This window comes from Algoriphagus sp. CAU 1675 (assembly GCF_029222925.1).
Classification (GTDB): Bacteria; Bacteroidota; Bacteroidia; order Cytophagales; family Cyclobacteriaceae; genus Algoriphagus.
Genome location: NZ_JARHUI010000007.1, coordinates 57,672 through 115,342 on the forward strand (window position 1 = coordinate 57,672; position 57,671 = coordinate 115,342).

Annotated in this window: 50 protein-coding genes and 1 other RNA gene (2 of these 51 cut by a window edge); 33 read left to right on the forward strand and 18 right to left on the reverse strand. The window is 42.7% G+C overall.

Going from position 1 to position 57,671, the window contains the following annotated elements; all coding sequences use genetic code 11:
- Together P2G54_RS15730 and P2G54_RS15735 are read right to left on the reverse strand one after the other, a co-directional pair.
- Window positions 1-2,267 carry the 5' portion of a PKD domain-containing protein gene (locus P2G54_RS15730; RefSeq protein ID WP_275872502.1) on the reverse strand. It extends 1,417 nt beyond the left edge of the window, so 2,267 of the gene's 3,684 nt are visible here — the first part of the coding sequence; it begins with the start codon at window positions 2,265-2,267; the stop codon falls past the left edge of the window.
- Window positions 2,268-2,300: 33 nt separating this feature from the next.
- Window positions 2,301-5,453 (reverse strand): PKD domain-containing protein, encoded by a 3,153-nt coding sequence (locus tag P2G54_RS15735; protein ID WP_275872503.1) that lies wholly within the window; start codon window positions 5,451-5,453, stop codon window positions 2,301-2,303.
- A 143-nt stretch (window positions 5,454-5,596) separates the two neighbouring features.
- On the opposite strand from P2G54_RS15735, the gene P2G54_RS15740 reads away from it, so the two are divergent.
- The 4 genes from P2G54_RS15740 (at window position 5,597) to P2G54_RS15755 (ending at window position 10,292) form a co-directional block, all read left to right on the forward strand.
- Window positions 5,597-7,216, forward strand: a complete 1,620-nt coding sequence (locus tag P2G54_RS15740; RefSeq protein WP_275872504.1) for an ATP-binding cassette domain-containing protein — start codon at window positions 5,597-5,599, stop codon at window positions 7,214-7,216.
- 6 nt (window positions 7,217-7,222) lie between these two features.
- Window positions 7,223-8,620, forward strand: a complete 1,398-nt coding sequence (locus tag P2G54_RS15745) for a sodium:solute symporter family protein (protein ID WP_275872505.1) — start codon at window positions 7,223-7,225, stop codon at window positions 8,618-8,620.
- Entirely contained in the window at window positions 8,607-9,788 is a 1,182-nt protein-coding gene (locus P2G54_RS15750; protein ID WP_275872506.1) for a class I SAM-dependent rRNA methyltransferase, read from the forward strand. The genes P2G54_RS15745 and P2G54_RS15750 overlap by 14 nt, the downstream gene beginning before the upstream one ends.
- 69 nt (window positions 9,789-9,857) lie before the next feature.
- Window positions 9,858-10,292, forward strand: coding sequence for a hypothetical protein (locus P2G54_RS15755; protein ID WP_275872507.1), 435 nt, complete (start codon window positions 9,858-9,860; stop codon window positions 10,290-10,292).
- Between the two features lie 63 nt (window positions 10,293-10,355).
- On the opposite strand, the gene P2G54_RS15760 is transcribed toward P2G54_RS15755, so the two are convergent.
- The 5 genes from P2G54_RS15760 to rsmA all read right to left on the reverse strand — a co-directional run bounded on the left by P2G54_RS15760 (window position 10,356) and on the right by rsmA (window position 14,513).
- Entirely contained in the window at window positions 10,356-10,748 is a 393-nt protein-coding gene (locus tag P2G54_RS15760; RefSeq protein WP_275872508.1) for an HIT family protein, read from the reverse strand.
- Between the two features lie 60 nt (window positions 10,749-10,808).
- Window positions 10,809-11,282: a transcription elongation factor GreA gene (gene greA / locus P2G54_RS15765; RefSeq protein ID WP_275872509.1), complete on the reverse strand. Its 474-nt coding sequence runs from the start codon at window positions 11,280-11,282 to the stop codon at window positions 10,809-10,811.
- A gap of 145 nt (window positions 11,283-11,427) precedes the next feature.
- Window positions 11,428-12,369, reverse strand: coding sequence for a 2-hydroxyacid dehydrogenase (locus P2G54_RS15770; protein ID WP_275872510.1), 942 nt, complete (start codon window positions 12,367-12,369; stop codon window positions 11,428-11,430).
- 4 nt (window positions 12,370-12,373) lie between these two features.
- Window positions 12,374-13,741, reverse strand: a complete 1,368-nt coding sequence (mgtE, locus tag P2G54_RS15775) for a magnesium transporter (protein ID WP_275872511.1) — start codon at window positions 13,739-13,741, stop codon at window positions 12,374-12,376.
- Window positions 13,728-14,513, reverse strand: a complete 786-nt coding sequence (rsmA, locus tag P2G54_RS15780) for a 16S rRNA (adenine(1518)-N(6)/adenine(1519)-N(6))-dimethyltransferase RsmA (protein WP_275872512.1) — start codon at window positions 14,511-14,513, stop codon at window positions 13,728-13,730. Before rsmA ends, mgtE begins: the two co-directional genes overlap by 14 nt.
- A gap of 109 nt (window positions 14,514-14,622) precedes the next feature.
- Between rsmA and pdxA the strand changes: the two genes are divergently transcribed.
- The 7 genes from pdxA to accC all read left to right on the forward strand — a co-directional run bounded on the left by pdxA (window position 14,623) and on the right by accC (window position 20,298).
- Window positions 14,623-15,645, forward strand: a complete 1,023-nt coding sequence (gene pdxA / locus P2G54_RS15785) for a 4-hydroxythreonine-4-phosphate dehydrogenase PdxA (RefSeq protein ID WP_275872513.1) — start codon at window positions 14,623-14,625, stop codon at window positions 15,643-15,645.
- Window positions 15,646-15,754: 109 nt separating this feature from the next.
- The gene (locus P2G54_RS15790; RefSeq protein ID WP_275872515.1) at window positions 15,755-16,339 is read left to right on the forward strand and encodes a DUF177 domain-containing protein; all 585 of its coding nucleotides are present in this window, start codon (window positions 15,755-15,757) and stop codon (window positions 16,337-16,339) included.
- A 12-nt stretch (window positions 16,340-16,351) separates the two neighbouring features.
- Window positions 16,352-16,543 carry a 50S ribosomal protein L32 gene (gene rpmF / locus P2G54_RS15795; RefSeq protein WP_275872516.1) on the forward strand — a complete coding sequence of 64 codons (192 nt, stop codon included), beginning with the start codon at window positions 16,352-16,354 and terminating at the stop codon, window positions 16,541-16,543.
- Window positions 16,544-16,764: 221 nt separating this feature from the next.
- On the forward strand, window positions 16,765-17,763 hold the full coding sequence (locus P2G54_RS15800; protein ID WP_275872517.1) for a beta-ketoacyl-ACP synthase III: 999 nt from the start codon (window positions 16,765-16,767) through the stop codon (window positions 17,761-17,763).
- Between the two features lie 26 nt (window positions 17,764-17,789).
- A complete protein-coding gene (gene efp, locus P2G54_RS15805; protein ID WP_275872518.1) occupies window positions 17,790-18,353 on the forward strand; it encodes an elongation factor P in 564 nt (187 codons plus the stop codon).
- A 91-nt stretch (window positions 18,354-18,444) separates the two neighbouring features.
- A complete protein-coding gene (gene accB, locus P2G54_RS15810; protein WP_275872519.1) occupies window positions 18,445-18,924 on the forward strand; it encodes an acetyl-CoA carboxylase biotin carboxyl carrier protein in 480 nt (159 codons plus the stop codon).
- Between the two features lie 24 nt (window positions 18,925-18,948).
- Window positions 18,949-20,298, forward strand: a complete 1,350-nt coding sequence (gene accC / locus P2G54_RS15815) for an acetyl-CoA carboxylase biotin carboxylase subunit (RefSeq protein ID WP_275872520.1) — start codon at window positions 18,949-18,951, stop codon at window positions 20,296-20,298.
- 57 nt (window positions 20,299-20,355) lie between these two features.
- Here the strand turns inward: accC and P2G54_RS15820 are convergent, their stop codons facing one another.
- Entirely contained in the window at window positions 20,356-20,787 is a 432-nt protein-coding gene (locus P2G54_RS15820) for a hypothetical protein (protein WP_275872521.1), read from the reverse strand.
- A gap of 221 nt (window positions 20,788-21,008) precedes the next feature.
- On the opposite strand from P2G54_RS15820, the gene P2G54_RS15825 reads away from it, so the two are divergent.
- From P2G54_RS15825 to P2G54_RS15840, 4 genes are read left to right on the forward strand one after another with little or no spacing between them, the layout of a single operon-like run.
- On the forward strand, window positions 21,009-23,249 hold the full coding sequence (locus P2G54_RS15825) for a PSD1 and planctomycete cytochrome C domain-containing protein (protein WP_275872522.1): 2,241 nt from the start codon (window positions 21,009-21,011) through the stop codon (window positions 23,247-23,249).
- Between the two features lies 1 nt (window position 23,250).
- On the forward strand, window positions 23,251-24,705 hold the full coding sequence (locus tag P2G54_RS15830; RefSeq protein WP_275872523.1) for a DUF1501 domain-containing protein: 1,455 nt from the start codon (window positions 23,251-23,253) through the stop codon (window positions 24,703-24,705).
- A gap of 8 nt (window positions 24,706-24,713) precedes the next feature.
- Window positions 24,714-26,828 carry a c-type cytochrome domain-containing protein gene (locus tag P2G54_RS15835; RefSeq protein WP_275872524.1) on the forward strand — a complete coding sequence of 705 codons (2,115 nt, stop codon included), beginning with the start codon at window positions 24,714-24,716 and terminating at the stop codon, window positions 26,826-26,828.
- A 5-nt stretch (window positions 26,829-26,833) separates the two neighbouring features.
- Entirely contained in the window at window positions 26,834-27,571 is a 738-nt protein-coding gene (locus tag P2G54_RS15840; RefSeq protein ID WP_275872525.1) for an SIS domain-containing protein, read from the forward strand.
- 26 nt (window positions 27,572-27,597) lie between these two features.
- Here P2G54_RS15840 and P2G54_RS15845 read toward each other — a convergent pair whose 3' ends face one another.
- Complete coding sequence (locus P2G54_RS15845; protein WP_275872526.1) at window positions 27,598-28,515, reverse strand: glycoside hydrolase family 20 zincin-like fold domain-containing protein; 918 nt, start codon at window positions 28,513-28,515, stop codon at window positions 27,598-27,600.
- A 48-nt stretch (window positions 28,516-28,563) separates the two neighbouring features.
- Window positions 28,564-29,442, reverse strand: a complete 879-nt coding sequence (locus tag P2G54_RS15850; protein WP_275872527.1) for a PPK2 family polyphosphate kinase — start codon at window positions 29,440-29,442, stop codon at window positions 28,564-28,566.
- A gap of 113 nt (window positions 29,443-29,555) precedes the next feature.
- Here P2G54_RS15850 and P2G54_RS15855 point away from each other — a divergent pair, with 113 nt between their 5' ends.
- Both P2G54_RS15855 and P2G54_RS15860 read left to right on the forward strand, forming a co-directional pair.
- Window positions 29,556-30,701, forward strand: a complete 1,146-nt coding sequence (locus tag P2G54_RS15855) for a heparan-alpha-glucosaminide N-acetyltransferase domain-containing protein (RefSeq protein WP_275872528.1) — start codon at window positions 29,556-29,558, stop codon at window positions 30,699-30,701.
- Window positions 30,702-30,901: 200 nt separating this feature from the next.
- Complete coding sequence (locus P2G54_RS15860) at window positions 30,902-33,184, forward strand: prolyl oligopeptidase family serine peptidase (protein WP_275872529.1); 2,283 nt, start codon at window positions 30,902-30,904, stop codon at window positions 33,182-33,184.
- 2 nt (window positions 33,185-33,186) lie between these two features.
- Here the strand turns inward: P2G54_RS15860 and P2G54_RS15865 are convergent, their stop codons facing one another.
- Complete coding sequence (locus P2G54_RS15865) at window positions 33,187-33,750, reverse strand: DUF3109 family protein (RefSeq protein ID WP_275872530.1); 564 nt, start codon at window positions 33,748-33,750, stop codon at window positions 33,187-33,189.
- 306 nt (window positions 33,751-34,056) lie between these two features.
- Here P2G54_RS15865 and rnpB point away from each other — a divergent pair.
- Window positions 34,057-34,469, forward strand: an RNA gene (rnpB, locus tag P2G54_RS15870) — RNase P RNA component class A.
- A 17-nt stretch (window positions 34,470-34,486) separates the two neighbouring features.
- Window positions 34,487-35,644 carry a sigma-54 dependent transcriptional regulator gene (locus P2G54_RS15875; protein ID WP_275872531.1) on the forward strand — a complete coding sequence of 386 codons (1,158 nt, stop codon included), beginning with the start codon at window positions 34,487-34,489 and terminating at the stop codon, window positions 35,642-35,644.
- Window positions 35,645-35,830: 186 nt separating this feature from the next.
- On the opposite strand, the gene P2G54_RS15880 is transcribed toward P2G54_RS15875, so the two are convergent.
- Window positions 35,831-36,826: an acyl transferase gene (locus tag P2G54_RS15880; RefSeq protein ID WP_275872533.1), complete on the reverse strand. Its 996-nt coding sequence runs from the start codon at window positions 36,824-36,826 to the stop codon at window positions 35,831-35,833.
- Window positions 36,827-36,895: 69 nt separating this feature from the next.
- On the opposite strand from P2G54_RS15880, the gene P2G54_RS15885 reads away from it, so the two are divergent.
- A complete protein-coding gene (locus P2G54_RS15885; protein WP_275872534.1) occupies window positions 36,896-37,573 on the forward strand; it encodes a hypothetical protein in 678 nt (225 codons plus the stop codon).
- 48 nt (window positions 37,574-37,621) lie between these two features.
- Here the strand turns inward: P2G54_RS15885 and P2G54_RS15890 are convergent, their stop codons facing one another.
- Window positions 37,622-40,036 carry an alpha-ketoacid dehydrogenase subunit alpha/beta gene (locus P2G54_RS15890; protein ID WP_275872536.1) on the reverse strand — a complete coding sequence of 805 codons (2,415 nt, stop codon included), beginning with the start codon at window positions 40,034-40,036 and terminating at the stop codon, window positions 37,622-37,624.
- Window positions 40,037-40,468: 432 nt separating this feature from the next.
- On the opposite strand from P2G54_RS15890, the gene ald reads away from it, so the two are divergent.
- Window positions 40,469-41,587 (forward strand): alanine dehydrogenase, encoded by a 1,119-nt coding sequence (gene ald / locus P2G54_RS15895; protein ID WP_275872537.1) that lies wholly within the window; start codon window positions 40,469-40,471, stop codon window positions 41,585-41,587.
- Between the two features lie 111 nt (window positions 41,588-41,698).
- Here ald and P2G54_RS15900 read toward each other — a convergent pair whose 3' ends face one another.
- Together P2G54_RS15900 and P2G54_RS15905 are read right to left on the reverse strand one after the other, a co-directional pair.
- Complete coding sequence (locus P2G54_RS15900; protein ID WP_275872538.1) at window positions 41,699-42,754, reverse strand: NAD(P)-dependent alcohol dehydrogenase; 1,056 nt, start codon at window positions 42,752-42,754, stop codon at window positions 41,699-41,701.
- 301 nt (window positions 42,755-43,055) lie between these two features.
- The gene (locus P2G54_RS15905; RefSeq protein WP_275872539.1) at window positions 43,056-43,688 is read right to left on the reverse strand and encodes a LysE family translocator; all 633 of its coding nucleotides are present in this window, start codon (window positions 43,686-43,688) and stop codon (window positions 43,056-43,058) included.
- A gap of 63 nt (window positions 43,689-43,751) precedes the next feature.
- On the opposite strand from P2G54_RS15905, the gene P2G54_RS15910 reads away from it, so the two are divergent.
- The 12 genes from P2G54_RS15910 to P2G54_RS15965 all read left to right on the forward strand — a co-directional run bounded on the left by P2G54_RS15910 (window position 43,752) and on the right by P2G54_RS15965 (window position 55,325).
- The gene (locus tag P2G54_RS15910) at window positions 43,752-44,420 is read left to right on the forward strand and encodes a YggS family pyridoxal phosphate-dependent enzyme (protein WP_275872540.1); all 669 of its coding nucleotides are present in this window, start codon (window positions 43,752-43,754) and stop codon (window positions 44,418-44,420) included.
- 161 nt (window positions 44,421-44,581) lie between these two features.
- Complete coding sequence (locus tag P2G54_RS15915) at window positions 44,582-44,977, forward strand: DUF423 domain-containing protein (RefSeq protein WP_275872542.1); 396 nt, start codon at window positions 44,582-44,584, stop codon at window positions 44,975-44,977.
- 22 nt (window positions 44,978-44,999) lie between these two features.
- Window positions 45,000-46,304, forward strand: a complete 1,305-nt coding sequence (locus P2G54_RS15920) for a D-alanyl-D-alanine carboxypeptidase (protein WP_275872543.1) — start codon at window positions 45,000-45,002, stop codon at window positions 46,302-46,304.
- Between the two features lie 103 nt (window positions 46,305-46,407).
- Window positions 46,408-47,445: an LD-carboxypeptidase gene (locus P2G54_RS15925; RefSeq protein WP_275872544.1), complete on the forward strand. Its 1,038-nt coding sequence runs from the start codon at window positions 46,408-46,410 to the stop codon at window positions 47,443-47,445.
- Between the two features lie 93 nt (window positions 47,446-47,538).
- Window positions 47,539-48,165, forward strand: a complete 627-nt coding sequence (locus tag P2G54_RS15930) for an SGNH/GDSL hydrolase family protein (protein WP_275872545.1) — start codon at window positions 47,539-47,541, stop codon at window positions 48,163-48,165.
- A 125-nt stretch (window positions 48,166-48,290) separates the two neighbouring features.
- Entirely contained in the window at window positions 48,291-48,902 is a 612-nt protein-coding gene (locus tag P2G54_RS15935) for a fumarylacetoacetate hydrolase family protein (protein ID WP_275872546.1), read from the forward strand.
- The gene (locus P2G54_RS15940) at window positions 48,889-50,769 is read left to right on the forward strand and encodes a M23 family metallopeptidase (protein WP_275872547.1); all 1,881 of its coding nucleotides are present in this window, start codon (window positions 48,889-48,891) and stop codon (window positions 50,767-50,769) included. The genes P2G54_RS15935 and P2G54_RS15940 overlap by 14 nt, the downstream gene beginning before the upstream one ends.
- A gap of 26 nt (window positions 50,770-50,795) precedes the next feature.
- A complete protein-coding gene (gene bcp / locus P2G54_RS15945; RefSeq protein ID WP_275872548.1) occupies window positions 50,796-51,245 on the forward strand; it encodes a thioredoxin-dependent thiol peroxidase in 450 nt (149 codons plus the stop codon).
- A gap of 10 nt (window positions 51,246-51,255) precedes the next feature.
- A complete protein-coding gene (locus P2G54_RS15950) occupies window positions 51,256-52,107 on the forward strand; it encodes a transketolase (protein WP_275872549.1) in 852 nt (283 codons plus the stop codon).
- Between the two features lie 18 nt (window positions 52,108-52,125).
- Complete coding sequence (locus tag P2G54_RS15955; protein ID WP_275872583.1) at window positions 52,126-53,094, forward strand: transketolase C-terminal domain-containing protein; 969 nt, start codon at window positions 52,126-52,128, stop codon at window positions 53,092-53,094.
- Between the two features lie 79 nt (window positions 53,095-53,173).
- Window positions 53,174-53,713, forward strand: coding sequence for a GNAT family N-acetyltransferase (locus P2G54_RS15960; protein ID WP_275872550.1), 540 nt, complete (start codon window positions 53,174-53,176; stop codon window positions 53,711-53,713).
- 52 nt (window positions 53,714-53,765) lie between these two features.
- The gene (locus P2G54_RS15965; RefSeq protein WP_275872551.1) at window positions 53,766-55,325 is read left to right on the forward strand and encodes a glycoside hydrolase family 99-like domain-containing protein; all 1,560 of its coding nucleotides are present in this window, start codon (window positions 53,766-53,768) and stop codon (window positions 55,323-55,325) included.
- A gap of 31 nt (window positions 55,326-55,356) precedes the next feature.
- Here the strand turns inward: P2G54_RS15965 and P2G54_RS15970 are convergent, their stop codons facing one another.
- The 3 genes from P2G54_RS15970 to P2G54_RS15980 all read right to left on the reverse strand — a co-directional run.
- The gene (locus tag P2G54_RS15970; protein WP_275872552.1) at window positions 55,357-56,124 is read right to left on the reverse strand and encodes a TIGR02757 family protein; all 768 of its coding nucleotides are present in this window, start codon (window positions 56,122-56,124) and stop codon (window positions 55,357-55,359) included.
- Window positions 56,124-56,678 carry a hypothetical protein gene (locus P2G54_RS15975; RefSeq protein ID WP_275872553.1) on the reverse strand — a complete coding sequence of 185 codons (555 nt, stop codon included), beginning with the start codon at window positions 56,676-56,678 and terminating at the stop codon, window positions 56,124-56,126. The genes P2G54_RS15970 and P2G54_RS15975 overlap by 1 nt, the downstream gene beginning before the upstream one ends.
- 72 nt (window positions 56,679-56,750) lie before the next feature.
- A protein-coding gene (locus P2G54_RS15980; RefSeq protein WP_275872554.1) for a LysM peptidoglycan-binding domain-containing protein crosses the window boundary here: on the reverse strand, window positions 56,751-57,671 show its 3' portion. Its footprint extends 270 nt past the window's final position; 921 of the gene's 1,191 nt are visible here — the last part of the coding sequence; its start codon lies beyond the right edge, outside the window; the stop codon is at window positions 56,751-56,753.

Below are 57,671 nucleotides of genomic sequence, written 5' to 3' on the forward strand. Positions count from 1 at the left end.
CCAATAACTTCTATCCAGTCAACAAACCCTACCAAATCGGGATTATTCAAAGAATAAGTGATTTCTGCCTGTGGACAAACTGAAGCCGAGCCTGAAATTTCAATTCCAGGAATAACAACCTCGGAAATTTTCTCAATGACAAGTTCCTTTGAAACACCACCACAAGCTCCTGTTCCAGAGTCATTTCTGACATAGTATATACTATTTTCTGGAGCGTCAAAATCCCATAATACCTCAACGGAAACTGTTCCATTTCCACTTTGAATAGTTCCCCCTGTCACAAACCATTCATAAGTACTTTCAGAAGAAGGATTGGGAACTTCATAGGTTTTGCTTTGGGATTGTGGACCACAAATCTGGTTTTCACCGGTTGGTATTTCCAATTCCACAGTACTTCCAATTACCACAGGAATAGCGATAAGTTCGCCCTGACATCCATTGGGAGCATAGGGATATGCTTCCAATGAAGCGTTTGAATTCACATCTCCCCATTCAATCGTAATGGATTGGTCTGTAGAGGAAAGCACAGTCCCTCCAACCACATTACCCCACACGATTTTTTCAAAGTTGGAAGTATCTCCCAGGGTGTAGGTAATTTCAGAAAAAGCACAAACGGCATCAGGGCCAAGTACCTCAGCAACTACTTTTTTGACCTCTACTTCGAATATATACTCTTGTTCAAAAGCGCAAATTCCAGAACCTTTTGAGGCTAGAACAGTGACTGGGAAAATTCCTTCTGTCTGAAAAGTATGAGAAACAATTTGCCCCGGACTAGCGGGGGTTCCATCTCCAAAATCCCAGGTAAAAGTATCAAATAACTTACTCTCAGGCACTATTTCCCAAACTCCCTCCTGCCCAAAACAAGCCACTCTGTCTCCGACAACTTCAAAGGGATAGGTACTATTGGCTTCATAAAGATCATTGGTAAAGGCTGCTCCAACAGAATAACCGTAGGAGTTCCTACTACCCAATCCATAAGCATATGCCAAAAACCCCTCGGGATTGGAAATTGTATTGGTTCCTTTATCAATTTGCAGTTGAACAAAAGAAAACTCTGGATTCCCAGAGACTGGCTTGAATTGACTTCCAATATTATTCCCATTCAGCTCGGTCAAATTAACAGAGGAAGTTGGCACGATAATATTGACGTAGTGGTATAAAAAATCCATAAACCTGTCAGGGAAAATCGTCACTTCCTTCAACAGTTGATCATTGGAATTGTAAGTGATAAGTGTAGGGTCTCCGAAGGTGGTTAGAGAACCTACATCACATGACTGGCTTTTTGAAATTACACTTACAGCAGAAGGTGCCGTAGTTTCAATTGCAACAACCTCATCAGCCCCAAAATCAAAAGTCAGAAATTCACCTGCGTTGATTGTCCCGGAAGCTATACCATTTAAAAAGACCTGTGTTCCGTCCTGAGATGCCAAAACCTTGACCAACTCCCCCGATGCCCTTCCCATAAAAGGCACATGAATGTAAGAATTGCCCCAGAGGTAAGTTGGAAGAGTTTGCTGAAACAAATGATCTGAAGTACTACCACAAGTAGCTCCTTGAGTCATTTTATTTCCTCCGAAAACAGCAATGTACTTACAATCTCCCTCAACCCCATTGGTCACTTTTACACTGGATCCAGTGAGATCCCCCAAAGCTTTAAGCTGATAACTTTGATTGGCATTTAAAGAAATGGTTATAGGTGTATTAGCAGTTACACCACCTACTGTATTAGCTTTCGGGATTATTTCTATTTGGGTATCATCTTCCACTGCTACAATCAACAGGGTACTTTCAAGATTATCACCAACAGAGGGTTCATTATAATGTGAAGTAACCAGATAATCTTTCCCAAGGACTTCTATCGGCAAAACTAGGGTTGCATCAGAACTGGCCCCTCTAAGGTTATATGCATAAACTGCAATATCCCCAGATGCGGAAATCTTCACTCCTTTTTCCTCAACCACTTCTGAATCTCTATGGATCATCCCATTTACAAGATCTGTAGTGGGTATTCTATATAAAAAAGTTTGACCAGCCTGAAGAGAAAAGGAAGCAACAGTTTGATTCATAAATAGAATGGAACCTGAGGAAGCTTCTTGGGCGACTATCACAAATGCAGCCTCATCAACCCTGTTTTCCATGAATTTGTTTTCCATGAAACCAAGGTAAAACTCCCTACCTACTGTGTTGAGCTGCGCAAAACCGGCGTAGCTATTGAAAAATGAAACACACACAAAAAAGATTAGTACCAATCCTTTTAAGTGCTTCATGCTATGCTTTTGTCTTTTTCAATTTGGTTGAATTTATCTAATAAGAACAAATGTCCCCTGTTTGTTTACCACTTTTATCTCTCCATCCAAAGGGAAGGAATACTGCAACCTAAAGGAATAAGTCCCAGGGGTTGATTTACTTCCATAAATCATGCCATCCCAACCAGTATCCCCGAAATAGACCAATTGACCCCATCGATTGTAAATCCACAATTCAAACGATATTTCACAGTTTGAAACTGAAGAAAACAATTCCTGATCGATTTCGGGCTTGAATCCGGTGGGCATCCGGACTTTGGGCGCTTCTTCTATCATCTCTCCTGTACCCATACCGACGCAGCCATTCGCATCTGTCACAGATACAGAATAACTTCCTTTTGAAACACCAAGTAATTGATTGCCAAGGGTTGATTGAGCGTCCCAATAATAAACAAAAGGAGCGACACCACCAGCAGGCACGGCTAATAACTCCCCATTATTTCCTCCGGGGCAAGCTGGCTTTAAAAGCCTTACGTCCACTTCAGTAGCCAAGGGAGAAGTAATCTCGAAGGGAACTTCAATTTCACAGCCATTGGAATCGTAAACAATCCAAGAATACAATCCCTGTGGCATTGCGTCTATGGTTATGCTACTTGAAAACTCATTTACGCCATTGTAATCCAAACTATAAGGAGGTATTCCCCCGGTAATTTCTAGGGTGATTCTTCCATCCGGTTTCCCATAACAGGAAGTTCCTTCGGAATTCAATAAAACAACTTCCAAAGGTTCCGGTTCCACGATCTCGATATTTTCCAATTTTTTTTCACAGCCAATCTGATCGGTTACTTTGACTGAATAGGTTCCAGCTACAAGTCCAGAAATAGATGGGCTATCCAATTTAGAATCATGGGCCCACTCCACTTGATATGGCCCCACACCACCACTGATCTGAATACTAATTTCCCCTAATGCACTTCCAGAACATGAAAGGTTTTTCAAGTCAGAAACAGACAGCAATAATTCATCGGTAACATTAACTTCCAACTTTTCTGAAGTCCCTTCACATAAGGCATCAACTAAACTATAAACCGTATAAGATACTTCACCCTTTATCCCTGCTTGATCCCAAACCACCCCAATCTCACCACTTCCCTCTCCTCCAATTATTTGTCCACCGGAAACAGTCCAATCATAAGCCCTTCCAGCACTGGAATTCGGAGCCGAATAGAAATAAGAAGCTGCTGGATCAAAACATACCTGAACTGCACCTTGAGGCAATTCTGCATCCAACCTTCGATTGATAATTACCGGCCAGACCTCTTCCTCACCGGGACAACCAGCCTCAGTATAGGGAATAGCCAAAAGTTGTGCAGAATCACTGGGGTCCCCCCACTTTACCAATACAGAATCACCATAGTTTTCAATGATCTCCCCTCCTGTAATGGAAAACTCCACGTGAGAAACATCTCCGATTTTATTGACTTTGTATACTATGCCTTCCTCGTTCGGACAAACAGAGGAAAGTCCCAAGATTTCAACTTCTGAAGGGTATACCTCGACGAAAAAGGACACTTCCTCCAATTCATCGCATGAATTGGGGCTTATTGCAGCCGAGACCTTTACCTCATATTCGCCGGGTTCGGAAAAAGTATGCAAAACATCCTTTCCTTCTTTCAAGGGTGACCCATCTCCAAAATCCCAAAGGAAATAGGTGAAATCTGGATTCTCAGAAAGGATACTCCAACCGCCTTCCTGATTCAAACAGGCTGTTTTATCACCGCCAACTTCAAATTCATAAGCTACCGATGTTTCAAAATTCAGGTTTTCCAATGCCGCTCCGGCAGCGTACCCATAGGACTCCAATTCACCAAAACCATAGGCATATGCTGCAAAACCATCAGGATTGGAAAGCCTGTGAACCCCTCGGCTGATATTGACACTTGCAATGGCAAAGCTTGGATCTGATGGAAGCAGTGAGAAACGATTCCCTATCGCCTGCCCATCCAAAATAGTTTGATTTTCAGTACCTGCCTTGACCACTATATTGACATAATGGTTCACAATGGAGGGTAAATCCATAGAGTTGAAGGTAAGTTCTGTTAAAAATTGCTCGCTTGGACTGTAAGTGATCATAAAAGGGTCACCCGTCTGTGATCCTGCTGCGTTTGCAACATTACAAGCCTGACTTTTAGAAAACACCGTCACGGACGCAGGCTTGGACGTTTCAATCTTAGCAGACTGATTAGCGCCAAATTCCAAGGAAAGCCACTTCCCTTGATTGATTACCCCTCTGAGGGCTCCATTGACGCGGACTTCTGTCCCATCCTCGGATGCAAGGACTTTAACCAATTCACCTGAGGTTCTCCCCGTAAGACCCACATGGACAAAAGAAGTCCCCCATGTATTTACAGGGTAAGCCTGTTGAAAAAGATGGTCATTTGCTTCCCCGCAATTCCCTACTGAGGTCCATTTATTTCCTCCAAAGACCGCTATCTTTTTACATTCATCTCCACCATCTCCGACAACACGAACACGGGATCCAGTCAAATCAGCCTTTGCTTTCAATTGAAAACTTTGGCCTCTGTTGAGTTTGATTGTAAAAGGAGAGTTTCCCGGATATTGACTTTGAGTCGTAACGGATGTAGTGATTTCTATTTCTGTATCATTTTCTGTTGCCACTACCAAGAGTGTGCTTTCATCATTGATATTTCCATCGTATTGAACAAAAGCGGTGAGGGTTTCATAATGCGAAGTGATGTAATAATCACGTCCCAAGGTTCCTACAGGAAGCACAACGGTTCCATCTGCACTTCTAACCCGCTCATTGAATGCATGAACTGCTATTTTACCTGAACTTGAGATATATACTCCCTTATTTTCAACCGCCCCGGATGTCCGGTGTAGCAAATCCAGGTCGTCCGATGAAACACGTAGAGTATACTGCTGTCCTGAAGAGAGATTGAAATTGGCAACTCTCCCCAAATATTCTATAGATCCAGAAGTATTCTCCGCCGCAGTAATCACCAACACGGCATAATCCGACGCCCCTATTCCTTGATTGGACGGCGGGATTTTATTGTTTTCCATAAAGCCAACCCAAAACTCTTTTCCAAGGGTTGAAACCTGGGCAAAGGCAACAAAATGTACTGCCAAAAACACCAAAAAAAACAGAAAGTAAACTTTCCTCATTTCTTCTTTTCCAAACATTTAGGCTTCAATATAAGCAACTGCAAAAAATAATCTCGATTAAATGATACAGCCTCAATTTTGCTTATTCAAAAGGCCTTATTTCGGGCAATGGCAAAAATTTAATCCCTATCTTTGCGGCTTCTAAAAAAAGAAAAAAACGAATGATCTCAGTAGATAATCTTTCCCTAAAATTTGGAAAAAGAACCCTTTTCGAAGACGTCAACCTCAAATTCACCCCAGGCAACTGTTATGGTGTGATTGGAGCCAACGGAGCCGGAAAATCTACCTTTTTGAAAATACTATCCGGAGAAATTGATAGCACCTCTGGTGCTATCAACATCACTCCTGGACAAAGAATGGCAGTATTGAAGCAAAATCACTTTGAATTTGATGAAGTGGAAGTACTAAAAACCGTTTTGATGGGACACAAAACACTCTATGCAATCATGGAGGAAAAGGATGCCATCTACCTAAAGCCGGACTTTTCTGAAGAAGATGGAATTCGTGCCTCTGAATTGGAAGCTGAATTTGCCGAAATGGACGGTTGGAATGCTGAATCCGACGCCGCGGCTTTGCTTTCCGGATTGGGCATCTCAGAAGACTTGCATTACCAGCCGATGAAAAACTTGGCAGGAAACCAAAAAGTAAGGGTTTTGCTTGCTCAGGCATTATTTGGAAACCCTGACATCCTAATCCTTGACGAACCTACCAACGACCTGGATGCGGATACCATTGGCTGGTTGGAAGACTTTTTGGTTAATTTCAAAAACCTTGTAATTGTTGTTTCTCACGACCGACATTTCTTGGATTCAGTTTCTACTCATATCGTGGATATTGACTTCGGCAAGATCAAAATCTACTCCGGTAATTATACTTTCTGGTACGAGTCTTCCCAGCTTGCCCTCAAGCAACGCTCTGACCAAAACAAGAAGGCTGAAGAAAAGCGAAAAGAACTTCAGGAATTTATCGCCAGATTCTCTGCCAACGTGGCAAAATCCAAGCAGGCAACTGCCCGTAAGAAAATGCTCGAAAAACTCAATGTGGATGATATTGAGCCTTCTTCCAGAAAATATCCAGGAATCATTTTCAAGCCTGAGCGGGAAGCAGGAGATCAGATTTTCATGACCGAAAACCTCGAGCTAAAAGAGGATGGCACCACTTATTTTACAGATGTCAACCTGATGGTAGACAAGGGTGATAAAATCGCTTTCATCTCCAAAACCAAGCAGGCAGTTAACAAATTCTTCCAAACTATCATGGAAGATCAACCTGCGACTAAGGGAAGCTTCAAATGGGGCGTAACCATCAACAAGGCTTATCTGCCCAACGACAACTCCAAGTATTTCAATTCGGATCTCAACCTGATCGATTGGTTGAGACAATATTCCAGCAATCAGGAAGAAGCCTATGTGAGAACGTTTTTGGGAAGAATGCTTTTCACAGGAGAGGAGACTTTAAAGAAGTGTACAGTCCTTTCCGGAGGAGAAAAAGTTCGTTGTATGATTTCCAAAATGATGCTTCAAAACCCAAACTTGCTGGTCATGGATGAGCCTACCAACCACTTGGATTTGGAGTCCATCACTGCTTTCAACAATGCGGTAATTGAATTCTCCGGGACGGTCTTGATGTCCTCCTATGACCATGCATTTGTGCAGTCCTCTGTCAACCGAATCGTTGAATTCACTCCAAACGGAACAATTGACCGGAGAATGAATTACGATGATTACCTGGAAAGCGAGGAAATCAAGGCACTTAGGGAAAAAATGTACTCTAAAAGTTAAGAGAACTTGCTTCTTACCGCGATCATAGCCTATCTGGCCATCACTGTGGTCATAGGCGCCTGGTCCTCCAGGCTGGTAAAAAGTTCTGATGATTTTGTATTGGCGGGAAGATCGCTCCCGCTATTTCTTTCTGCTTCTGCCCTATTTGCTACCTGGTTTGGATCCGAAACTATCTTTGGCGCTTCCTCAGTTTATCTTGAAGAAGGCCTGATCGGTGTAATCGAGGATCCCTTCGGAGGCGCTCTTTGTTTGGTTTTGTTTGGGATGTTCTACCTCCGTCCCATGTACAAAATGGGGGTTTTAACCATTGGTGACGTATTCAAAAGGATTTTTGGAAGCCGGATTGGTTTCTTTGCTTCCATTTTCATGATTCCGGCTTACTTTGGCTATGTAGCTGCCCAATTGGTTGCCTTAAGTTTGGTCTTGGGCGCCGTGACGGATATTAGCTTGACAGAGGGAATTTTGATATCTGCTGGCATAGTGGTTTTCTATACTTTTTTGGGAGGAATGTGGGCCATTTCCATTACCGATTTCATCCAAACCACCATGATTGTCATCGGATTGATTTGGGTTGCATTGATGGTAACCCAGGAAGCCGGGGGAATGGAGAAAATCCTTTCTCAAGCTCCTCCTGAAAGTTTTCAGTTTTTTCCTCAAGCGGATATACTCTCTTGGGTTAATTATTTTGGTGCATGGATCATTCTTGGACTAGGGAGTATCCCTTCACAGGATATCTATCAGCGGGTCATGTCCGCCAAATCCGAAAATATTGCGGTAAAATCCACCTATTTAGCCGGAGGGTTTTACCTTACTTTTGGGCTTCTACCATTATTTATCGCACTTGGGGCAAAAGTCCTTTACCCCGAACTTTATCTGGAAAACAAACAAATGCTGCTGCCATCAATGGTGCTTCAACACGGAGGTTTACCTGTACAGATAGTCTTTTTTGGAGCCTTGATCTCAGCGATTATGAGTACGACCAGTTCGGGTTTACTTGCCCCTTCTGCGATTATATCAGAAAACCTCATCCGCCCTTATTTCGGAGAGAAGCTTGATGACAGGCATTTCCTGTGGATATTGCGCGCAAATATTGTCTTAGTAGCAATTATTGCCACCATCATGGCTACCATCAAATCCAATATTTATGAATTGGTAGCTGGAGCTTCTATATTGATGCTGGTATCCCTATTTGTTCCAATCACTACTGGGCTATACTGGAGAAAAGCATCAAAAATGGGCGCATTGATGTCCATGGTTTTTGGAATGATCGCTTATTTGGGATTTCAAAACTTTGAAACACTCATCCCGGCTCACCTTCTCGGGTTGGCAGTCAGCGCTCTTTCCATGCTATTCGGCAGCTATAGATTCCCTGACAAAAAATCACCATCGAATGAACTACTCTAAAATCATATTAAAAAAGGGAAAGGAAATCTCCCTCAAAAGAAGACATCACTGGGTATTTTCAGGCGCTATTGCCCAAATGGAACCCAATTTAGAATCCGGACAATTGGTTGAAGTTCTTTCCTCCAATAAGGAGTTTTTGGGAATAGGACATTTTTCCAATGGTTCCATTATGGTTCGGATTATTTCATTTGAAAAAAGAGAAATCAACCAATCCTTCTGGAATGAAAAGATCGCCTCTGCTTATTCTTTGAGAAAAAGTTTGGGCCTGACCGAAAACCCTGAAACGAATGTTTACAGACTGATCCACGGGGAAGGGGATTTGCTTCCCGGCCTGATTGTGGATTTTTACAATGGAACTGCTGTAATCCAGGCCCACCATATAGGAATGCATCAGCATGTAAGTGAAGTCGCTCAAGCCATTCAAAATACCTATGGAGATAAACTGAGCGGAGTTTTTGACAAAAGTGCTGAAACGCTTCCCAAAAATCTGGGGATAAGCTCCAATGAATGGATCATTGGAAAGCCTGAGACTGACTTGGTCCAAGAATATGGAGCGACCTATCGTATTGATTGGGAAAAAGGTCAAAAAACCGGCTTTTTTATAGATCAGAGAGAAAACCGAAAACTGCTGGCTTCTTATTCAAAGGACAAAAAAGTATTGAATACTTTCTGCTATTCAGGAGGTTTTTCGGTATTGTCCTTACTTGAAGGGGCTGCAGAAGTTCATTCCGTGGACATTTCCCCTAAAGCAATAGAACTGACAGAAGAAAACATAAACCTAAACAGTCAAATCAAGGAAAAGCATGAATCCAAGGTGGCTGATGTGGTCAAATACATCCGTGAAATTGGTGACGACTATGACATTATCGTTTTAGACCCACCTGCATTTGCCAAAAACATCAAAGCCCGGCACAATGCCGTGCAGGCCTACAAGCGGCTCAATGCAGAAGCCTTGAAAAAGATTAAAACAGGAGGTATTTTATTTACATTCTCCTGCAGTCAAGTAGTGGACAAGGCATTGTTTACCCATACCATTACTGCAGCTGCACTGGAATCGGGAAGAAAAGTCAAAATCTTACACCAACTTTCCCAGCCTGCCGACCACCCCATCAATATCTTTCACCCTGAAACAGAATACTTGAAAGGCCTGGTACTTTTTGTGGAGTAAAATTTCAAACAAATTACCGGGTACTTTATTCTCTTTTCAACTATTTTCATCCAAACAAAAACTAAAAACATGTACACAGGGATACAACATTTACATTCAGGCTTGGCTTATCTGGTCCTGATTGCCTTGATTATTGTGATCGTCTTAATGCTAGTTGGTTCATTGACCGGCAGGGATTTCACCGAAAAAGACCGAAAAATTGCCATGGTCGCATTTATTCTGGCCCACATTCAATTGTTGGCAGGCTTGGTACTTTACTTTATCAGTCCTTTGGGTCTTGAGCTTTTGACTGGAGGAGGTGCAATGTCGGATCCAATCGCAAGGCTTACGGCGCTAGAACATCCCTTGATCAACATCATTGCAATTGTCCTCATCACTGTGGGCTATTCCCGAGCTAAAAAACTGGAATCTTCCCGCTCAAAATTCAGAAGCATTTACATGATGTATGCTGTTGCGCTTGTGTTGATTCTAAGCAGAATCCCCTGGGGCTCTTGGTTGGGATAATCACATTGTAATCCATAAAAAAATCCGGACTCTTCAATCCGGATTTTTTTGTTCCCATTGGAGTTAAAAACCTCCTTTTATAATCTCTGCTATTTCTCCTAGTTCCTCTTGGGACAGTTTCAATTTAGGTCGTGTAAAATTGATGTCATCCATGGTTTTTAAGGGAACCAAATGAACATGCACATGTGGAACTTCCAGTCCAATTACTGCCACACCGATTCGAGTACACTTGATGGTCTTGTCTATAGCCTTGGCCACTTTTTGAGCAAATACATGTAAATCCGCCAATTCCTGGGGCTCCATGTTGAAAATGTAATCCAGCTCTTTTTTGGGGACTACCAAAACATGCCCTTTAACCAAAGGCATGATGTCCAAAAAAGCAATATGATGATCGTCTTCAGCGATGATGTGGGCGGGAATCTCCCGGTTGATGATTTTTGTAAAGATGCTTGCCATAATACCCGAAAATAAAAAATCCCGGCGAATACCGGGATATAACATTTCGAAAAGAAATTCTTAATAACTGATTTCCAAAATCTCAAATTGCAATACTCCAGCAGGTGCATTGATATCCGCGATATCACCAACTGATTTTCCAACAAGTCCTTTTCCAAAGGGAGAGGCAAGGGAAATCTTACCCGCTTTCAAATCCGCTTCTTCCTCAGAAACCAGCGTGTAGGTAACTGTCATTCCGTTTTTGACATTTTTGATTTTAACGGTGCTCAAGATTCCGATTTTGGACTGATCCATTTGGGAATTATCCAAAACCCGGGCATTGCCTACCACAGCCTCCAACTTTGCGATTTTAAGTTCCAAAAGTCCCTGAGCATCCTTTGCTGCATCATATTCAGCATTTTCACTCAAGTCACCTTTATCTCTCGCCTCTGCAATCTGACGAGCGATATCAGCTCTTCCTTTAGTCTTCAATTCCTGAAGCTCATCTTTCAGCTTTTTCAGTCCCTCTTCGGTGTAGTATTGTACTTTACTCATAGTTTTTCGACTTTACACAAGGCACAAAAAACAAAGTAACGGTCACATGGAGGGGACCGTTACTTTGTTTGTTGCCTCTGATATTTATAAGACAAAGATAGTAATTGTCAAATAGAAAGCAATAAGGTAGAATTTACCTCAACCTTCAAGATTTTGATTTCCCAAAGGCCTCCCGGATCTGTTTTACCAGTACTTTGTTGATCTTTTCATAAGATTCAAAAGTCCATCCGGCAACATGGGGACTGAAAATCACATTTCCTCTTGATGCCAATTTCTCAAACTCCTCTTTTTGTTCAGAAGTGAATTTTTGAAATTTTTCATTTTCCAAAACATCCAGGACAGCACCTTTTAACACTCCTAAATCCAAGGCATCATTCAGGGTTTTAAAATTAATTACTTCTCCCCTAGCAGTATTGATCAACCAAAATGGCTTATGAAAACTCTTTAATTCTTCCAAAGTAAAAAAACCTCGGGTTTCAGGAGTCAAGGGTACATGGATGCTAAGAACATCCGCTTCAGCTTTCAATTTTTCCCAAATCACCTCCTGCACTCTATCGGTTCCGAAGTCCTGCTTATACTTATCATATACCAGTATTTCCACTCCAAACCCCCGGAGCCTTTTCGCAAAAGCCTCTCCCATATTGCCAAAGCCCATGATCCCAACGGTCTTCCCCATGAGTTCATGTCCACGGTTTCCTTCCCGATCCCAAATTCCTTTTCGAACCTCTGAATCCGCTTGGATCAGATGGTTAAACAAAGCCAAGAGTCCACCGATTGCGTGCTCGGCAACTGCATCCCGATTCCCCTTTGCTGCATGAAACAGCTGAATTCCACGCTCAGCCATAAAATCAAGATCAATCTGATCCAAACCCGCTCCTGCCCGACCGATAAACTTCAGGTTAGATGCTTTTTCCAGCAACTCACGGTTCATGGGAGTTTTGGATCGGATGATCAGTCCATCGTAATCTCCTACTTGCTCGATGATTTCTTCGCGGGTGATTTTAGGAGAATAAGTTACGTGGTGACCGTCCTTTTCAAGCATAGGAATAATGCTTGAATGCATCTCGTCAATAATAAGAATCCTCATGGTATTATAAATTCAGCAAAAGCATAGCCACCCCAAAATAGACCGCCAATCCCAACAAATCATTGGTAGTGGTGATAAAAGGACCCGAGGCAATGGCAGGATTGATTCCAAAACGGTTGAGAACCAAAGGAGTCACTGTACCCATAAAAGAGGAAAGCAAAACCACACAGAAAAGTGCCGTGCCTACAGTAATTCCGAAAATCGGTTCAAAGCCATATAAAAAGACAACCACACAAAAAACAAAGGTCCCTAAAACAATGCCATTGATAATTGCTATGGAAAAGCCTTTTATAAATCTCTGTAAGGGAGTATCGTCAAATACTGACTTGGTAGCCAGGGATTGTACAATCAAAGAAGAAGCCTGTATCCCGACATTTCCCCCGGTAGCCGCCACCAATGGGATAAAAGAAGCCAGCGCCAGATACTTGCTGAGTCCAACCTCGAAAAAACCAATAATCTTGGCACCCATCAAGCCACCAATGACACCAATCAACAACCAGGGCAATCTTGCTTTAGTAATCAGGAAAATAGAATCGGATTCCTCAATATCCCCGGAAATACCGGCCATAGCCTGAATATCTTCCTCAGCTTCTTCCCTTACTACATCCAAAATGTCATCCACTGTGATCCGGCCCACCAATTTGTTTTTTGCGTTGACTACCGGGACGGATTCCAAATCATACTTTCGCATGATTTCGGCGACCTCCTCCTGATCCATATAGGTCGGAACAGAGACTACTTCCTGCTCATAGATGTCTTCAATTTTGGTTTCGTCAGATGCCAAAACAATCTTTTTCAAGGAAACTCTTCCAAGGAGATGCTGCCGATTATTTACCACATATATGGAAAAAATCTTCTCTACATTTTCTGCCTGTCTCCTAATCTCATTAATGGTCTGGACTACACTCCAATTCTTATTGGCCCGGATATATTCCTTTGCCATGATACCCCCAGCGGTATCTTCTTCGTAGCGAAGGAGTTCGAGAACCTGATCTGATTTGATCTTGTCCTCAAAATGGCTGATTACCTCTTCCCTTTCACGCTCCCCAAGCAGATTCAAAATATCCGCTCCATCATCCGAATCCATCAATTCTATGTAGGAGGCGATCTCGGCTTCCGGTAATTCCTTTAGTACTCTGAATAATGAATTATCATCAAGCTCGATAAGAATATCCGCAGCCAACTGCTTCTCAAGAGCACGTAGGACATAGATGGATTCCTCCATGGAAAGCTCATCCAATATGGCTGCGATATCCGCCACATTGACTCCATCCAGGGATTCTACAATAAACCCAAGGTCCTCCGATTCTATCCCTAACCGAAGGCTTTCCAGGTATTCTTTCGAAAGTTCGAATTGCTTAATGATTTCCACGAGAGGCTTCTATTTGTTGGGTTAGAAATACAAAATCTGCCACATCCAACTGCTCGGCACGTTTATCCATCAAGGAATGAGCCTTCAGGTCTTCGCTCAGCTGAAAAGACTTCAGTGAATTTCTCAGCGTTTTTCTCCTATTGCCAAATCCAGCTTTTACGACCTGAAAAAACAACTTTTCATTACAATCTAGCTTTTCCGTTTCGTTTCTGATCAGCCGGATCACACCTGAATTAACCTTTGGAGGAGGATTGAAAACTTCGGGAGGAACTGAAAACAGATATTCTATATCATAATACGCCTGAAGCAATACCGACAATATCCCATAATCCTTGTTCCCCTTTGGAGAAGCTATACGTTTAGCCACTTCCTTTTGAAGCATACAAACCACCTCTGTGACTTTTTGTCTTTCCTCCAATATCCGAAAAAATATCTGGGAGGAAATATTATAGGGGAAATTGCCTGCTATTGCATAGCGCTCCGGCAAAAGTTTGCCCAGATCATGTTTCAGATAATCCCCTTCAATAATCCTATCATTTAATTGGGGATACTTTTTATGCAGATATTCAATCGATTCTGTATCAATATCGATCAGATACAGCTCCAAAGGGTTTTTTAACAGGAAATCCGTCAGCACTCCCATTCCGGGACCGATCTCCAATACACAATCAACTCCTCCATGTCCCGTTACAGCCTGAGCTATTCGCTCCGCAATGCTCAAATCGGTCAGAAAGTGTTGCCCAAGATGTTTTTTGGCTCTGACTTTTTCCATCGAATAGCTCTGATAAATTTTTATAAATTGCAGCCTAAAATTAAGATAATATTCCTAAAGGTCTAAAGTCCTACTTTTAACCGACTGAGTTTAACATACACCCTGTTTTATGAGCACAAGAACTTCCAAACCCATAATAGGAATCAGCATTGGTGATATCAATGGAATCGGAGCAGAGGTTACCATGAAAGCCCTACTGGATAACCGTACCCATAAAAACTTCACCCCTTTGATCTATGGGCACGGCAAAGCAATCAGCTTTTATAGAAAGGCCCTGGGCATGGAGGATTTCAACTTTGTACAGATCAGGTCCATAGATGAAATCCAGCACAAGAAAGTGAACGTAATCAATGTTTTGGAAGAATGTCCGGAAGTAATTCCGGGAGTAGAAACCCATGAAGCGGGAAAATTGGCCCTAGCTGCATTGAAGGCCGCTATGGAAGACCTAAAGGAAGGGCATATTCAGGCCTTGGTTACAGCACCTGTCAATAAGAACAATATCAATTCTGAAGAATTCCGCTTTGTTGGTCATACTGAATTCATTACCGAATCGGTTGGTGCAAAGAAAAGCCTGATGTTCATGGTCTCAGAACAACTCCGAGTAGGATTGGTGACTGGACACGTCCCTTTGGCAAAGGTGGTTCAAAATGTCACTCCTGAAAGGATCAAGGGAAAAGCCAACCTGATGCTTGAAAGCCTTCAAAAGGATTTTGGCATCAGCAAACCTAAAATCGCCATTCTCGGACTCAATCCTCATGCAGGTGAAGACGGGCTATTGGGTGATGAGGAGGAAAAAATCATCAAACCGGCAATTCGGGATTTAAAAGATGAAAACAAAATGGTTTTTGGCCCTTATCCTTCTGATGGGTTCTTTGGAATGATGCATCAAAGCAAATTTGATGGGATTTTGGCCATGTACCACGATCAGGGACTAATCCCATTCAAATCCATTGCCTTCAGTTCAGGTGTTAATTTTACAGCTGGCTTACCGGTAATCCGCACCTCACCTGATCATGGAACTGCTTATAATATTGCAGGGAAAAATCTGGCAGATGAGGGATCAATGAGAGCGGCAATTTTTCTGGCAGCAGATATCATCCACGAGCATCAGGCGGCTTTGGAAGAAGCATAATAAAGGATAGGAAAGACTTTAGATTAAAAACCAAATATTATTTTCCGAAGTATTTCAGAAAAATTAAAATAATACCTATTTTTGCGGTCTTAAATCAGGAGGAGAAATCGTGAAATTCTTGAGAAGCTTTGATATTGAGGTAATTAAGTTCAAAGAAGGGCTGCACGAGATCGACTTCTCGATCGGAGACAGCTTTTTTCAACAGTTTGAAGACAACGACCTGGTTGAAAAGGGAAACTTGACCGTACGGGTCATGATGAACAAAGGAGCAAATTTAATTGAGATGAGTTTTCGCATTGCGGGAACCGTCAGATTGACCTGTGATAGAAGTTTGGAGGAATTTGATTATCCAATCGACACTACACAAGAGATCATTTATAAATATGGCTCTGAAGAAAAAGAAATTGATGAAGATGTCTACATGATCACCAGGGATACCCCTTCAGTGAACGTAGCTCAATTGATTTATGAATTCATCATTCTTTCACTTCCTGCTAAAAAAATCCATCCTGATTATCGAAACGAACTTGATGATGAGGATCTTGAGGCAGAAGGTGGCTATGTATACATCGACGATTCTTATGAAGACGATGGTGAAATAGCAGAAGAAAATGAATCCGGAGAAAATGAAGATGAAATAGCAGATCCCCGCTGGGAGATGCTTAAAAAGTTAAAAAATAAAGAACAATCATAAACCACGCATAAAATGGCACATCCTAAACGCAAAATTTCGAAAACCAGAAGAGATAAGAGAAGAACTCATTACAAGTTGGAGGCTCCAGGTTTGGCTAAATGCCCTACTACAGGCGAAATGCACCTTCCTCACAGAGCGTTCTGGTTGGACGGTAAGTTGTATTACAAAGGAAATGTAATCATCGAAAAAGAAGTTTTGGCTTAATACCCAGAACCAAACATATAAAATCCATCCTGTTGACGGGATGGATTTTTTGTTTATAGCTAATCCCATATCTCAGATTACCAGCACTCTAGCCTTCAAGAAGATGATTTCTTTTGGTGGTAAGAAGCAATTGTAATATTTTTGGCACTCCTTTATAGAAGCTAACGACCAATGCCAAAACAGAGGTCTGTCATCCAAACCTCTGAAATAAACAAAATCAAATGGACAAAATAAGAGCCATGATCACCGGTATACAGGGATATGTACCCGAATATCGGTTGACCAACAAAGAACTTGAAAAGCTGGTAGAAACCAACGACGAATGGATCACCTCCCGTACCGGCATTAAAGAAAGAAGAATCCTCAAAGGCGAAAACCAAGGCACCTCAGTAATGGGAATTGAAGCTGTAAAAGGCCTTTTGGAAAAAACCAATACCGACCCACTGGATATTGAGCTGATCATTTGCGCTACTGTAACCCCTGACATGCCTTTCCCGGCAACTGCAAATATCATTGCCGATAAGGTAGGTGCCAAAAACAGTTACAGTTTTGACGTTTCAGCCGCCTGTTCCGGGTTTCTGTATGCCCTCCAGTTAGGCTCACAGTTTATCCAATCCGGTACACATAAGAAAGTGATTGTAGTTGGTGCTGATAAAATGTCCTCCATTGTGGACTATCAAGATCGTACCACTTGCATCTTATTCGGTGATGGAGCCGGTGCCGTTTTATTGGAGCCCACTACCGAAGAATTTGGTGTGATGGACGCCATCCTCAAGGCAGATGGATCTGGAGAACCTTACCTTCACATGAAAGCCGGAGGAAGCCGCAGACCAGCTTCCCACGAGACCATCGATGCACGTGAGCATTACGCTTATCAGGAAGGTTCCACTGTATTTAAATTCGCCGTTACCAATATGGCGGATGTTAGTGCGGAAGTAATGGAAAGAAATGGACTCCAAGGAGAAGATATTGCCTGGTTGGTTCCTCATCAAGCCAATAAGCGAATCATTGACGCAACTGCCAACCGCATGGGAGTAGGTCCTGAAAAAGTAATGATGAATATTGAGCGCTATGGAAACACTACCGCGGCCACTATTCCTCTTTGTCTTTGGGACTACGAAAAGCAACTCCATAAAGGTGATAACCTAATTTTAGCTGCTTTTGGCGGAGGGTTCACTTGGGGAGCCATCTATGTAAAATGGGCACTAGATCCTAAATAATTCACGGAAAATAAATTCACTGATATATGGCAAGTACTGCAGATTTTAAAAATGGACTTTGTCTGGTAATGAACAATGACATTTATAGCATTGTGGAATTTCAGCACGTGAAGCCCGGAAAAGGAGCTGCTTTTGTTCGAACCAAACTTAAAAGCCTAACGACCGGCAAAACCCTGGACAAAACCTTCAATGCGGGTGAAAAAGTCACTACTGCTAGAGTTGAAAAAAGACCCAATCAGTTCCTTTATGCGGACGATATGGGATACAACTTTATGGACACCAATACCTTCGAACAGATCGTGATCGAGGAAAAATTAATCGAACGTCCTAACCTTCTGAAGGATGGACAATTGGTTGACATCTTGGTACATGACGAAACTGAAACACCCCTTGCGGTTGAATTGCCTCCTTTTGTGGAGTTGATGATTACCTATACCGAACCGGGTATTAAGGGAGATACTGCTACCAACGCTCTAAAACCAGCAACTGTCGAAACAGGAGCTACCGTAATGGTCCCTCTATTTGTGGAGCAGGACACCATGATTAAGGTGGACACTAGGGACGGATCTTACTCGGAAAGAGTGAAATAAGTTACTTTAAGCTGTGCGATTTTCTTAAATTACACAGCTTTAATTGTTTTTAAACCCAACTAGTGCTTCAGAGCACACAACTAATATTCCTATGAAAGCAAAAGAAATCCAGGAGTTAATTGACTATATCTCAAATTCAGGACTTGCTGAGGTTAAAATCAAGACTGAAGAGTTTGAACTATCCATCAAAAAATACACAGAAGCTCCTCAGGTCAGAGTGGTAGAAGGACCTCATGCGCATATTCATGCTCCTGCCCCTGTTCCAGCTCCCGCTCCTGCAGCTCCTCAGGAAAGTGTAGCGGCGGCTCCTGCTCCAGTAGCCTCCAACTTGGTGGAAATCAAATCCCCAATGATCGGTACCTTCTACCTGACTCCAAATCCAGATTCAGATCCTTTCGTAAATGTAGGCGATACTATTAAGGCAGGACAAACAGTTTGTATCATTGAAGCTATGAAGCTTTTCAATGAGATTGAATCGGAGATATCCGGAAAAATCGTCAAAGTATTGGTTTCCAATGCTACCCCTGTTGAATATGATCAGCCTTTGTTCCTTGTAGATCCGGCAGGATAATTTTTCCACCCAAACTACTACGCTGTGTTTAAAAAAATATTAATAGCCAATAGAGGAGAAATCGCCCTGAGAGTCATCCGTACCTGCAAGGAAATGGGGATCAAAACAGTGGCAGTTTATTCTACGGCCGACAAGGACAGTTTGCACGTTCGTTTTGCCGATGAAGCTGTCTGTATAGGTCCTGCCCCAAGCAGGGAATCTTATTTGAACATTCCAAGAATTATTGCAGCAGCAGAGATCACCAACGCTGATGCAATCCATCCTGGATATGGCTTTCTTTCCGAAAATGCCGAATTTTCAAGAATCTGTGATGAATATGGAATAAAATTCATCGGAGCTTCTGCTGAAATGATCGGAAAAATGGGAGACAAAGCCACCGCAAAGGCCACAATGAAGGCTGCAGGCGTGCCTACCATTCCCGGATCGGAAGGCTTACTTGAATCCGTAGATCAAGGATTGAAGCTAGCCCAAGAAATGGGATACCCTGTCATTCTAAAAGCTACAGCCGGTGGTGGTGGACGAGGAATGAGAATCGTCAAAGAAGACAAGGAATTCAAAAAAGCATGGGATGATGCCAAAATGGAATCCGGTGCTGCTTTTGGAAATGATGGACTTTACCTGGAAAAATTCGTTGAGGAACCTCGCCATATTGAAATCCAGGTAGTAGGAGACAGCAATGGAAAAGCTTGTCACCTATCTGAAAGAGATTGTTCTATTCAAAGAAGACACCAGAAGCTTGTTGAGGAAACCCCTTCCCCATTCATCACTGATGAACTTCGAGAGGCTATGGGAAAAGCCGCCATCAAAGGTGCTGAAGCCATTGGATATGAAGGAGCCGGAACCATTGAGTTTCTCGTTGATAAAAACAGAAACTTTTACTTCATGGAAATGAACACCCGAATTCAGGTGGAGCATCCAATTACTGAAGAAGTAACAGATTTTGACTTAATCAAGGAACAGATCAAAGTTGCTGCCGGTGAAAAAATCAGCGGAAGAAATTATTTCCCGAAACTATACGCTATGGAATGCCGGATCAATGCGGAAGATCCTTCAAATGGATTCCGTCCAAGTCCTGGCAAGATCAACTACCTCCATTTCCCAGGGGGCCGTGGAGTAAGAGTTGATTCCCATGTTTATGCAGGATATGTGATCCCGCCAAACTATGACTCCATGATCGCGAAACTGATCGTCAGTGGTCAATCCAGAGAAGAGGTAATTGTACGCATGAAGCGGGCTTTGGAGGAATTTGTAATCGATGGGATTAAAACTACGATTCCTTTCCACATTGCATTGCTTGAAGACGAGCAGTTTAAAGAAGGAAACTTCACTACCAAATTCCTGGAAACATTTGATTTCTCGAAGGTTAAAGCCTAAAACAGAATCCTGTAACTATAGAAAAGCCACTCCATGGAGTGGCTTTTCTGCTTCCTGTCAAAAACCGGAAAATATTGCACCCAATAAAACCAAGAACATCGCAGCTGCAGCAAGAACAGCAACAGTCCCCATCCCCAAAACAAAGCCAGCAGTGGCCCCACCACTGAAGCGCTTCACTTTTATTGCTTTCAATTCTCCTAAATCCAAAGAACGAACCTGTTCTTTTTCCTCATTGACCCCATTCGACTTTTTCACCAACATCTCCAAGCCTTGAGGCATAATTCGAATCAATTCCCCTTTTAAAATTTCATCTGCAAAAGTCACAACGATGACATGGTCCCCAATCCTTAACTTCTGAAGATCAGCCTCAACAAGCCCTTGGGTTCTATCAGCGTTTTTTGGCTTGAGATTTTGAACCGGACGATAGGTTTTGCATGAAAAGGAAAGAAGCAAAATCGAAAAAAACAGAAGTTGAGGCAACTTACCCATATAATCAGGAAATTAAGTGAAAATAAAAGCTTCCTATTAAAGTTATGCAAATTGGAATGCCATTCATAAAACCTTTATGAAAGAAAATTAACCTTTTGTATTTTTTTTCCATAACTTATTTGCTTTAATAGAATCAAACCCAAATGGCCTTTGCTAAATCCTTGAATTTTGCGGGGATTATATCCCTTCTTTTTTTTGCTTGGAGCTGTAGACCACCCCAAATGGAGACCCCCGATCTACAGAACGGAGACCAAGTGAGCTACAATTTCCATATCCGTCCTATTCTTTCGGATAAATGCTTCGCTTGCCATGGACCAGACGCGAATAAACGGGAAGCAAACCTCAGGTTAGACACCCCTGAAGGCGCTTTTTCAGCACTAAAGGATAGCCCTGGAAAGTATGCTTTGGTCGCAGGCAAACCACAGGATTCAGAACTCTATCATAGGATCAGTTCCTCTGATCCAAGTGAACTCATGCCTCCTCCCGAATCAAACCTCAGTCTTTCGGAAACCGAAGTGGCTTTGTTGAAAAAATGGATAGAACAAGGAGCAGAGTACGAGCCTCATTGGGCTTTTGTGAAACCTAAAAAATCACAGCTTCCAAATTCAGATAGTTGGGCAATAAATGAAATTGATCTCTTCACGCTTAAAAAGATGAAGGAGAAAGGATTGACCCCCAACCCAGAGGCGAAACCTCATGAATTAATTAAAAGAGCAAGTCTGGATCTAACGGGGCTCCCACCCAGTCCTGAAATGATTGAGCGCTTTGGGGATTTTTCGGGGGAAAACTCTTATGAAAACCTCTTGGATGGTTTATTGGCACAAAGCAGTTTTGGTGAAAAACTCGCCATCCTTTGGTTGGACATTTCCCGCTATGCAGACAGCTATGGCTACCAAGATGATAATATCCGAAGCCAATGGCCCTACCGGGACTGGTTGATCCATGCATTCAACAAAAACCTACCCTATGATGAGTTTCTAACCTGGCAATTGGCCGGTGACCTTATACCAAATGCTTCTAAGGAACAAATCCTTGCCACAGCATTCAATAGAAACCATAAATACACGGAAGAAGGCGGTGTCATTGATGAGGAATACCGCATTGAATACGTGCTGGACAAAACCAACACCTTCAGCAAGGGCATTCTAGGTATTACAATGGAATGTGCACAATGCCACGACCACAAGTATGACCCCTTTTCCCAAAAAGACTACTTCGAGCTATTTGCCTTTTTCAACAATAGCCCGGAAAAAGGGTATGAAGGAGATGTAAGTATTTCAAAACCTGCCAAAACCCCAATTCTATGGGTTGAGCAGGAAGATCTTTCGGGCATTCTAAATTTCATCAATCACGAGGATACTACCCGACTGAGCATTTCGGTAATGGGCGAGTTGGAGGAAAAAGAAAAACGCACCACCTACATTTTAGACAGAGGTGTGTATGATGCTCCTACCCTTCCCGTAACTGTCTCTACTCCAGCTTCTATTTTAGAATTTCCAGAAGATTTGGAGAAAAACCGGTTGGGGCTTGCAAAATGGGCTACCAGTCCGGACAATCCATTAACAGCCCGGGTTTTCGTTAACCTGATTTGGCAGGAAATCTTCGGTACTGGAATAGTCAAAACAGCAGGAGACTTTGGAATGCAGGGAGACCTCCCTACCCACCCTGAACTTCTGGATTGGCTGGCAGTGGACTTTATGGAAAACGGCTGGGACATCAAACGCCTTTTGAAGCAAATTCTAAGTTCGGCCACCTATAAACAGTCTGCAGTGATTTCGGAAAAGCATCTGGAATTGGACCCCGAAAACATTTTCCTATCCCGGGCCCCCCGACTAAGACTTCCTGCCGAAAACATTCAGGATTTGGTTCTGGCTAGCAGTGGATTGCTATATCCCAAAATCGGAGGTCCAAGTGTCAAACCCTATCAACCTGAGGGAATTTGGGAGTCGGCTTCTTCCGGCCGGGGTGTTCTTGCCACCTACGTACAGGATAAGGGAAACGACCTGTATAGGAGAGGAATTTACAATTTCATCAAACTGACTGTTCCGCCACCAAAGGCCATCATTTTTGACTCAAGCAACCGAGATCGCTGTGAAATAGGAAGAGGAAGAACCAATACTCCCCTTCAAGCTTTGGTAATGCTCAATGACCCCATGGTTCTGGAAGCTTCAAGGGTGTTGGCGGGAAAAGTGCTGGAGGAAGGCCATGATCCCAAAAAAGCTATTCAAAGTGCCTTCAAAAGAATACTCTGCAGAGAGCCTATAAAGGAAGAACAGGATTTGCTTTTGGCCTACTTTGAAGATCAACTTAATCGATTTGAGCTCAGCCCTGAGCAAATACGCCCAAGTTTAGAAGTTGGAGAATATCCACTTTCCGAAAACCAAATCAATGCCCAAACAGCAGCAATGATGCAAGTAATTGTAAGCCTGTACAACATGGAGGAAACCATTACCAAAATTTGACATGGAAAAGGAGATATTAGAACAAGGACTTAATCTTAATCGAAGAAAATTCCTATCCCGTCTGAGTCTGGGGCTTGGAAGTGCCGCCTTGGGTTCCCTTCTTGTCCCAGATTTGTTCAGTGGAAAAAATCCCGCTGAAGATGCTCTTTTGAATGCACTCCCCCACTTCGCCCCCAAAGCAAAAAGGGTTATCTACCTATTTCAAAACGGAGCTCCCAGTCAACTTGAGACTTTTGATTACAAGCCTCTATTAAACAAGAATTTTGGAGAAGAGCTTCCTGAATCCATCCGAATGGGCCAGCGTCTTACCGGTATGACTTCAGGACAAGCCTCTTTCCCTTTGGTAGGTTCCTATTTTGATTTTCAACAATACGGAGAAAGCCGGGCATGGATTTCCTCCCTATTCCCTCATACAGCCAGTATTGTAGATGATATTTGTATCGTCAAATCCATGCATACAGAGGCTATCAACCACGACCCTGCTTTGACTTTCTTCCAAACAGGTGCCCAAGTTGGTAACAGACCCAGCATGGGTTCATGGCTCAGCTATGGTTTGGGAAGCGAAAACAGTAACCTGCCTGCTTTTTGTGTTTTGCTCAGCAAGGGAAAAGGAAATGGACAAGGGGTTTACAGCAAACTCTGGAGCAATGGATTTTTGGATGCCACCCATCAGGGAGTGCAGTTTTCCAATTCTGAAGATCCTGTTCTGTACTTAAAAGACCCAAAATCCATGAGTCGGGACGAGCGCAGAAAAATGCTGGACCAAATAGCAGCAATGAACGACTTGAGCTACCGGGAATTCAATGACCCAGAAATCACTGCCAAGGTCCAGCAATATGAAATGGCCTATCGAATGCAAACGGCTGTTCCTGAAATCACCGATGTATCCAAAGAGCCGGACTCCATAATCAAATTGTATGGACCGGATTGTTTGGTACCGGGAACCTATGCTGCCAATTGTCTTTTGGCCAGAAAACTTTCTGAAAGTGGGGTTCGGTTCGTCCAACTTTACCACCAGGGTTGGGATGCTCATGACAATTTACCCAACCAAATGATCGGCCAGGCAAAAGATGTGGATCAAGCTTCAGCGGCCCTAATCACTGATTTGAAACAAAGAGGGCTATTGGATGAAACTCTGGTAATCTGGGGAGGGGAATTTGGAAGAACTAATTATTGCCAGGGTAAAATCCAGGTGGAAAATTATGGAAGAGATCATCACCCTAGAGCCTTTTCGATTTGGATGGCCGGTGGCGGGGTCAAGTCCGGAATGGTCTATGGAGAAACAGATGACTTTGGCTACAATATCACCGAAAACCCGGTTCATGTCCATGATTTCCAAGCCACCATTCTTCACCTGATGGGAATAGACCATGAGCGGCTTACTTATAAGCATTTGGGAAGACGATACAGGCTGACAGATGTATCCGGAAAAGTCGTAAAAGATATCATTACCTGATTCCCAGCATGAAAAAACCCTCTCTTCAAGGAATTCTAGAAAACCTGATCTTCGTTTGGCTGGGCCTAGGCTTGATATTATCCATTCCTTCAAATTCAGTCTTTTTTCCTGATTGGCTACAGGTACTGGGCAGGGCACATCCTTTGATCCTTCATTTTCCAATTGTCCTATTATTGATGGGATTCCTTCTGTTTTGGATGCCTCAAAAATCGGAATTGAAAAAAATCACAGAACTTGTCATTTTGATAGGGATCAATTTTGCAGGTCTCACAGTCCTAGCAGGTCTCATCCTTGCCAGGGAAGACTATGAAGGATCTGAAATTCTTTGGCATCAATGGGCCGGGATCATTGTGTTTCTGGGATCAGTTTTGCTTTATTTTTTCAGAAAAAAGAGCCCTACCTTCAATAAGGCATTCGGTGTGATTTTGGCTCTCGGCTTAGTAGCTACAGGTCATTGGGGAGCAAACCTAACCCATGGTGAAAACTTTCTTTTGGCACCTTTAAAGCCCGATGATCTACCCAAACCATCCCTAAGTGAAGCTGAGGTTTTTAGGGATATGGTTCAACCAATTTTGGAAGCAAAATGCCAAAGTTGCCACCGGGAAGGGAAAGTTAAAGGTGAACTCAGGATGGATCATTTGGAAGGCATCCAAAAAGGAGGAAAATCAGGTCCATTTGTAGTTGCTGGTGATTTGGAAAACTCTCTAATGACCCAGCGCATCAGTCTTCCAACTGAAGACAAAAAACACATGCCTCCAAAAAACAAATCCCAGCTATCCGATGAAGAATTGAGCATTCTCAAGGAATGGGTACGGGCAGGAGCAGCATTCGATCAGAAAGTCACAGAAATCGACTCAACAAGCCCCTTATTCCAAATTGCTACACTTCAATTTAGTGAAGAGAAAACCTATTCTTTTTCCCCAGTATCCCAGGAATTGGTCCAGAGTCTCAATAATTATTACCGAAGTGTCAAACCTATTCATCCGGAATCCCCAGCCTTGGAAGTCTCTTATTTTGGAATCAGTGCCTTTGATCCAACATCGCTGGACGATCTCAAAATGATCAAAGAACAACTCGTTCACCTGAACCTGAATAAAATGCCATTAGAGGGTGTGGACTTGAGTTTTCTGAATGACTTCCCCAATCTGGAAAGACTCAAGTTAAATTTCACTGGTTTAAGTTCAGGTCAAATCCAACAGCTTGAAGGTTTGAAAAACCTACGGCAACTTTCGCTTGCTGGAAACTCAATTAACCAAGACGGAATATCCATTTTGGAAAATCTTGGGGATTTAAGCCATCTGTACCTTTGGCAGACTGGTCTGGATGAGCTTCAAAAGGAAAGGCTTCGGAAAAGTCTGAAAAGCACCCAAATTGATTTTGGCTTTGAGGGCACAGGGATTGTCTATGAATTAAATCCCCCTAAAATTTCTCAAAATAAAAGTCTCTTTTCAGATAGTTTGGAGATTACACTGTCTCATCCGATTCAGTCGGTCCAAATCCGGTATACCTTGGATGAATCCGAGCCAGACAGTATTCAAAGTCCAGTTTATTCAGTCCCCATTTGGGTCAAAAATTCCGGAAAGCTCAAGGCAAGGGTATTCGCCCAAGGATGGAAAGGGTCTCCAACCCAGTCAACGGTGTTCCTAAAATCAGGCATCATACCTGAACTGTACGAGCTCAAGTCGGATCCCAATCCCCGCTATAAAGCTCAAGGATCCAAGACTCTATTTGACCAGGTCAAAGGAAAAAACAATCATACTTCCGGTGAATGGTTAGGGTTTCAGGACTCTCCTCTGGATCTAGAATTTTCCATTGGTAACAATCAGAAAATCGGTTCCCTAGAACTTAGCCTACTTTACCATGAAGGAGCTTATATTTTTCCTCCCTCCAAAGTTGAAATTCTGTATTGGGAAAATGGAAAATGGAATTCCATGATCCAGAAAAGCCCCGAACCATCCGATAAAATCAGAGACCCCCGATCCGAATTATTGAAATTTAACCTTGGAGATAAGGCATTTGAAAAACTGAAAGTCAGAGTCTTTCCAATCGCATCCCTTCCTTCCTGGCATCCCGGATCGGGAGCAAAGGGCTGGGTTTTTATTGATGAAATCCTGTTAAACTGAAGGAAATGAAAAGAGCTTATTTACGCTACCGGGAAGCTATTGACCAAAGACTCAAGAAGGCATTTATGCAGGAAAATGAAATTCTCTTGGCAGCAAAATGGATAGCAGATTCCTTAAGTCAAAACGGATGGATCTATACCTCTGGGACCGGTCATTCCCACATGATGGCAGAGGAAATATTTTACCGTGCAGGAGGATTTGCACGGGTCATCCCACTCTTTGATCAGGATTTGATGCTCCACAGGTGTGCTTCGGGAAGTAGTATAATAGAGCGGAAGGAAGGGTATGCGAAAGGGCTGATTTCCCCCTTTCCCATCACTTCAAAAGATATCTTTATCCTAGCTTCAAATTCAGGCATAAACGCCTTTTGTATAGACCTCGCTTTGGAAGCAAAAAAAAGAAATGCGAAAATTATTTGTATCACAAACCTCAAACATAGCAAAACGATTCCTTCCCGCCATTCCTCGGGATTGAAACTCTTTCAGGTCGCAGACCTATTTTTAGACAATTGTGGTGAGGTTGGGGATGCTGTGATCGAGATGGACCAATTGGACAAAAAAGTTGGAGCCACTTCCACGGTCATAGGAGCCGCCCTTTTACAAGCCATCATGGTTCAAGCCACCGAGATGATGCTAAAAAATGGCTTTACTCCTGAAATTTTCCATAGCTCAAATGACGAAAAGGGAGATATTGAAAATAGGGCCCTTGTGATGAAATATAGAAACTCCATCCCCTCCCTTTAAAATGTAACCTCCAACAGAAGTTTCTTCTAATCCTTGTGAAGGATCGGAAAATCCTCAATTTCCACTTGTGGCAGAATCATCCGGCTTCCTGGTCCATCCCAAAATTCTTCGGGCATCAAAGCTAAAAAAGCATGAACCCCATTAAAAGCCCCCATTGTGTCAGAAGCCAGAATAAGGACTCTTCTATCTCTGATTTCCAACTTATACCCTTCAGAAGGAATTTCATCCCTTTTTGCAATGCGGATCTGAAGTGGCTTCTCAGCTCTGTCAATCTCCGGCTTATATGCTTGTGAAATTTTACCGGTAAGGAACTTGGCCTCATTTGAAAAAACCTTATCTCCCAAAACAACCAATCCGGCATTACTAACTGTATCCGAAGTGCCTAAGTATTTCCATTGTTTTGGGATTGGTACAAAAGGAGGTGTTTGAGAATAAGATCTTCTATCTGGGTCTGAACGTGAAGTATTCATTCCAGCACCTTCGAATTCCTGGAGGCTCATTTTCAGGATTTTGTAATTTCCTATTTCAAAATAGGATCCATCGGATTTTTTCAAAATCAAACCCTCAGGAGTCGGGGCGGTCTTTAAAGATGAATCGTATGCCGAATAGAAAACCTTGAAGCTTTTCCCAGGCAATAATGCAGGACTTATGGGCCTGCCCTCTATGACAAAAAGCCCGGCTGTCAAATGCCGGATTTGAAAATCGGGATTTTCGGATTGCACTTCACCCAAAAGAAAAGGGCTCTTGAAGTACAGACTCCATCCTGCTTCCAGATCAGCTCCTGAGTGATTGGTGATTTCAAACATAGCCCTATACCCTGCAGGTTCATTCGGAGAGTTTTCCAAATATTGCCAGCTAACCTCTATCAAACTCTCTTCAATTTGAGCATAGGTCGCAAAAGGGAAAATCCAAAAAAGAAAGAATGTGATTCTTGAATAATTCATGCTTCAACTGATGAGATCATTTCTTGCTCAAATAAACTGAATTCCACTTCAGTTCTTTCTCAACATTTTTTTATATAAGGCAAAATTAGCTTTTATCTCATCACTCAATTCAGGTTCCTTCACTCCTTTAAGACTCATCATTTTATCGTGGATCACCTGAGCTACCAAAAGCCGGGAGGTCTCCTTATCATCTGATGGAATAATATACCAAGGGGCATAGGAAGTGGATGTTTTGTTGATAGCCTCCTCATAGCATTCATGATATTCCTTCCAAAGTTCTCTTTCCTTCAAATCCCCGGGAGAAAACTTCCAGTGGTGCTTTTCATTTTCAAGCCTTCTAAGGAGACGTTCACGCTGCTCCTCCTTGCTCATATGCAGAAAAAACTTGAGGATAATGGTTCCATTTTCACTCAGGTGTTTTTCAAAATCATTGATTTGGCGGAGACGTTTATCCCAAAATTCGGGAGTAATATCCCCCACCTTTTCTATCCCCGGTATATGCTCATTCAATATGTATTCAGGGTGTACCCGGGTGACCAATACGTTTTCATAATATGTCCGGTTAAATACCGCATATTTCCCTCTAGCGGGCAACTGCAGGTAATGCCTCCACAGAAAGTCATGCTTCAATTCCAGTTCAGTTGGATTTTTGAAACTATGGACTATTACACCCCTAGGGTTAAACTCCTTGAAAACCTCCCGTATCAAACTGTCTTTCCCGGAAGTATCCATACCCTGAAGACAAATCAAAACCGCGTATTTGCCCTGAGCATACATGATATCCTGATGCTGGCTGAGTTCTTCCCGGTATTGGTTCAGGATTTCATTCTTCTTTTCATCCGAAAGGCTGGTTTTCAGGAACGTAGACCTTTCTTCCAATTTAATTGGAGCATGAACCTTTAAGTTTTCTATCTCAAAATTTTTCATCTTTATCAGATTATCTTTCTTAAAAAATTAACTAAAGAATGGAATAACAAGATAATATTTTAAATTCAGGCTGAAAGACATTCTTATTTATTTCCTAACTAACCATCACCCAAATGACCCAAATCCCTATACAATCCGGAATTGGAAACAGATATCTTGCTTTGGATGTACTTCGAGGCATGACCATCGCATTTATGATCATCGTCAATACACCGGGTAGTTGGAGCAATCTGTATGCTCCCCTTGCCCATGCGGACTGGCATGGCTTCACTCCAACTGATCTGGTATTCCCCACCTTTCTTTTTGTAGTCGGCAATGCCATGAGCTTTGCTATGAAAAGGCTCCAGGAGATTCCAAGAAATGAATTCCTCAAAAAAGTTGGCAAAAGAACCCTGCTCATTTTCTTAATCGGTTGGCTTCTGAATGCCTTCCCATTTTATGAACTAAATGATGCAGGGGAAATGTCTTTTATCAATTTGACTGAAATCCGATTTTTCGGAGTGCTTCAGCGCATCGCTTTGGCTTATTTCTTTGCTGCCTTGATCTTGTATTGGGGTGGAATTCGTACCGGCTGGATTTTCAGTGCGGCGGCATTGTTGGCCTATTGGCCTATCATGTATTTCTTTGGAGATGCCGGCGATCCCTATGGATTAGCAGGTAATGCAGCTATCAAACTAGATCTCTTGGCTATCGGTGCCGATAGAATGTACATGGGAGAAGGAATTCCATTTGATCCGGAAGGAATCCTAAGTACACTCACATCCATTGTCAATGTAATTGGTGGATATATAGCTGGCAAAATGATCCAGAAAAAAGGCAACACCATGAAGTCTGTTCAGACTTTGCTGATATTCGGGATTATTCTGATCGCTTTGAGTTATGCCTGGGATTTGGTTTTCCCCATCAACAAGAAAATCTGGACCAGCCCTTATGTGCTATTAACTGTAGGTTGGGATTTGATTATCCTGGGTGGATTGATCTTCATTACAGAAATCCGAAACTGGAAAGGCTGGACTTATTTCTTCCAAGCCTTTGGTCGAAATCCACTCATCCTCTACGTTTGCTCTGGTATCGTAATCCGAATCTTTTCAATGATCCCAGTAGGTGAAACCACATTGAAAGGAGCCATTTATGCTAACCTGTTCACCAGTTGGCTCGGTCCGAAAAATGCCTCCTTCCTATTTGCTATTTTCTACATGCTCCTGATCTGGCTAATCGGCCTTTGGATGGACAAAAAGAAAATCTACATCAAAGTTTAATCTTTGGATTGGCAATTTTGCCATGGGACTCAATTTTAAAAAAATCCCGGTTTTTCCAGACCGGGATTTTTATTGCTACATCCGACAAATGAGCCCATACTTTTCCCCACTGAAATCAGGTTAACTCAAATCATCCAAAATCCTTATTTTGAGTTCCTCTTAGATCGTACTTTAATATTTACCCCATCCCCCTTCCCCGAATGGTACTATTTTCATCTTTAAAGCAGACAGTTATTAAAATCCTACCTATATGCCTCGTTTTTTCGGTCCTGTCACCGCTCAAGGCACAGATAAAAGAAGAAACTTACCATAGGGCAGAATATTTTTTAAGCAATAATATCCAAAGGGAAGTATATCACTTGGAGGTAATTCCCAATTGGCTGGAAGGCAAAACCAGCTTTTGGCACCAGACCTATACAGAGCATGGCAAAAGATTTTTCATCACTGATCTAGAAAAAGGGGAAACAGTTGAGGCTTTTGATCATACGCAACTGGCTTTGGTTTTAAGTAAAGAAAGTGGTGAATCGATAGAAACCAGTAATCTGCCCTTCAACCAAATCCAAATAAAAAAGGATGGAGTAATAAGCTTTGAATGGAAAAATAAAACCTGGACCTACCTTAATGGAAAACTTGAGTCCAAACAAAAACTAGAGCCTGAAAGCAGAACCTATTCGGTTTCTCCCGATGGAAAATGGAAGGCCTATACAAAAAACTACAACCTTTTTGTCCTAAACCAGGAAACCGGAGAAGAGATCCAGCTGAGTTTTGATGGCAAGAAAGGATTCGAATACGCTTCATTTTGGGGCTGGTGGGATCTAATACACGGAGAAAATGGAGAACGTCCTGATCATTTTGCAGTCAATTGGTCACCAGACTCCAAAAAACTCCAAACCCAAATCGTGGATTTGAGGCTTGCTGAAAAAATGCTGTTGCTGGACTGGAGCCAGGATCAGCGCTTTCGGCCTGAACTTCTTTCTTATTACCGAGGCTCACCCGGGGACAGCACGGTAGTTACCTATATTCCCGTAATTTTTGATTTGGAAACTAAAGAAGAAAGCAAATTCACTTCTTTGACCTCACCCCATTTTATAGGAACGAACCTTAGGTGGGATGAAGCGGGATCTAAACTCTTTGGAGTCCGTATGCACAGGGGCTACAAGCAATTTGATCTCATAGAACTTGATCCAAGTACCAAAGAAATCAGACCTGTCTATTCGGAATCTTCAGAAACTCACGTAAGCAATCCAATCTTAAAAAGGTTGAAAAACGGACAGTTTATCTTGGGAACTGATCATTCCGGATGGAATCAACTTTACCTCTACGACTGGAACAATGGAAAGCTCATCAATCCAATCACCTCAGGAGAATTTGTTGTGAAAAGTCTTTTACACGTGGATGAAGATAATAAGGTGGTCTATTTCGAAGCATCCGGAAGAGAGAAAGCTGTTAACCCCTATTATTCCTTTCTTTACAAAGTGAACATGGATGGTTCGGGTCTTGAATTGCTGACTCCGGAAAATTCCTTTCATGAAATCTTCTACTCACCGGGCGGGAGGTATTTCGTGGATAACTATTCCACAATTGATGAACCGACCCACTCGGTGGTAAGGGAATTAGCAACTGGAAAAATCATCCATACCGTATCCAAAGCGAATCACTCTAATTTGTTGAAAAGAGGCTATCAAAGTCCCCGTCCATTCACTGCCACAGCAAAGGATGGAAAGACCACAATTTATGGCATCTACTATGTACCTACGGATTTTAACCCTAGAAAGAAATATCCCATAATAGATTATACCTATACGGGTCCACACATTGATATTACTCCAAAAACATTCAAAGCAGGAATCGTTGGACTTCAACAACCTATGGCAGAGCTTGGGTTTATTGTGGTGACAGTGGATGGACTAGGTACTGCAGGAAGAGGAAAGGCTTTCAATGATGTGTCTTACAATAATCTAGGCGATGGCACCACTGATCATGTATTGGCCATTATGCAACTGGCTCAACAAAACAAATTCATAGACATCGAAAAAGTTGGGATATTTGGACATTCCGCGGGGGGATATGATGCCGCAAGAGCCATGCTTCTGCATCCTGATTTCTACAAAGTGGCTGTAGCTTCAGCCGGGGATCATGATCAAAGGATGGAAAAAGCATGGTGGCCTGAAATGTACATGGGTTATCCTGTGGGTGATTTCTACCATGAACAATCCAATATCACCAACGCACACAAGCTTAAGGGGCATCTGCTATTGGCACATGGAGGAATTGATGAAAATGTCAACCCTTCAGCAACATTCAAACTTGCAGAAGCTTTGATTAAGGCCGGAAAAGATTTTGATCTATTTATATGGCCTAGCAGAAACCACAGCTTCGGTAGAACCAACGGGGACTATTTTACCAAAAAACGATGGGATTACTTCATCGAACACCTCTTGGGAGAAGAGCCCATCCGCCATTATCAAATCAAAACAGACTAGGCTTAACCTTCAATCTCCTTCACTAATTCTTCGTACCAAGCCTCTCCATACTTTCTGATCAAAGCATTTTTCAGAAAACGATAGAGAGGCACCTTTAGGCTGTTACCCAATTGACATGCGGGATCACAAATATGCCAGCGGTCATAATTTAATGCATCAAACTGATCGTACTTAGTCACTCGAATTGGATAAAGATGACAGGATATAGGCTTCTGCCAAGTGATTTTTCCATCCAGATATGCCTGCTCTATCCCGCATTTTAGGATTCCTCTCTCATCATACAACGCATAGGCACATTCCCTGTTGTCCCCTATGGTGGGCGTTCCTTTATCTCCATCTTTGTCATACACCCAAGTTCCCTGGGCTTCTATGACCTTTCTACCTTCCTCGGTGATATAATCTTTGACAATTGGGTAAATCTCTTCGATGATCTTGGTTTCCTCATCTTCCAAGGGTGCACCGGCATCCCCCTCTACACAACATGCCCCCTTACAGGCCTCGAGATCACAAACAAAAAAATTTTCTTTGATATCATCGGACAGCACCGCATTTCCAACCAGGATCATAAGCTTGAATTTTTCTCAAAGGTAACCATTCCCAGCGTTGCATTTAAAATTGAAAGTCTCAATAATGAAAAATGATACTAGATGTCATAAAAAAAGAACCGCTCCAAAAGGAGCGGCTCAACCCAGCACTATGAAGAAAAGCTATAAAAAGCCTTCAGGTATTATGAACTGGAAGAAATCCCAATTGTTTAATAAAGAGATTCTTTTTTTTCTAAAAAATTGAAATTTATCACCAGCAATAAGATTTCATCCTAATTCTAATTAAGAAGAAAGAAACTGGTTTTGAAAAATTGACGTTCTTTGTGATGTGCAAGTCGTCCTGTCGCCGCGATCCCGATACTATCGGGAAGAGGAGGAAAGTCCGGGCAACATAGAGCGCCATACTTCCTAACGGGAAGGGTGTCAACTGGAGACGGTTGGCATACAGATAGTGCCACAGAAAATATACCGCCCTGATCCAGTTTGGCATTGGGGTAAGGGTGAAAAGGTGGGGTAAAAGCCCACCGGGTGTCGGGTGACCGGCATTGCATGGCAAACCTTATGGGTTGAAAGATCAAATAGGCCCCGGGCAAAGAATTGCTCGTTCGATTTCTTCCGATTGCTATCGGTTGAATTCCGGGGTGGGTAGATCGATCGATCCTGACTGCGAAGTCAGGGCTAGATAAATGACAGGAATCCCGCAAGGGAAACAGAACCCGGCTTATAGACTTGCACTTTTTTATTTTAAATTAGCCCTATGTCTAAAATACTGATCATCGATGACGAGAAAGTCATCAGAGCTACCCTGAGAGAAATTCTTGAATACGAAAAATTTGAGGTTTCGGAAGCAAAAGATGGAGAAGAAGGATTGGCAAAACTGAAAGAGGAAGATTTTGATCTGGTTCTCTGCGATGTGAAAATGCCTAAAATTGACGGAATTGAGGTTTTGGATCAAGCAAAGGCCCTCAACAAATCCCCCCAGTTCATAATGATTTCGGCACATGGAAGCATTGAAACAGCCGTAGAAGCCACCAAAAAAGGAGCCTTTGACTTTATACCCAAGCCTCCTGACCTCAATAGACTTCTGCTTACTGTTCGGAATGCTCTGGACAAAAAGAATCTGGTCACTGAAACCAAGGTTCTGAAGAAAAAACTTTCCAAAAAATTTGACATGGTGGGAGAATCTGCTCCCATTCAACAGGTAAAGGAAACTATAGAAAAGGTTGCTCCTACCGATGCCAGGGTTTTAATTACAGGTCCAAACGGAACCGGCAAGGAACTGGTAGCCCACTGGATCCATGAGAAAAGTAACCGTGCTGCCTCTCCCTTTGTGGCGGTAAACTGCGCGGCCATTCCCTCTGAATTGATTGAATCCGAGTTATTTGGTCATGAAAAAGGAGCCTTTACATCAGCCCATAAACAAAGAGCAGGGAAATTTGAACAGGCCCAAGGGGGAACCCTTTTCCTGGATGAAATCGGAGACATGTCACTTTCCGCACAGTCCAAAGTCCTGCGGGCTTTACAGGAAAACCTCATCAACCGTGTAGGAAGTGACAAAGACATAAAAGTCGACGTACGCGTATTGGCAGCAACCAACAAAGACCTGAAAAAGGAAATTGAGGAAGGAAGATTCCGGGAAGACCTCTACCACAGGCTAAGTGTCATCCTGATTCAGGTTCCTGCTCTCAAGGATAGAAAAGAGGATATTCCGCTCTTGGTTGAGAAGTTTTTAAGTGATATATCCCAGGATAATGGAGACGCAAAAAAATCCATCAGCAAGGATGCACTTAAAAAACTACAGGAATTTCCCTGGACAGGAAATATCCGAGAACTAAGAAACGTGGTGGAAAGGCTGGTGATTCTCGGAGAATCCACAATCAGCCTAGAGGATGTAAAAAAATATGCTGACTACTAAAAGTCAGCATTTTTTTTAACCGTTTGCTTTATGCGATACGGTAGCCTTGGCGTAGGCCGGGCATGGCTTGCTAGATGCACATGCACCAAGTGCTAAAATTCCAATGAGTAATGCGATTGAGGCTAATTTTTTCATGCGTGAATGGTTAATCTTTCCAAATATGTCCAATTAATCCTAAGGAAGCAATTACTGCACCAACAAGTTGCAACCACGGATTTCTGAATTATCAAATCTTCCTAAGACTTCCAATTGCCCTTGATCATCAAATTTCCCCAAATCCTGAGTTTCTATAAATGCACAGGAATGGAAATTTGCAAGATCTATGACATTAATTCCACCTTGGGAACGAGTGGACCAAGACAATGGATCATTTGAATCCCTCAGCATCACCCGCATGGAGGGAGGAATGGTAAATTTCCCTTCACCTTTCGAATAGGCCTGGGACATCAGTTCAGTCATCCCATATTCAGAATGAATGTGAGCCACTCCAAAATATGCTGTTAAGATATCATGAACTTCCTCCCGGATCATTTCCTTTCGCCTTCCTTTCATCCCCCCTGTCTCCATCACAATCAAATTTTCCATCCTCTGAAATTCCCTTCCTGACTCCGCCAAATCCAGCAAGGCAAAAGTGACTCCCAACAGCAGGACTTTTTTTCCGTCATTCTTCAATAGTAGAAGTTTCTCCAACAATTCATCCTGATTGTACAAATAAAAACCCGAATGCTCTGAAGCAGATTTTCGAATAAAATAATCAGCCATACTGACTAAACTACTCCCCTTTCTTTCCAAATAGGCAGGCAACAGTGCCAAAACATGAAAATTTTCCAGACTTCCATAATTCATTTCAAAAATTGCTTTGGAATGCTCCAGATACCAAGGTTCAGACCAGATGTAATGTCGGCTCGTGATCATCCCTGTAGTTCCGGAACTGGAGTAAAAAGTCTGATACTCTTCGGGATTCCCACAGACTACTGGAAAATCTTTAAAAAAACGGATGGGCAAAAAAGGAATTTTTTTGAGTTCGGTTACTTGGCTGGGATCAATTTTTCTGACCTCCAAATATTTCCTGTAAATCTGATTTTGAACACTCTGATAGTGAAATAGCTCCAATGCCCTGGATTCAAAGTCCTCCATTTTTAAATTCAACAGCCCTTCCGAAAAACTTTTAAAATCCTGCATCGTTTTATATTTTGCATCAATCCAACCAAAGTATCAGATTAACTTCGGCTGTAAATTTACTTTCGCCCTATGCGTTTCAAAAACTATTCAGGAATATTCTTTTTACTGACCTTGGTTTCAGCCTGTGTAAATCCTCCTGAGAATTTCCCATCCGTGCCTTCCATCACCTTTGAATCCTTGGAATACATCCCAACTTCAGGCCCTGATTCCTTGATCATTGGGCTGGATTTTCAGGATGCCGAAGGAGATCTAGGCTTGGCGGCAACTGACATTTTTCCACCATTTAATGCTGTGGAATATCAAAGAGATGCGGCAGGCAACCTCATAACCTATGGAAACAAACCGATAGAAGCACCAAGCTACAACCCCATTGATTGGGTTATTGACCCAATTGTAAATAATCAGGTGGTAAAAGACACCATTTGGGTCAAACAAAACCCCAACCAGTACAATATTTTCGTTCGCTTTTACATCAAAAGAAATGGACAGTTTACTGAGTTTAGATGGCAAGACCCTCCATTTTATACCACCTTCAACGGAAGATTTCCCAGAATCTTAAACACAGAAGAAGGCCAGGCAGTGGAAGGAAATATCCGATATGCTATGCTTTCATCAGGTTGGGAATCCATCTTCAGAACTGACACGATTCGGGTAGATGTGGAGATCCAAGACAGGCAGCTTAACAGGAGCAATGAAGTCAGCAGCCCTGAAGTCACGCTAAGACAGATCACCCGGAATATTCCATAAAAAAATGCCTCTGAAAAAATTCAGAGGCATTTTTTTATCCCTTTCTAATCAAAGTTGGGGAAATTTTTTTGGATTGACCTCATGCATAATCCCGTAAACCTTTTCCACTACATCGTCTACACTTGGCTTTGAAAAATAATCCCCATCAGAAGAATAGGCAGGTCTATGGGCTTTTGCCGGGAGAGTTGTTGGTTCTGAATCCAAATATTCGAAAAGCTTCTGCCCTTCTATGGCCTGTTGCAACATATATGCTGAAGCTCCTCCCGGAACATCCTCATCTGCAAATAATACCCGATTTGTTTTCTTCACAGATTCTCCAATAACACCGTGAACATCAAAAGGCAATAGAGTCTGTACGTCCACCACTTCAACATCAATCCCAATTTCTGCAAGCTCTGCAGCTGCCTCCATCACGATTCTACACATTGAGCCATAGGTTACTATGGTAATATCTTTTCCTTCTCTCAAAATTTCAGGCTTACCGATTGGAACGGTATATTCACCCAAATTGGAAGGCAATCTTTCCTTGAGCCTGTATCCATTGAGGCATTCTATCATGATAGCCGGCTCATCGGCAGCTAAGAGCGTATTGTACATCCCGGCTGCTTGGGTCATATCCCGAGGCACACAAACCACCATTCCTCTCAAGGTTGACAGGATCATTCCCATGGGAGAACCTGAATGCCATACCCCTTCCAAACGGTGTCCACGTGTTCGAACAATCAGGGGAGCTTTTTGTCCCCCTTTGGTTCTGTACTGGAGAGATGCCAAATCATCTGAAAGCATCTGCAATCCATACAGCAAGTAATCCAAATACTGAATCTCTGCCACCGGCCTAAGACCTCTCAAGGCGGCACCTATACCCTGCCCAATAATCGTACTCTCACGAATTCCTGTATCAGCTACTCTTTGCTCTCCATATTTAGCCTGAAGCCCAGCAAAAGCCTGGTTCACATCTCCTATCTTCCCAACATCCTCACCGAATGCAAAAAACCGGGGATCACTTTCAAGCTTCTTGTCAAAAAAGGATTGCAATACTTCTCTCCCATCCACCAAAGGTGAATTTTCGGAAAAATCCGCCGCAACTTCCTCAATATTCAGGACATTCCACTCAGACTCAGAATACAAGTGGCTATTGTACCTGCCATAATTGATTTCCGACTGATCCAAAAGCCAAGTCCTCAATGCACTTTTTGCAGCACTTTGATCAAACCTCAAAGTCAACAGGGCTTTACGTGCTGTGGATATTACATCCTTTCGAATTGGATTGATGGTTTTGGCCAGTTCATCTGCCATTTGCAAAAGCACCACTTTACGGGAACTATCCTGTGCAGCTTCACGAATCAACTGTACAGCCTCTGCAAGTTCCTTTTTGATATCTCCACTAAAGCCTGCCCAAGCGGATTCTTTTTCCCGCTTTACCTGAGCCTTTGCTTCGGCTTCGATTTTATCAAGAGCATCAGCCGTTGCTATCTCATTACTTAATATATACTCCCGGAATTTCGCGTTGCAATCCCACTCTTTTTCCCATTTCAGCCGTTCTGCCGACTTATAACGCTCATGGGATCCGGATGTAGAATGCCCCTGTGGCTGGGTCATTTCCTCCACATGGATCAGAACAGGCACATGCTCTTTTCTAGCAATTTCACCGGCAGTTGAGAAGGCCTTCAACAAGCCTTCATAATCCCATCCTTTTACTTTGATGATTTCAAAACCTTTTTGGGTTTCAGTTCTGGCAAAACCAGACAAAACCTCAGAAATACTGCCTTTGGTGGTATGATATTCATTGGGAACCGAAATACCGTATCCATCATCCCAAATTGAAATAACCATCGGCACCTGCATCACTCCGGCAGCATTGATGGATTCAAAAAATATACCCTCCGAGGTGGATGCATTCCCAATTGTACCCCAAGCTACTTCATTACCATTGATCGAAAAGTTTTTGAAATCCTTCAAACCTTTGTTTTCCCTGAACACTTTGGAAGCATAGGCCAAGCCCAATAGCTTTGGCATTTGTGCTGCTGTAGGAGAAATATCGGCTGCAGAATTGTACATTTTTGTCAATTCCTTCCAACTTCCATCTTCGTTTAGGGAGCGGGTAGCAAAGTGTCCATTCATCAAACGGCCAGCACTTGCAGGCTCAGCTTCCACATTGGTATAGGCATAGAGCTGGGCAAAATATTGCTCCACCGTCAACTCTCCTAAAGCCATCATAAATGTCTGGTCCCGGTAATATCCTGAACGGAAATCACCGATTTGAAAAGCACGGGCCATGGCAATCTGAGCCAGCTCCTTTCCATCTCCAAAAATTCCGAATTTGGCTTTTCCCATAAAAACCTCTTTCCTCCCCATCAGAGAGGCATGTCTACTGAGCATGGCAATTCTAAAATCCTCTAAAATCGCCTCTTTATCCAGCTTCAACGCCGTTTGTTTTTTAGGATAGCTTTTTACTTCTGACATAGAATAGTAATTCAAAAGTTACTTTGGGTATTGATCTGTTCTTTTAACTACCTTCAAAAATAGCCAAATACTTCTTTTTTCCAAATTTGAATTCCAATATAAGTCAAACAAAAATTTGGACGAAACTCGATTTTATGATAATATTTAGAATATTATTTTGATATTACTCAATTTTCAAATTAAAAAACTGAAGGTTTAAAATTTTTCAATAGAGTGAATATCAAAACTTTAGCTAAAAATATTTTTCAAAATTTTAAATGCTTAAAATTTAAATCTTGAAATATTCTTAAAATTCTAGACTTTAAACAGTACAAAGTTCTGAATAATGGATTTTTTCGAAATGATACCAAATACTATTCTATAAGTAGCTTTTCCATTTACCTTTGCTTAGTATCTTTGCTTACAGAATTTATAAATCCAAACATACAAGTCATGATTATTGGTGTTCCAAAGGAAATCAAAAACAACGAAAACAGGGTTGCCCTGACACCTGCCGGTGCCAAGGAATTGGTCAAAAGAGGCCATACTGTTTATATCCAACATACAGCTGGAGAAGGAAGCGGATTCCAGGATTCCGAGTACGAAGCTGCTGGTGCAAAAATCCTTCCTACCATCGAGGCTACCTATGAGATCGCCGAGATGATCATGAAGGTAAAAGAGCCAATCGAGGCTGAATATTCCCTGATCAAGGAAAATCAGCTTCTGTTCACCTATTTCCACTTTGCTTCTTACGAACCATTGACCAAAGCAATGGTAGCTAGCAAATCAGTTTGTTTGGCGTATGAAACTGTAGAAAAACCAGACAGAAGCCTTCCACTTTTAGTTCCTATGTCTGAAGTAGCCGGTAGAATGGCAATTCAAAAAGGAGCTAATTATCTGGAAAAACCTTTGAAAGGACGCGGTATCCTTTTAGGTGGTGTACCAGGGGTTCTTCCTGCCAAAGTTTTGATTTTGGGTGGCGGAATCGTGGGAACCCAAGCGGCTTGGATGGCTGCTGGACTAGGAGCCGATGTAACGATCATGGACGTATCTCTCCCTAGAATGAGACACCTGGCTGACATTATGCCAGCCAACGTGAAGACCATGATGTCCAATGAATACAATATCAGAAAAATGATCACCGAAGCGGACCTGATTGTAGGTGCCGTATTGATCCCGGGAGCGAAAGCACCGCACCTGATCACCAGAGATATGTTGAAGGACATGAAGCCGGGCACTGTTTTGGTTGACGTGGCTGTGGATCAAGGTGGATGTATCGAAACCTGTAAGCCGACTACCCATGAAAACCCAACTTTCATCATTGATGATGTGGTTCATTATTGCGTAGCCAACATGCCAGGAGCGGTTCCTTATACCTCCACACTTGCCTTGACCAACGCTACCCTTCCATATGCTATCCAATTGGCGGATAAAGGCTGGAAGAAAGCTGCTCAGGATAACGCTGATTTGGTTCCTGGACTGAATGTGATCAATGGAGAGATTGTTTATCAGGCTGTAGCAGAAGCATTTGATATGCCTTATACTCCGGTAAGCAAGTACCTAGCTGACTAATCTATAGAAATTAAAGACCAATCCTCCGATGAGCATCCATCGGAGGATTTTTTGTTTCATACAAAAGGGAAAGACTACTGTCTTTCCCTTTTGTTGTTTCTATTTGTTAAATCAGGTCATTTGTTTCAGAGATGCCATATCAATAACGAAACGGTAGAGGACGTCCCCTTTCATGGTCCGCTCATATGCCTCGTTGATTTGGTCAATTGGAATGACTTCCACATCTGAAACTATATTGTGCTCTGCACAAAAATCCAGCATTTCCTGAGTTTCCTTTATTCCTCCGACCAAGGAGCCTGCTAATCTTTTTCTTCCTCTGATCAATGAAGAGGCACTCACTTTTTCCGGCTCTGGAGGTGCTCCCAAGACAACCATGGTTCCATCAACTTTCAGAAGGGCGAGATAATCATTATAGTTATGCTGACCAGAGACCGTATCGATGATCAAATCGAAGGTGTTTTTCAGCTTTTTCATGGTCTTCTTTTCAGTTGTCAAAGCAAAGTGCTGTGCTCCAAGCCGTTCCGCATCCTTTGCCTTTTGAGGGGATCTGCTCAGCATGGTAACTTCCGCTCCCATTGCAGAGGCTAATTTAACAGCCATGTGTCCTAAACCTCCAAGTCCTACAACTCCAACTTTGTCACCTTTCTTCACCTTCCAATATCTAAGAGGAGAGTAAGTAGTGATCCCTGCACAAAGAAGTGGGGCCACTCCTTCCAAGGGAAGACTATCTGAGACCTTCAGTACAAATTTTTCAGTGACTACAATATGAGTGGAATACCCTCCATAGGTAATGGTTTTCTTGTCCTGCAAAAATGAATTATAAGTCTGCGAGTGCCCATTTTCACAATACTGTTCCAGATCCTGTTCGCAGCTATGGCAATGTCCACAAGAATCCACAAAAACGCCCACTCCTACTGTATCCCCAACTTTGTGTTGGGTAACTCCCGAACCGATACGGGTCACTTTCCCTACTATTTCATGCCCTGGGACCACTGGATACATGGTTCCATTCCATTCGTTTCGGGCAGTATGAATATCCGAGTGGCAAACTCCGCAATACAGAATTTCAATTTCTACATCAAAGGGTCCCGGTTCCCTTCTTTCAATTTGATAGGGCGACAAAGGTTTATCCGCCTGATGGGCAGCATAGGCTTTTACTTGAGTCATGACACTTATTTTATGTTAGGCAGAACACAACCGCAAATTGGGTGATCAGGGATTGTGTATTTTAAATTATTTAAAAATAGAAAAAAGAATACAAAGACAGAGCCCTAACAGACTTATACTTCTCCGGATAAGACGATTAAAAAACGCTCCTTGGGATTTGCAATCCCGAGGATCTACCGTAGGATTTCCAATCCAAACCCCTCTTAAAGAAAGGTGGCTTTTGGCCTATTTCGTCGATAAGAGTCTGCAAAGTACAGTTTCTGGAGAAGCAGGACAGCGGGAACGAAAACCAAGGACTGGTCTAAAGAATATATTTCCCAAGGGTCATCCAGAACATTTTGAGTCCAAAACCAATAATCAATACTCCCACCACTTTATTTAAATAGCCAATCAATCTTGGAGTCATCCATTTGCCGGATTTTCTTGCCAGCAGGGCCTTCAATAGGTCAATTCCAAACACTGTTCCTAGAATTACCGAAAAATATCCAACTACCATCCATTCGGAGAAATGCTCTTTCAAGTGTAAACCACTCGCAATGGAAATCCAAAACAACAGTACAAAAGGATTGATCCCATTGATCCCAAAACCCTTTAAAAACGCCTCTCTTTTTTTGAAAACTCTTGGCAGTTCCTCCCCCAGTAAAATGATTTCATTGGCCCTTTTTAAAAGAGACCTAAGTCCGAATCCTATCAAAACCAATCCGCCGACATAGCCCAAAAACTGTTCAAAACCAGAAAAAGCAGTAATCACCTCTACACCAAAATAGGTAACCACCACATAAAAGAAATCACTGAACAATACTCCCAAGGCTAGTAATAAAGCGTACCGAAAGCCATGAAGTATACTTCCTTGTACCAATGAGAAAAAAACCGGCCCTATCATTCCCGAAAGCATCAACCCTACCCCAAAGCCTTCCAAAACTGCTTGATTCATTCCCAAAAGTAAAGAGGAAGAACCTATCTTTGTTCTCTACTGAAACGCAATCACCGGAAAATTATGGATATCAAAGCTAACCTTGATGCTGTCAAAAAAACCTTTGTCAACCCAAGCTGCCTTTTAGTCGCGGTAAGTAAGACCAAGCCTTTGCCCGACCTCATGGCTGCCTATGAGGCTGGTATCCGGGATTTTGGAGAAAACAAGGTTCAGGAAATCATGGCCAAACAGCCCGAAATGCCCTCCGATGTCCGTTGGCACATGATAGGTCACCTCCAAAGCAACAAAGTAAAATACATTGCTCCTTTCGTCTACCTGATCCATGGAGTGGATTCATTCAAACTCCTCAAAGAGATCAACAAGCAAGGCAAAAAAATAAACCGAATTATCCCGGTTTTACTGCAGATTCATATAGCTGAGGAGGAAAGTAAATTCGGCTTTGACAGAGCTGAACTGGAGGAAATGTTTGCCTCCGATGAATTTAAGCAGCTCACACATGTCCAAATCAAGGGTTTGATGGGCATGGCTACTTTTACAGAGGACCAATCCCAAATCAGAAAAGAATTCCATGGTCTGAAGCAGCTTTTTGATGAACTAAAACAAAAAGCCCTTCCTGACTTTGTGCAATTGGAAGAGCTATCCATGGGAATGAGCGGGGATTATAGAATTGCTCAGGAAGAAGGCAGCACGATGGTAAGGATCGGTTCGGCTATTTTTGGTAGCAGAGGCTAAAAAGTAACAAGCTTCTGAATCCTGCTCAAAACCAAAAATTTAAAAAGCTTAAAGCCGACAAGAAAACGGGGCTGATTTTCTAAAAACAATCCCTTTTCAAGCTGTGCATCCCGAAAAATGCATAGTATTTTTAAACACTTGATTCATTAAGACCAACCAACATGTCTGGAAAAAAAATCATTCAAGCAGCCGCAATTTTAGGGGCATTGGCAGTGGGAATAGGTGCATTTGGAGCACATGGACTGAAAGCCAGCCTTATGGCCTCAGGAAGACTTGAAACATTTGAAACGGCCGTCAAATACCATTTCTATCACAGTTTGGCCTTATTCCTGATTGGAATACTATCCTTGATCAAACCAACATGGAAAACACTTTCCTCCAGTTCCGTTTTGATGATTTTGGGAATTCTGATTTTCTCAGGATCACTCTATGTACTTTCCTTGAGCGGAATTACCTGGTTGGGAGCCATCACTCCACTCGGAGGAATCGCCTTTATTTTGGCTTGGCTTTCTGTTTTCTGGGCAGCGTTCAAAGATTCAAATAGCTCTGATTTGTAAATCATTTTCTTCAAATAGCCAGATGAAGACGAGACTCACCCGACTTTTTTATTTTTCTTTTCTGTTTTTGATTTTGCAGGGAAAGCTTTATGCCCAAATCAGCAGAGAGCAATACACCAGGCTGGAATCCTCCCTCGGCGAGCAGAGTTTTTTCAATGGACACCTAACCGGGTTTGTCTTATATGACTTGGATTCCCAGCGGGTCATGTTTGAAAAAAACTCCCAAATGCGTTTCACTCCCGCTTCGGTGACCAAGCTTTTTACCCTCTATTCCAGTTTGTTTTTACTCCAGGACAGCACCCAGACGCTACGCTATGTAGAAGCCGGAGACACCCTTAAAATTTGGGGCGCCGGAGATCCTAGCTGGAAGTATCTGGATTTGTATCAACCCAACTTTGATTCCCTTTTGGCACCTTATTCCATCATCCAATTTTCGGATGCCAATCTGAAATCCAAGTCGTTTGGAGAAGGTTGGCAATGGGACGACTACCTATACTCCTATTCAGCGGAGCGGAGCTCATTACCCATTTATGGAAATCTCGTGGAGATTAAAAAAAACAGCAACAGCCCCAGGTTGTTTCCGGAAGTTTTCCAAGCCAGCCTCTACAAAACAAAACAGGAAACCAAAGACTTGGAAAGGGAAGTACATTCAAATAATTTTTATTATAACCCATTGACTTACAGGTCAAATGAGAAATTCATTCCATTTATCACTTCCAGTAAGCTTTTTATTGAATTAGCCTCCCAAGCCACTGGCAAAACCTGGATTTATTCACCTGAGCCACTCCCCAAAAACCATCAACTCTGGAGAGGAGCTCCCCTGTTCCCCATCTTGAAGGAAATGATGCTGGAAAGCGACAATTTTCTCGCAGAACAATTGATGTATATGGTTTCCGACAAACTTTTTCAAGAAATCAATACAGAAAGAGCTATTGAGTACATTGTCAAAACATATTTGTATGATCTTCCGGACAAACCGATTTGGGTGGATGGAAGCGGGCTCAGCAGATACAATCTTTTCACTCCAAGAACCATGGTTGGGCTTTTTGAAAAAATCAATCAAATCCTTCCCAGAGAGAAACTCCTTGAACTACTGCCGACCGGAGGTGTCTCCGGTACCCTTGAAAACAATTATTTGGCTAATCAACCCTATATTTTTGCCAAGACCGGTACCATGAGCAACAACCACAGCCTGGTTGGGCTGATCAAGGCAAAAAGCGGAAAAACCTACTGCTTCGCCTTTATGAATTCAAACTATCCCTATAAAGCCTCCGAACTCAGAAGAGAAATGGAAAAAGTCCTGATCAGCATTCGGGACATGTTTTAGAAAGTACCTTACCGCCTCTTGATACCGAACTTTCCCAAAGCAGTAAGAATCATTTTTTCCCCTTTCCAAAAAGCCTTAATTTCACCCATCAACCCAAATCTCCATGCAAAAACGAGCTTTTCTAAAATCCCTTGGCCTGATGGCTGGCACACTTCCTTTTTTGGCCTTTGATTCTGCCTCAGATGCAGGAAAAACACTCCTTCCCAACTCCGTAAAAAAAGGAGACACTGTAGGATTAATCAGTCCTTCGGCAGCTACTGCTGACAGGATGCAGTTCACATTTGCCAAGGAAGCTTTGGAAGCGTTGGGTTTTAAAGTAAAGCTGGGTCAAAACCTCAAAAACCGAAGAGGGCATCTAGCAGGAACCGACCAAGAAAGAGCTGATGATTTGAATGCAATGTTCGCAGATTCAGAGGTTAAAGCTGTAATCTGTATACGCGGAGGTTCCGGAGCATCCAGAATACTTCCCCTGATTGATTACAAAACCATCCGAAAAAACCCGAAACCACTTTTGGGCTATTCGGACATCACCGCGCTACATTGTGCCATCCAAGCCCAAACTGGCTTGATTTCTTTTCATGGACCAAATGGATCCGGAAGCTGGAACAGCTTCAATGTAGCCCAGTTTGAGCAGTTGTTTTTCGAAAAAACCAAGGTTCAATTTCAGAACGAGCAAGTCAAAGGAGATGATCTAGTTATCAAGTCCAACCGCATCCAAACCCTTAGGTCAGGGATTGCCGAAGGAAAAATTCTGGGAGGCAATCTCACAGTTTTGACAGCTTTAAGTGGAAGCCCTTATTATCCGGATTTCAAAGATTCTATTCTGTTTATCGAGGACATCGGAGAGGATCCCTACAGAATAGACCGAATGATGAGCACGCTCAAACTCAATGGTACCCTCGATAAAATCAATGGGTTCATTTTTGGGCAATGCTCGGACTGTGAACCCGGTGGAGGTTACGGATCTCTTACTGTGGATCAGGTTTTGGATGATTATGTATTGCCTTTGGGAATTCCAGCTTATAGTGGTGCCATGATCGGACATGTTCCAAAGCAATTTATTGTCCCTGTAGGGGCGAAAGTCCGAATGGACGCAGATGCTGGCACCTTTGACCTTTTAGAAAACATCTTCCAGTCTTAAGCTATGCAAAACACTTGGTTGACATTACTATTCTTTTGCATTTTATTCTTTCAACGAGAAGAAAACAAAACCTCAGACACGAACAGCCTTCCTATGACTGAAAAAACATTGAGCTATTTGGCACTTGGAGACAGCTACACCATTGGAGAGGGAGTAGCAGAGCCTGAGCGCTATCCCAATCAATTGGTAAAGCGTCTTAACGAATCCGGCAAAGGCCAATGGGAAAATCCTCTGATCATAGCAAAGACAGGCTGGACGGTGGATGAGTTGGAAGAAGGCATCGCTAATTCCACTTTAATCAAAGCTCCTTATGATCTGGTGACCCTGTTGATTGGCGTCAACAACCAATACAGAGGCAGGGAGGTAGAGGTTTATAAAACCGAATTTGAGCAAATGCTTTTGAAGGCCATCGGTTTTGCCGGAAATCTCCCGGATCACGTGGTGGTACTTTCCATTCCGGATTGGGGAATCACAGCTTTTGCCGAGGAAAAAGGTGTAGATCAGAATAAAGTGGCATTGGAAATCGATGCCTATAACCAGGCTAAAAAAGAGGTTTGTGATCAGTATGGAGTGTATTTCATAGACATTACCCAAGAGTATAGAGCCATTGGAAATCAACCGGAAATGCTCGTAGAAGACCTGCTTCACCCAAGTGGAAAAATATATGCTCTTTGGGCAGAAAAATTATTTGAAAAAGTGTCCAAAACCCAATTCAGATAAATCCACTTTCTGGTTTTTAAAAAGAGGAAATCTAAATCAGGGAATTTGAAAAAATAACCCTGCCAACATACCCGATAAAAGACAGCAAAGCGTTTATTTTACAAGCCATTGAACCAAAACAACCTATGAAAATCATCTGCATCGGCCGAAATTATGCGGCTCATATCGAGGAACTGAAGAACGAAACTCCTGGCAATCCCGTGGTTTTCCTGAAACCTGATACCTCCCTTCTCAAAAACGGGGCAGCCTTTTATTATCCGGATTTCTCCCAAAACATCCACCACGAGGCTGAATTGGTTTTAAAGATTTCAAAAGAAGGCAAATACATTCAAAAGCAATATGCTCACCGGTACTTCGATGAGATTGGATTGGGTATAGATTTCACTGCCCGTGATTTACAGGATCAGTGTAAGGCAAAAGGGCTTCCATGGGAAATTGCCAAAGCGTTTAATGGTTCGGCTCCAATTGGAGACTTTTTACCAGTCACTGAATTCCCTGATTTCAAGGACATTGATTTCCATCTTACCATCAATGGGGAATTGCGCCAAAAAGGAAATACCAGCATGATGCTTTTTGATTTTGGAACCATTTTGGAGTATGTCTCCCAGTTTTTCACTTTGAAAAAGGGAGATCTGATTTATACCGGAACCCCAGCTGGCGTCGGCCCTGTCAAGGTAGGAGATCGATTGGAAGGATTCATTGGCACCCAAAAAATGTTGGATTTTGAAGTTAAGTAAACCAACTCTCTATTTATTTCTATTTCTTTTTAGCCTCAGCCAACCCCTTCTTTCCCAAGAGGTGATCCGGGATTATTTCCGTTCTCCCGTAAAACCAGGAGGAAGGAACTACCTATCGGGTAATTTCTCAGAACTCCGGCCTAATCACTTCCATACGGGACTGGATTATAAGTTTGGCGGTGTGGAAGGTGAGCCCATTTATGCCGCAGCAGACGGATGGATTCACCGAATCAAAATCTCATCCTTCGGATATGGAAATGTAATCTATATCAAGCATCCCACCGGACATATTACCCTTTATGGTCACCTGAGAAACTTCAACCCAAAGCTTCAGAAATACATGGTGGAGAAGATGTATGAAGCCAAGGCAAATGAACTGGAATACTATCCCGAACCGGGAGAAATTCCCATTAAAAAAGGAGAACGGATAGCCGATGGCGGTAACACCGGAAATTCCGGAGGCCCCCACCTTCACTTCGAAATCAGGGACAGCTTGGACCGGGCCATGGACCCCTTGCTTTTTGGATTTCCGGAAATTTTGGACAGAACCCCTCCCACTCCTCAAATTGTAGCGATTGTTCCTCTTGAAGTTGATTCTAGGGTAAACGGGAAATTTCAGCGTCTTGAAATCACTCCCCAGGCTGTTGGAAACAATTATAGACTACCTTCCACCATCAAAATCTCAGGAAAAGTTGGTCTTGAATTCAGAGGCTTTGACCAATTGGATGGGGCAAGCAACAGAAATGGCTTTCCTTATTTCGAACTTAGGGAAGCAGACAGTTTGGTTTTATTCAACCTAAAAGTTGACAAGGTTGATTTCAACTACACCCGGCAGTTTTTACTGCATACCCATCAAAACCGTTTCACCAAATTATACCATCAGGAAAACCTGAAATTCGAATACCTTCACCCCAATCTCCCGGAAACAGGATATCTTGAGTTGGAGGCAGGCACAAAAAAGGAATACACCTTAGAGCTTTCGGATGCCTATGGAAACAGAAGAAGAATCCTCTTTTCCTTGGAGGGGGAAGAATTGAACCATCAGGTGGCTGATGGCCCCGCTCCTACCAGAGCCCAGGTAGAATACATAGGTAAAATTCTGAAAATCAAGGCCCCAAATTCTCATTTGGGGGGATTGGCTAGATTCTATGTAGGTGCGAATTCCTATGAAATGCTACCCGCCTATCAGGATGCCCAAAGTAGAACCTATTTGTGGGATATGCGATTTGGCATCCCTGAGGAAGTAGACATTTGCTCCGAATTGGTCAACCCAAAAGTCAATGCATTTATCCCTGTTGGATGGGATCAACTTTATGCAGAAAAAGGAGTACAGATAAGATTTGAAGAATCAACACTTCTCGATCCATTGTATCTGAGAGTAGAGGAGACTGGCAGTAGCAGCAATCCCCGTCTCAATCTCAATGATCCCAATGAATACCTATTCAGCTCCATGGAAGTTTTATGGGACGTATCCGGATATACTGGCAACCGACAGAAAACCCATGTTTATCAACTGGGAAACCGGGAACGGAAGTCCTTTGTGGGAGGAATTTGGGAAGATGGATCTATCCGTTTTAAAACCAGAAATTTTGGTACTTTTGTGCTCGCCGAAGATGCAGTCAAACCCACTGTCACTCCGGTGAGAATCAATTCCTCAGAAATCCGATTTACCATCCGAGACAATCTCTCTGGTATTCAGAGTTTTGAGGCCATGATTGACGGAAAATGGGTCCTCATGCGCTATGAACACAAGAGGGCTTTGATCTGGTCAGAGAAATTGGATGAACAACCATTTAAAGGACCGGTTATACTTAAAGTAACCGATCTTGCCGGAAATGTGACCGAGTGGAAAGGTACTATAGGTTAAATTTGTTCCATTCAAACCATTAAAAAATGACACTAGAAGTAGGCCAAAAGGCGCCAGATTTCGAAGCAAAAAATGAAAAAGGAGAACTCATCAAACTCTCAGATTACAGAGGGAAAAAGGTGATCCTTTACTTTTATCCTAAAGATTCCACACCGGGTTGTACGGCACAGGCCTGTAACCTGAGGGATAATTACGATGCCCTGCAAAAAGCAGGATATGTGGTACTCGGAATAAGTTCAGATTCCGAAAAATCCCACCAGAAGTTTATAGATAAACAAGCTCTTCCCTTTTCTCTTATCGCAGACACAGATCTGAAGGTTCATGAAGCCTACGGAACCTGGGTAGAAAAATCCATGTATGGAAGAAAATACATGGGTACTGCCAGGACCACTTTCGTAATCGATGAGGAGGGAACTATCGAAGAGATCATCGATAAGGTGAAAACCAAAGAACACACAGCACAAATTCTCAAATAAATCCTCCGTAATGGAAAAAAAATCAATCGAACAACTCGAATCTATCTGTTCTCAGGTACGCAGAGACATCCTAAGGATGGTTCATGCGGTCAATTCAGGCCACCCTGGAGCTTCATTGGGTTGTACAGAGTTTTTCGTAGCCCTGTACTTCGACCAGATGAATCATAATCCAAAGTTCAACATGGAAGGGAAAGGTGAAGACCTGTTTTTTCTTTCCAATGGACACATCTCCCCTGTTTGGTATTCGGTTCTTGCCAGATCCGGATATTTCCCAGTGGAAGAACTGAAAACCTTCAGAAAGTTGAATTCAAGATTGCAGGGACATCCGGCTACTGAAGAGCATCTTCCGGGTATCCGAGTTGCTTCCGGTTCTTTGGGCCAGGGCCTATCCGTGGCAACTGGTGCAGCTCAGGTGAAAAAACTGGAAAAAGACGATTCTACCGTATATGTTTTGATGGGTGACGGTGAAGTTCAGGAAGGACAAGTATGGGAGGCAGCTATGTACGCTGCCCACTATGGTGTGGACAACCTGATCGCAACGATTGATTATAACGGTCAGCAGATCGACGGACCAACTCGGGAAGTGATGGATCTGAAAGACCTCAAAGCCAAATGGGAAGCATTTGGTTGGGAAGTAATGGAAACCCGTCAGGGAAATGACATGAAGGCTGTCCTGGCCGGATTGGAAAAAGCCAAAGAACTGAGCCGCAAAGGCAAACCTGTTCTCAACTTGCTGTACTCTGACATGGGTTATGGGGTGGACTTTATGGTAGGTTCACATAAATGGCACGGGGTAGCTCCTAACGATGAGCAACTTGCCAGTGCCCTTGGCCAATTACCGGAAACCTTGGGCGATTATTAATCCACCTTCCTAATCAAAATTAAGATGAGCTTAGATTTAAAATTTACTTATTCAGAAAAGAAAGATACCCGCTCCGGATTTGGAGATGGATTGTTGGAAGCAGGCCGAAAAAACCCTGAGGTAGTAGCCCTTTGTGCAGACTTGATCGGTTCCCTTAAAATGGGAGCTTTCCAAAAGGAATTCCCTGAGAGATTTTTCCAAACCGGAATTGCTGAAGCCAATATGATCGGTTTGGCAGCAGGCATGGCCACTGCCGGAAAAATCCCTTTCACCGGTACTTTCGCTAATTTCTCCACAGGCCGGGTATATGACCAAATCCGTCAATCCGTAGCCTATTCGGAGAAAAACGTGAAAATCGCTGCCTCTCATGCAGGCTTGACTCTTGGAGAAGACGGTGCTACCCACCAGATTCTGGAAGATGTGGGAATGATGAAAATGCTTCCGAACATGACTGTGATCAATCCTTGTGACTACAACCAAACCAAGGCTGCTACCTTGGCAGTAGTAGATCATGAAGGACCGGTTTACCTTCGTTTTGGACGTCCAAGCTGGCCTATCTTCACTCCGGCTGATCAAAAGTTTGAAATCGGAAAAGCCTGGAAAATGATTGATGGAAAAGATGTGACCATCTTTGCTACCGGTCATTTGGTATGGGAAGCAGTAGTTGCTGAAGCTGTATTGAGAGCTGAAGGCATCTCTGCAGAAGTCATCAACATCCACACCATTAAGCCTTTGGATGAAGAGGCAATTCTTGAATCCGTAAAGAAAACAGGTTGTGCAGTTTCTGCCGAAGAACACCAGATCAACGGTGGTTTGGGTGATAGCATTGCCCAGACTTTGATCCGTCACAACCCGGCTCCTTTGGAGTATGTAGGCGTAAATGACAGCTTCGGAGAATCCGGAACTCCTACTCAACTGATGGAAAAGTATGGCTTGAATGCTGTAAGCATAGTAAAAGCAGCTAAAAGAGCCTTGGAAAGAAAATAAATCCAATTTCAATTGGTCTCAAAAAACCACAAATCGAAAGGTTTGTGGTTTTTTTGTTTCCCCTCCTTAATTTCCCCAAATGATTTCCATCCAAAAAAACATTACCCTCATTCCTATCAAAGCTGAAGACCAAACTCAGCTATTCGAACTCATGGATGAGGTTTATAAAACAGCTTATAGCCATTTCTGGAAAGACGGAGGAAATTGGTACATCGATCTGATTTACAGTAAAAAGAACCTTGAAAAGGAATTAAGCAGGGAGTCCAGTCATTATTTTTTCGTGGAGTTTGATCAGGAAAAAATCGGGATTCTTAAATACGATTTCCCTTTTTCCCCAAAACAAATTGAGATCCCAAATTCAATGAAGCTGCATAGGCTATACCTGCATCCAAAGGTCCATGGAAAAGGCATTGCTCAAGCCTTGATGCAACATATAGAAGAAGTCGCCATGGAAAATAAATTGGATTATATCTGGTTGGAAGCCATGGAATCCCAACCCCAGGCCAGACGATTTTATGAAAAATCGGGCTATGCTCACTGCCTTACATATACCCTGGATTTTGAACAGTTACTTCCGGAATATCGAGGGATTCAAATTCTAAAAAAGAACCTAAGCTGACTTTACGCCCTAAATTTTTTAACTTAGTAGAGCACTTTTAGCTCTAATGGAAATGTCTCGATATAGAATTTTTGTTCTTTTTTTTGGAATAGCCTTGGCTTTGGCTACCTGCACCACACAAATCAATTTTCTGGGGACTCCACCTATTTCCAAGGAATCCGCCCCTTCCTCCAATACTTCAATTAAGTCTGGGAAGGAATTAGTCGGGGTGTATTTTATGCCTTCCTGGAATACATCCGGAAATCCAAAAATTGATAAGGACAGTTTTTGGTCATGCCTTAGTGGAAGAGATGATTGTGCATTTTTAAAGGACACCGGGGCCTGGGGACCTAAAGGAAGGATCTATAACTCAAGGTACCCCTATGAAGGTCCATTTCTGGAAAGAAAACCAATCTCCGAACTCAAAGGATTTTACAAGCGGGATGATCCTGAAGTAGCTAAAAAACAACTTCAGTACATGAAGCAGTATGGGATTGATTTTTTTGCCTACAATTGGTTTTACGGAAGACACTATTATTATCACCGTTATTTTGGTCCCCAGTCCAAAATCTATTATCCCGAAGGCTGGAGAATAGACGGTAACAGAGATGGAAGAGTAGCTGTGCCTGGCTTACCGGAATGGGATGAGCAATTGAATGTATTGCTGAATGAAAACTCCAAGCTTCCCGAAAAGGAACAAATGAAATGGGCCATCAATTGGTGTGATGATTCCCATGAACGCTGGATGCATTGGTTGGCAATAGGTTCCCCGGATGAATTGGCAAGAAAGGCGAACTATCCGGGAGAAAGTCCAAATAAGGAACTCTATCTCCAGGTTCACGAAAAAATCACCCGGCATTGGACCGATAATTACTTCAAGAGAAAGGACTACTTGAAAGATTCATTGGGCAGACCAATAGTATACTTCTACTTTCCCCAAGACACCGAATCAAGGGCAGCATTTTATGGAATAAGCATGAAGAGCTTGTTGGATCTCTCTCAAAAGATTGCAAAACAACAGGGGCTTCCGGGGATCAAATTCATAGCGGTCACCGCCGGCCCCATGCTGGAAAGAGAGAGAATGTATGGACTTCCCACCCTTTGGCAAGCCAACAATCCGAAAAGACCCTGGGAAGGAGGACAGTATAAAAACAGACTCCTATTACAGGAATACGTCCCCAGACTGAAAGGAATGGGATTTGAAGGCATGACAGGCTATGTGTATCATAATTTTTTCGAACAGTACAACCACTCCTATGCTGATATGCGCAAAACCTACCGAGGTCATTGGGAAAAATGGAGCGAGCAATTCAAAGGAGACCCTGATTTTGAATACCAGGTTCCAGTGGCTATGGGTTGGGATATGCGCCCGATGGGAGGCACCTGGCCCCAAGCAAGCGGCTTCCCATCCGAACCTTCCAAAGATCAGGTGCACAGCACCAAAGAGACCTTTAAGGCGAATTTAAAAGATGCTAGACAGGTTTCTCAGAAATACCGGTCAACCAATGGAAACACTGTGATGATTTGCTGTTGGAATGAATATTTGGAAGGCAATTATATTGAGCCAACACAGGGTCATAGATTCAACTACCTGGAAGCTATTTGGGAGGTGTTTGGGGAAAACCAGCCTTAATTTTCCATACTTCAAAAATGTCAGCGTAAACTCAGAACTTCTCCTCTATTCCTAAACCAAATAAGGCGAAATCATACTTTACCGGGTCCGCTGAATCAAACTCCCGCAGTCTTTCTGTCAATTCCACAGCAGTCAACCAATCTGTCTGTTTTCTGGTAATCAGGCCCAATTTTCTCCCAACCCGGTCCACATGCAGATCACAGGGGCAAATGAGCTGGGATGGGGATATCTTTTTCCAAATCCCAAAATCCACACCTTTATCGTCCTGCCTTACCATCCAGCGGAGATACATATTGATTCGCTTGCAGGCAGCTTTTCGGGCAGGGGTTGCAATATGCTTTTTGGTACGGGCCGGGGCATCGGGAAGAGAAAAGAAATATTCATGGAACCTTGACAATATACCCTCCATTGCTTCAGGCCCTCCTGTTTGGCCTATCAGGAAGGCTTCCTCTAAGGATTCCTGTTGCCTGTAAAACCATGTCAGAAAGTGAATAAAATAAAGTGTATCCACATCATTGAAGGTTCTGTGCTTAAAATTCAAGAAGGGAGCAAGGTCTTTTTCCTCATGATGCATCAAAAATTCATAGGGAGCATTGTCCATCATCTGAAATAACTCCTTGCATTTATTGATGATGGTTTTTCTCTGCCCCCAAGCAAGAATTGCCGCAAAAAATCCCGAAATCTCTATATCCTGTTTGAGGGAATAATTATGGGGAATGGACACCGGGTCATTGGAGATGAAATCCGGCTGGTTGTACTGCTCTACTTTTTCGTCAAGAAAATCCTTCAAGCCCTGCATTAAAGCGCAACTTTTACTTCTCCTCCCTGCGTACCGTCAAACCACTTAAAGGACAATCCACTTTCGTCCTTTTCAGAAATATGCCAATCAAAGCATTTGATAGTCGTCAGCGGTTGAATGCTGTCTTCGTCAGGATGATAAAGGCAAATATCAAAGTCAGGCAAATCTTTGGAGTCGAGACTATTCCATTTTTCAAGAATCAGCCCCTCCTCGATCACTCTGACCTTGTTACCGAAAACAAAATCTGACAAGATGGTAGGAACCCCGTCTTTTCTGCGGAGCTTAAAACCGGATGGCCCAAACATGATCTGTTTTACCAATTTGGCTTCAATAAGTTCATTGGTATGGGGTAAAACCTCCCAATCAGACTCTTTTAGCACCACTTTTTTTCCCTCGGGTCTCAAGCGGGTCAAAAATTGGGAAATCTTGGAAAAAAGCCAGGTGAGCCCAATAAAGATCAAGCCAAAACTTGCCAGGATTGGGTAGGAAATCACAAAGATCGCATTCCAGATTAAACGGAATGTGTGGTGAAAGAAGAGCTGGATTTTATTCATTCTTATTGGCTTCACAGCAAAGGTACCTCTGCTGTATAACAATCCCAACTCTCAAAAATTCCAATTGGGCGATCAATAAAGTACTTCCACTGGAAAACGGTCATTTACAGCCTTCAACTGGTCATAAGCAGCCTGCGAGAGTTTGATCAGAATTTTTTCATTATCCCCGGTTTCCGGTAAGGTTCCTACTACCCTTGCAAAAATGGTAATGTCATTCTGCTCGTTTTTCACCCGGATAATGGATCCCACGGGTGCAGTTCTATGCAAAACCAAGTATTTCTTATGCCCACCCGTGCCTTCAATCAATTGAGCCTGACCTGTTTCACGGATATTTTTGAAACCACCGGAGCTTGCACCATCAGGAACCACATACATTTCTCCGGGACTGGACACAATTTTCGGCTCCCCTATCACAGGTACTTTTGCAGCTCCTACCTCAGCTCTCCCTACTTTAAGTACTTGCCCATTTCGGAGATTATTGGAACTCAATCCATTCCAATTGATTAAATCCTCAACCTTGGCTCCATATTGGGAGGAAATCGAAAATAAAGTCTCCCCGCTTTTCACTTCATGGGAAATCCAGTTACCCGGAACTAAAGGCTCAGAACTTGCCTGAACCGGACTTGATTTACTCTCTGCCACCGGCCTTTTAACTTCCTCTTCTTTTCGGGCAACATCTACCTTTTCCTCGGCCTTTTTAGGCTCAACAACTTTTTCAGTATTGTTTACCTTCCCGGTTTTTTCGGGAGCATTTACAGTCTGAACCTCAGTACTTTTATTCTCATCAGGCTTAAGCTCTGCAACAGTATTTTCAGGTTCAACCTGAGCTTTTTGAATTAAAAGAGCCTGTCCAACACTCAGATCATTTCCTTTCAGCTGATTCCAGTCCATCAACTCCCCCACACTGACTCCATACTTTTTGGAAATGGCAAAAAGCGTCTCTCCAGGAGCAACTTTATGAAGAGAGGCCCCTTCTGGAAGGGTGGCTTTACT

Excerpts from the sequence above, each read along its gene's own strand:
- P2G54_RS15735 (WP_275872503.1), bottom strand. The coding sequence starts at position 5,453 with ATGTTTGGAAAAGAAGAAATGAGGAAAGTTTACTTTCTGTTTTTTTTG.
- P2G54_RS15740 (WP_275872504.1), top strand. The coding sequence starts at position 5,597 with ATGATCTCAGTAGATAATCTTTCCCTAAAATTTGGAAAAAGAACCCTT.
- P2G54_RS15750 (WP_275872506.1), top strand. The coding sequence starts at position 8,607 with ATGAACTACTCTAAAATCATATTAAAAAAGGGAAAGGAAATCTCCCTC.
- P2G54_RS15755 (WP_275872507.1), top strand. The coding sequence starts at position 9,858 with ATGTACACAGGGATACAACATTTACATTCAGGCTTGGCTTATCTGGTC.
- P2G54_RS15760 (WP_275872508.1), bottom strand. The coding sequence starts at position 10,748 with ATGGCAAGCATCTTTACAAAAATCATCAACCGGGAGATTCCCGCCCAC.
- greA (WP_275872509.1), bottom strand. The coding sequence starts at position 11,282 with ATGAGTAAAGTACAATACTACACCGAAGAGGGACTGAAAAAGCTGAAA.
- P2G54_RS15770 (WP_275872510.1), bottom strand. The coding sequence starts at position 12,369 with ATGAGGATTCTTATTATTGACGAGATGCATTCAAGCATTATTCCTATG.
- rsmA (WP_275872512.1), bottom strand. The coding sequence starts at position 14,513 with ATGGAAAAAGTCAGAGCCAAAAAACATCTTGGGCAACACTTTCTGACC.
- pdxA (WP_275872513.1), top strand. The coding sequence starts at position 14,623 with ATGAGCACAAGAACTTCCAAACCCATAATAGGAATCAGCATTGGTGAT.
- rpmF (WP_275872516.1), top strand. The coding sequence starts at position 16,352 with ATGGCACATCCTAAACGCAAAATTTCGAAAACCAGAAGAGATAAGAGA.
- P2G54_RS15800 (WP_275872517.1), top strand. The coding sequence starts at position 16,765 with ATGGACAAAATAAGAGCCATGATCACCGGTATACAGGGATATGTACCC.
- efp (WP_275872518.1), top strand. The coding sequence starts at position 17,790 with ATGGCAAGTACTGCAGATTTTAAAAATGGACTTTGTCTGGTAATGAAC.
- accB (WP_275872519.1), top strand. The coding sequence starts at position 18,445 with ATGAAAGCAAAAGAAATCCAGGAGTTAATTGACTATATCTCAAATTCA.
- P2G54_RS15820 (WP_275872521.1), bottom strand. The coding sequence starts at position 20,787 with ATGGGTAAGTTGCCTCAACTTCTGTTTTTTTCGATTTTGCTTCTTTCC.
- P2G54_RS15825 (WP_275872522.1), top strand. The coding sequence starts at position 21,009 with ATGGAGACCCCCGATCTACAGAACGGAGACCAAGTGAGCTACAATTTC.
- P2G54_RS15830 (WP_275872523.1), top strand. The coding sequence starts at position 23,251 with ATGGAAAAGGAGATATTAGAACAAGGACTTAATCTTAATCGAAGAAAA.
- P2G54_RS15835 (WP_275872524.1), top strand. The coding sequence starts at position 24,714 with ATGAAAAAACCCTCTCTTCAAGGAATTCTAGAAAACCTGATCTTCGTT.
- P2G54_RS15840 (WP_275872525.1), top strand. The coding sequence starts at position 26,834 with ATGAAAAGAGCTTATTTACGCTACCGGGAAGCTATTGACCAAAGACTC.
- P2G54_RS15845 (WP_275872526.1), bottom strand. The coding sequence starts at position 28,515 with ATGAATTATTCAAGAATCACATTCTTTCTTTTTTGGATTTTCCCTTTT.
- P2G54_RS15850 (WP_275872527.1), bottom strand. The coding sequence starts at position 29,442 with ATGAAAAATTTTGAGATAGAAAACTTAAAGGTTCATGCTCCAATTAAA.
- P2G54_RS15855 (WP_275872528.1), top strand. The coding sequence starts at position 29,556 with ATGACCCAAATCCCTATACAATCCGGAATTGGAAACAGATATCTTGCT.
- P2G54_RS15860 (WP_275872529.1), top strand. The coding sequence starts at position 30,902 with ATGGTACTATTTTCATCTTTAAAGCAGACAGTTATTAAAATCCTACCT.
- P2G54_RS15865 (WP_275872530.1), bottom strand. The coding sequence starts at position 33,750 with ATGATCCTGGTTGGAAATGCGGTGCTGTCCGATGATATCAAAGAAAAT.
- P2G54_RS15875 (WP_275872531.1), top strand. The coding sequence starts at position 34,487 with ATGTCTAAAATACTGATCATCGATGACGAGAAAGTCATCAGAGCTACC.
- P2G54_RS15880 (WP_275872533.1), bottom strand. The coding sequence starts at position 36,826 with ATGCAGGATTTTAAAAGTTTTTCGGAAGGGCTGTTGAATTTAAAAATG.
- P2G54_RS15885 (WP_275872534.1), top strand. The coding sequence starts at position 36,896 with ATGCGTTTCAAAAACTATTCAGGAATATTCTTTTTACTGACCTTGGTT.
- P2G54_RS15890 (WP_275872536.1), bottom strand. The coding sequence starts at position 40,036 with ATGTCAGAAGTAAAAAGCTATCCTAAAAAACAAACGGCGTTGAAGCTG.
- ald (WP_275872537.1), top strand. The coding sequence starts at position 40,469 with ATGATTATTGGTGTTCCAAAGGAAATCAAAAACAACGAAAACAGGGTT.
- P2G54_RS15900 (WP_275872538.1), bottom strand. The coding sequence starts at position 42,754 with ATGACTCAAGTAAAAGCCTATGCTGCCCATCAGGCGGATAAACCTTTG.
- P2G54_RS15905 (WP_275872539.1), bottom strand. The coding sequence starts at position 43,688 with ATGAATCAAGCAGTTTTGGAAGGCTTTGGGGTAGGGTTGATGCTTTCG.
- P2G54_RS15910 (WP_275872540.1), top strand. The coding sequence starts at position 43,752 with ATGGATATCAAAGCTAACCTTGATGCTGTCAAAAAAACCTTTGTCAAC.
- P2G54_RS15915 (WP_275872542.1), top strand. The coding sequence starts at position 44,582 with ATGTCTGGAAAAAAAATCATTCAAGCAGCCGCAATTTTAGGGGCATTG.
- P2G54_RS15920 (WP_275872543.1), top strand. The coding sequence starts at position 45,000 with ATGAAGACGAGACTCACCCGACTTTTTTATTTTTCTTTTCTGTTTTTG.
- P2G54_RS15925 (WP_275872544.1), top strand. The coding sequence starts at position 46,408 with ATGCAAAAACGAGCTTTTCTAAAATCCCTTGGCCTGATGGCTGGCACA.
- P2G54_RS15930 (WP_275872545.1), top strand. The coding sequence starts at position 47,539 with ATGACTGAAAAAACATTGAGCTATTTGGCACTTGGAGACAGCTACACC.
- P2G54_RS15935 (WP_275872546.1), top strand. The coding sequence starts at position 48,291 with ATGAAAATCATCTGCATCGGCCGAAATTATGCGGCTCATATCGAGGAA.
- bcp (WP_275872548.1), top strand. The coding sequence starts at position 50,796 with ATGACACTAGAAGTAGGCCAAAAGGCGCCAGATTTCGAAGCAAAAAAT.
- P2G54_RS15950 (WP_275872549.1), top strand. The coding sequence starts at position 51,256 with ATGGAAAAAAAATCAATCGAACAACTCGAATCTATCTGTTCTCAGGTA.
- P2G54_RS15960 (WP_275872550.1), top strand. The coding sequence starts at position 53,174 with ATGATTTCCATCCAAAAAAACATTACCCTCATTCCTATCAAAGCTGAA.
- P2G54_RS15965 (WP_275872551.1), top strand. The coding sequence starts at position 53,766 with ATGTCTCGATATAGAATTTTTGTTCTTTTTTTTGGAATAGCCTTGGCT.
- P2G54_RS15970 (WP_275872552.1), bottom strand. The coding sequence starts at position 56,124 with ATGCAGGGCTTGAAGGATTTTCTTGACGAAAAAGTAGAGCAGTACAAC.
- P2G54_RS15975 (WP_275872553.1), bottom strand. The coding sequence starts at position 56,678 with ATGAATAAAATCCAGCTCTTCTTTCACCACACATTCCGTTTAATCTGG.